General features: G+C 53.5%; 55 protein-coding genes, 5 tRNA genes and 1 other annotated feature (1 of these 61 running past the window's edge). Of the genes, 49 read left to right on the top strand and 11 right to left on the bottom strand.

The window, feature by feature from the left end:
* The 4 genes from mazG to queE all read left to right on the top strand — a co-directional run.
* Positions 1-301: the end of a nucleoside triphosphate pyrophosphohydrolase gene (gene mazG / locus HX773_RS23565; RefSeq protein WP_176973546.1), read on the top strand. It extends 491 nt beyond the left edge of the window; only the last 301 of its 792 coding nucleotides appear in the window; the start codon falls outside the window, past its left edge; its stop codon occupies positions 299-301.
* Positions 302-542: 241 nt separating this feature from the next.
* Entirely contained in the window at positions 543-2,180 is a 1,638-nt protein-coding gene (gene pyrG / locus HX773_RS23560; protein WP_007891723.1) for a glutamine hydrolyzing CTP synthase, read from the top strand.
* 75 nt (positions 2,181-2,255) lie between these two features.
* A complete protein-coding gene (gene eno, locus HX773_RS23555; RefSeq protein ID WP_008104571.1) occupies positions 2,256-3,554 on the top strand; it encodes a phosphopyruvate hydratase in 1,299 nt (432 codons plus the stop codon).
* A gap of 148 nt (positions 3,555-3,702) precedes the next feature.
* Entirely contained in the window at positions 3,703-4,374 is a 672-nt protein-coding gene (gene queE, locus HX773_RS23550; RefSeq protein WP_176973545.1) for a 7-carboxy-7-deazaguanine synthase QueE, read from the top strand.
* 103 nt (positions 4,375-4,477) lie between these two features.
* Here queE and queD read toward each other — a convergent pair whose 3' ends face one another.
* A complete protein-coding gene (queD, locus tag HX773_RS23545) occupies positions 4,478-4,837 on the bottom strand; it encodes a 6-carboxytetrahydropterin synthase QueD (protein ID WP_167391191.1) in 360 nt (119 codons plus the stop codon).
* Between the two features lie 297 nt (positions 4,838-5,134).
* Here queD and cysJ point away from each other — a divergent pair, with 297 nt between their 5' ends.
* Genes cysJ through HX773_RS23530 form a run of 3 tightly spaced genes read left to right on the top strand, consistent with a single transcriptional unit; the run spans position 5,135 to position 9,392 of the window.
* On the top strand, positions 5,135-6,937 hold the full coding sequence (gene cysJ / locus HX773_RS23540) for an NADPH-dependent assimilatory sulfite reductase flavoprotein subunit (RefSeq protein WP_176973544.1): 1,803 nt from the start codon (positions 5,135-5,137) through the stop codon (positions 6,935-6,937).
* A complete protein-coding gene (gene cysI, locus HX773_RS23535) occupies positions 6,937-8,661 on the top strand; it encodes an assimilatory sulfite reductase (NADPH) hemoprotein subunit (protein ID WP_176973543.1) in 1,725 nt (574 codons plus the stop codon). The genes cysJ and cysI overlap by 1 nt, the downstream gene beginning before the upstream one ends.
* Positions 8,658-9,392: a phosphoadenylyl-sulfate reductase gene (locus tag HX773_RS23530; RefSeq protein ID WP_176973542.1), complete on the top strand. Its 735-nt coding sequence runs from the start codon at positions 8,658-8,660 to the stop codon at positions 9,390-9,392. Before cysI ends, HX773_RS23530 begins: the two co-directional genes overlap by 4 nt.
* A 194-nt stretch (positions 9,393-9,586) precedes the next feature.
* Here the strand turns inward: HX773_RS23530 and HX773_RS23525 are convergent, their stop codons facing one another.
* Together HX773_RS23525 and HX773_RS23520 are read right to left on the bottom strand one after the other, a co-directional pair.
* Positions 9,587-9,871, bottom strand: coding sequence for a YciI family protein (locus HX773_RS23525; RefSeq protein WP_176973541.1), 285 nt, complete (start codon positions 9,869-9,871; stop codon positions 9,587-9,589).
* Between the two features lie 9 nt (positions 9,872-9,880).
* A complete protein-coding gene (locus HX773_RS23520; RefSeq protein ID WP_176973540.1) occupies positions 9,881-10,903 on the bottom strand; it encodes an aminopeptidase in 1,023 nt (340 codons plus the stop codon).
* A gap of 248 nt (positions 10,904-11,151) precedes the next feature.
* On the opposite strand from HX773_RS23520, the gene cysG reads away from it, so the two are divergent.
* The 15 genes from cysG (at position 11,152) to HX773_RS23445 (ending at position 24,785) form a co-directional block, all read left to right on the top strand.
* On the top strand, positions 11,152-12,567 hold the full coding sequence (gene cysG, locus HX773_RS23515; RefSeq protein WP_176973539.1) for a siroheme synthase CysG: 1,416 nt from the start codon (positions 11,152-11,154) through the stop codon (positions 12,565-12,567).
* Between the two features lie 9 nt (positions 12,568-12,576).
* A complete protein-coding gene (gene cysD / locus HX773_RS23510; protein ID WP_007893231.1) occupies positions 12,577-13,485 on the top strand; it encodes a sulfate adenylyltransferase subunit CysD in 909 nt (302 codons plus the stop codon).
* Between the two features lie 10 nt (positions 13,486-13,495).
* Complete coding sequence (gene cysN, locus HX773_RS23505; protein WP_176973538.1) at positions 13,496-14,923, top strand: sulfate adenylyltransferase subunit CysN; 1,428 nt, start codon at positions 13,496-13,498, stop codon at positions 14,921-14,923.
* Entirely contained in the window at positions 14,923-15,528 is a 606-nt protein-coding gene (cysC, locus tag HX773_RS23500; RefSeq protein WP_176973537.1) for an adenylyl-sulfate kinase, read from the top strand. The genes cysN and cysC overlap by 1 nt, the downstream gene beginning before the upstream one ends.
* 55 nt (positions 15,529-15,583) lie before the next feature.
* Positions 15,584-15,904, top strand: a complete 321-nt coding sequence (locus HX773_RS23495; RefSeq protein WP_176973536.1) for a DUF3561 family protein — start codon at positions 15,584-15,586, stop codon at positions 15,902-15,904.
* A gap of 171 nt (positions 15,905-16,075) precedes the next feature.
* On the top strand, positions 16,076-16,393 hold the full coding sequence (ftsB, locus tag HX773_RS23490; RefSeq protein ID WP_007893240.1) for a cell division protein FtsB: 318 nt from the start codon (positions 16,076-16,078) through the stop codon (positions 16,391-16,393).
* A gap of 3 nt (positions 16,394-16,396) precedes the next feature.
* Entirely contained in the window at positions 16,397-17,113 is a 717-nt protein-coding gene (gene ispD / locus HX773_RS23485; RefSeq protein WP_176973535.1) for a 2-C-methyl-D-erythritol 4-phosphate cytidylyltransferase, read from the top strand.
* Positions 17,113-17,595, top strand: a complete 483-nt coding sequence (ispF, locus tag HX773_RS23480; RefSeq protein ID WP_061719965.1) for a 2-C-methyl-D-erythritol 2,4-cyclodiphosphate synthase — start codon at positions 17,113-17,115, stop codon at positions 17,593-17,595. The genes ispD and ispF overlap by 1 nt, the downstream gene beginning before the upstream one ends.
* Positions 17,592-18,635: a tRNA pseudouridine(13) synthase TruD gene (truD, locus tag HX773_RS23475; protein ID WP_176973533.1), complete on the top strand. Its 1,044-nt coding sequence runs from the start codon at positions 17,592-17,594 to the stop codon at positions 18,633-18,635. Before ispF ends, truD begins: the two co-directional genes overlap by 4 nt.
* Positions 18,616-19,377: a 5'/3'-nucleotidase SurE gene (gene surE, locus HX773_RS23470; protein ID WP_154155446.1), complete on the top strand. Its 762-nt coding sequence runs from the start codon at positions 18,616-18,618 to the stop codon at positions 19,375-19,377. Before truD ends, surE begins: the two co-directional genes overlap by 20 nt.
* Positions 19,371-19,997: a protein-L-isoaspartate(D-aspartate) O-methyltransferase gene (locus tag HX773_RS23465; protein ID WP_008104533.1), complete on the top strand. Its 627-nt coding sequence runs from the start codon at positions 19,371-19,373 to the stop codon at positions 19,995-19,997. The genes surE and HX773_RS23465 overlap by 7 nt, the downstream gene beginning before the upstream one ends.
* 172 nt (positions 19,998-20,169) lie before the next feature.
* Positions 20,170-21,285: a murein hydrolase activator NlpD gene (nlpD, locus tag HX773_RS23460; protein WP_176973532.1), complete on the top strand. Its 1,116-nt coding sequence runs from the start codon at positions 20,170-20,172 to the stop codon at positions 21,283-21,285.
* 48 nt (positions 21,286-21,333) lie between these two features.
* The gene (gene rpoS, locus HX773_RS23455; protein ID WP_007893257.1) at positions 21,334-22,332 is read left to right on the top strand and encodes an RNA polymerase sigma factor RpoS; all 999 of its coding nucleotides are present in this window, start codon (positions 21,334-21,336) and stop codon (positions 22,330-22,332) included.
* 372 nt (positions 22,333-22,704) lie between these two features.
* The gene (locus tag HX773_RS23450; RefSeq protein ID WP_176973531.1) at positions 22,705-24,012 is read left to right on the top strand and encodes an MFS transporter; all 1,308 of its coding nucleotides are present in this window, start codon (positions 22,705-22,707) and stop codon (positions 24,010-24,012) included.
* Between the two features lie 26 nt (positions 24,013-24,038).
* The gene (locus HX773_RS23445) at positions 24,039-24,785 is read left to right on the top strand and encodes a GolD/DthD family dehydrogenase (protein ID WP_176973530.1); all 747 of its coding nucleotides are present in this window, start codon (positions 24,039-24,041) and stop codon (positions 24,783-24,785) included.
* Between the two features lie 108 nt (positions 24,786-24,893).
* On the opposite strand, the gene mutS is transcribed toward HX773_RS23445, so the two are convergent.
* A complete protein-coding gene (gene mutS / locus HX773_RS23440) occupies positions 24,894-27,437 on the bottom strand; it encodes a DNA mismatch repair protein MutS (protein ID WP_137386334.1) in 2,544 nt (847 codons plus the stop codon).
* 366 nt (positions 27,438-27,803) lie between these two features.
* Between mutS and mltB the strand changes: the two genes are divergently transcribed.
* Positions 27,804-28,886: a lytic murein transglycosylase B gene (gene mltB / locus HX773_RS23435; protein WP_176973529.1), complete on the top strand. Its 1,083-nt coding sequence runs from the start codon at positions 27,804-27,806 to the stop codon at positions 28,884-28,886.
* A gap of 85 nt (positions 28,887-28,971) precedes the next feature.
* Positions 28,972-29,307, top strand: a complete 336-nt coding sequence (locus tag HX773_RS23430; protein WP_176973528.1) for a zinc ribbon domain-containing protein YjdM — start codon at positions 28,972-28,974, stop codon at positions 29,305-29,307.
* A 32-nt stretch (positions 29,308-29,339) separates the two neighbouring features.
* On the opposite strand, the gene HX773_RS23425 is transcribed toward HX773_RS23430, so the two are convergent.
* Positions 29,340-30,227 carry a dihydrodipicolinate synthase family protein gene (locus HX773_RS23425; protein WP_176973527.1) on the bottom strand — a complete coding sequence of 296 codons (888 nt, stop codon included), beginning with the start codon at positions 30,225-30,227 and terminating at the stop codon, positions 29,340-29,342.
* Between the two features lie 166 nt (positions 30,228-30,393).
* Here HX773_RS23425 and tam point away from each other — a divergent pair, with 166 nt between their 5' ends.
* From tam to luxS, 15 genes are all read left to right on the top strand, one after another.
* Complete coding sequence (tam, locus tag HX773_RS23420; protein ID WP_176973526.1) at positions 30,394-31,170, top strand: trans-aconitate 2-methyltransferase; 777 nt, start codon at positions 30,394-30,396, stop codon at positions 31,168-31,170.
* 102 nt (positions 31,171-31,272) lie between these two features.
* Entirely contained in the window at positions 31,273-31,767 is a 495-nt protein-coding gene (gene pncC, locus HX773_RS23415) for a nicotinamide-nucleotide amidase (RefSeq protein WP_176973525.1), read from the top strand.
* Positions 31,768-31,859: 92 nt separating this feature from the next.
* The gene (gene recA, locus HX773_RS23410; protein WP_176973524.1) at positions 31,860-32,930 is read left to right on the top strand and encodes a recombinase RecA; all 1,071 of its coding nucleotides are present in this window, start codon (positions 31,860-31,862) and stop codon (positions 32,928-32,930) included.
* A 115-nt stretch (positions 32,931-33,045) separates the two neighbouring features.
* Positions 33,046-33,561, top strand: a complete 516-nt coding sequence (locus HX773_RS23405) for a regulatory protein RecX (protein ID WP_176973523.1) — start codon at positions 33,046-33,048, stop codon at positions 33,559-33,561.
* A 135-nt stretch (positions 33,562-33,696) separates the two neighbouring features.
* Positions 33,697-36,324, top strand: a complete 2,628-nt coding sequence (gene alaS, locus HX773_RS23400; protein ID WP_176973522.1) for an alanine--tRNA ligase — start codon at positions 33,697-33,699, stop codon at positions 36,322-36,324.
* A 249-nt stretch (positions 36,325-36,573) separates the two neighbouring features.
* On the top strand, positions 36,574-36,759 hold the full coding sequence (gene csrA / locus HX773_RS23395) for a carbon storage regulator CsrA (RefSeq protein ID WP_008104508.1): 186 nt from the start codon (positions 36,574-36,576) through the stop codon (positions 36,757-36,759).
* 305 nt (positions 36,760-37,064) lie between these two features.
* A tRNA-Ser gene (locus tag HX773_RS23390) sits at positions 37,065-37,157 on the top strand.
* An 8-nt stretch (positions 37,158-37,165) separates the two neighbouring features.
* Positions 37,166-37,242: transfer RNA gene (locus HX773_RS23385), tRNA-Arg, on the top strand.
* A gap of 85 nt (positions 37,243-37,327) precedes the next feature.
* A tRNA-Arg gene (locus tag HX773_RS23380) sits at positions 37,328-37,404 on the top strand.
* A gap of 55 nt (positions 37,405-37,459) precedes the next feature.
* Positions 37,460-37,536 (top strand) — tRNA-Arg (locus tag HX773_RS23375).
* Between the two features lie 44 nt (positions 37,537-37,580).
* A tRNA-Arg gene (locus HX773_RS23370) sits at positions 37,581-37,657 on the top strand.
* A 241-nt stretch (positions 37,658-37,898) separates the two neighbouring features.
* A complete protein-coding gene (gene yqaB / locus HX773_RS23365) occupies positions 37,899-38,465 on the top strand; it encodes a fructose-1-phosphate/6-phosphogluconate phosphatase (RefSeq protein ID WP_176973521.1) in 567 nt (188 codons plus the stop codon).
* The gene (locus tag HX773_RS23360) at positions 38,462-38,890 is read left to right on the top strand and encodes a YqaA family protein (RefSeq protein WP_176973520.1); all 429 of its coding nucleotides are present in this window, start codon (positions 38,462-38,464) and stop codon (positions 38,888-38,890) included. The genes yqaB and HX773_RS23360 overlap by 4 nt, the downstream gene beginning before the upstream one ends.
* Before the next feature lie 31 nt (positions 38,891-38,921).
* Entirely contained in the window at positions 38,922-40,526 is a 1,605-nt protein-coding gene (gshA, locus tag HX773_RS23355; protein WP_176973519.1) for a glutamate--cysteine ligase, read from the top strand.
* Positions 40,527-40,676: 150 nt separating this feature from the next.
* Positions 40,677-41,192 carry an S-ribosylhomocysteine lyase gene (luxS, locus tag HX773_RS23350; protein WP_007893307.1) on the top strand — a complete coding sequence of 172 codons (516 nt, stop codon included), beginning with the start codon at positions 40,677-40,679 and terminating at the stop codon, positions 41,190-41,192.
* A 52-nt stretch (positions 41,193-41,244) separates the two neighbouring features.
* Here the strand turns inward: luxS and HX773_RS23345 are convergent, their stop codons facing one another.
* Both HX773_RS23345 and HX773_RS23340 read right to left on the bottom strand, forming a co-directional pair.
* Positions 41,245-42,531, bottom strand: a complete 1,287-nt coding sequence (locus HX773_RS23345) for an HlyC/CorC family transporter (protein WP_176973518.1) — start codon at positions 42,529-42,531, stop codon at positions 41,245-41,247.
* A gap of 10 nt (positions 42,532-42,541) precedes the next feature.
* Complete coding sequence (locus tag HX773_RS23340) at positions 42,542-43,336, bottom strand: inner membrane protein YpjD (RefSeq protein WP_008108993.1); 795 nt, start codon at positions 43,334-43,336, stop codon at positions 42,542-42,544.
* Positions 43,337-43,503: 167 nt separating this feature from the next.
* On the opposite strand from HX773_RS23340, the gene ffh reads away from it, so the two are divergent.
* The 7 genes from ffh (at position 43,504) to tyrA (ending at position 49,612) form a co-directional block, all read left to right on the top strand.
* Positions 43,504-44,865 (top strand): signal recognition particle protein, encoded by a 1,362-nt coding sequence (gene ffh, locus HX773_RS23335; RefSeq protein WP_008108995.1) that lies wholly within the window; start codon positions 43,504-43,506, stop codon positions 44,863-44,865.
* Positions 44,866-45,008: 143 nt separating this feature from the next.
* The gene (gene rpsP, locus HX773_RS23330; RefSeq protein WP_007893313.1) at positions 45,009-45,257 is read left to right on the top strand and encodes a 30S ribosomal protein S16; all 249 of its coding nucleotides are present in this window, start codon (positions 45,009-45,011) and stop codon (positions 45,255-45,257) included.
* An 18-nt stretch (positions 45,258-45,275) separates the two neighbouring features.
* Positions 45,276-45,824, top strand: coding sequence for a ribosome maturation factor RimM (rimM, locus tag HX773_RS23325; RefSeq protein WP_008108998.1), 549 nt, complete (start codon positions 45,276-45,278; stop codon positions 45,822-45,824).
* A gap of 35 nt (positions 45,825-45,859) precedes the next feature.
* Positions 45,860-46,624, top strand: coding sequence for a tRNA (guanosine(37)-N1)-methyltransferase TrmD (gene trmD / locus HX773_RS23320; protein ID WP_176973621.1), 765 nt, complete (start codon positions 45,860-45,862; stop codon positions 46,622-46,624).
* Between the two features lie 42 nt (positions 46,625-46,666).
* A complete protein-coding gene (gene rplS / locus HX773_RS23315) occupies positions 46,667-47,017 on the top strand; it encodes a 50S ribosomal protein L19 (protein WP_007893316.1) in 351 nt (116 codons plus the stop codon).
* A 387-nt stretch (positions 47,018-47,404) separates the two neighbouring features.
* On the top strand, positions 47,405-48,484 hold the full coding sequence (locus HX773_RS23310) for a 3-deoxy-7-phosphoheptulonate synthase (RefSeq protein ID WP_101762625.1): 1,080 nt from the start codon (positions 47,405-47,407) through the stop codon (positions 48,482-48,484).
* A 6-nt stretch (positions 48,485-48,490) separates the two neighbouring features.
* Positions 48,491-49,612, top strand: coding sequence for a bifunctional chorismate mutase/prephenate dehydrogenase (gene tyrA, locus HX773_RS23305; protein ID WP_176973517.1), 1,122 nt, complete (start codon positions 48,491-48,493; stop codon positions 49,610-49,612).
* 33 nt (positions 49,613-49,645) lie between these two features.
* On the opposite strand, the gene pheA is transcribed toward tyrA, so the two are convergent.
* The 4 genes from pheA to bamD all read right to left on the bottom strand — a co-directional run bounded on the left by pheA (position 49,646) and on the right by bamD (position 52,396).
* The gene (pheA, locus tag HX773_RS23300) at positions 49,646-50,809 is read right to left on the bottom strand and encodes a bifunctional chorismate mutase/prephenate dehydratase (protein WP_176973516.1); all 1,164 of its coding nucleotides are present in this window, start codon (positions 50,807-50,809) and stop codon (positions 49,646-49,648) included.
* Positions 50,810-50,831: 22 nt separating this feature from the next.
* Positions 50,832-50,956 (bottom strand) — a sequence feature (Phe leader region).
* Positions 50,908-50,955 carry a pheA operon leader peptide PheL gene (gene pheL / locus HX773_RS23295; RefSeq protein WP_176973620.1) on the bottom strand — a complete coding sequence of 16 codons (48 nt, stop codon included), beginning with the start codon at positions 50,953-50,955 and terminating at the stop codon, positions 50,908-50,910. (Overlaps the previous feature by 48 nt.)
* Before the next feature lie 96 nt (positions 50,957-51,052).
* Positions 51,053-51,379: a ribosome-associated translation inhibitor RaiA gene (gene raiA / locus HX773_RS23290; protein ID WP_008109009.1), complete on the bottom strand. Its 327-nt coding sequence runs from the start codon at positions 51,377-51,379 to the stop codon at positions 51,053-51,055.
* Between the two features lie 276 nt (positions 51,380-51,655).
* Positions 51,656-52,396 (bottom strand): outer membrane protein assembly factor BamD, encoded by a 741-nt coding sequence (gene bamD / locus HX773_RS23285; RefSeq protein WP_008109011.1) that lies wholly within the window; start codon positions 52,394-52,396, stop codon positions 51,656-51,658.
* 130 nt (positions 52,397-52,526) lie between these two features.
* Between bamD and rluD the strand changes: the two genes are divergently transcribed.
* The 3 genes from rluD to clpB all read left to right on the top strand — a co-directional run bounded on the left by rluD (position 52,527) and on the right by clpB (position 56,932).
* Positions 52,527-53,507, top strand: coding sequence for a 23S rRNA pseudouridine(1911/1915/1917) synthase RluD (gene rluD, locus HX773_RS23280; RefSeq protein WP_176973515.1), 981 nt, complete (start codon positions 52,527-52,529; stop codon positions 53,505-53,507).
* The gene (gene yfiH, locus HX773_RS23275) at positions 53,504-54,232 is read left to right on the top strand and encodes a purine nucleoside phosphorylase YfiH (protein WP_176973514.1); all 729 of its coding nucleotides are present in this window, start codon (positions 53,504-53,506) and stop codon (positions 54,230-54,232) included. The genes rluD and yfiH overlap by 4 nt, the downstream gene beginning before the upstream one ends.
* A 126-nt stretch (positions 54,233-54,358) precedes the next feature.
* Entirely contained in the window at positions 54,359-56,932 is a 2,574-nt protein-coding gene (clpB, locus tag HX773_RS23270; RefSeq protein ID WP_176973513.1) for an ATP-dependent chaperone ClpB, read from the top strand.
* Positions 56,933-57,089: the final 157 nt, after the last annotated feature.

Below are 57,089 nucleotides of genomic sequence, written 5' to 3'. Positions count from 1 at the left end.
GGTGCTGGATAAAGTGCATGAAGAGATCGATGAAGTGATGCACGAAGCGCAGCAAGCGGTGGTGGATAATGACAAGCTGGAAGAGGAAATCGGTGATTTGCTGTTCGCGACTGTCAATTTGTCGCGCCATTTAGGCAGCAAAGCGGAAGTCGCGTTGCAGAAAGCCAACGATAAATTTGAGCGCCGCTTCCGCGAAGTTGAAGCCATCATCGCCTCGCAAGGGTTAGCCATGAGCGATGCTACCTTGGATCAAATGGAAGCCGCCTGGCAGCAGGTGAAAGTGAACGAGAACAAACAGTAAGCGAATCTGGCGATTATTCCAGCGCTGCGCATAAATTCGCCGCTTGAGCTTACTCGATTCAGCCTTGCGGCGACTTTGTGACGTACATCAACATTTCGCACCATGCTATCCGCTATGTTACCGGCTTACCTGTGGAGGACGATGGTGTGATTCATCAATTGTGGCTTAAGACGACTTCAAGTATACTATTTTCCCGTCTTGGTTATTCCACCGTCTTTAAACCTAAACTCTCAGGTTCAGCATGACAACGAATTATATTTTTGTGACCGGCGGGGTCGTTTCCTCTCTGGGCAAAGGCATTGCCGCAGCCTCCCTCGCAGCCATCCTTGAAGCACGTGGTCTGAATGTGACCATCATGAAACTCGATCCGTACATCAACGTCGATCCGGGTACCATGAGCCCAACGCAGCACGGTGAAGTGTTTGTTACCGATGATGGGGCCGAAACCGATCTGGATTTAGGTCACTACGAGCGTTTCATCCGCACCAAAATGTCGCGCCGTAACAACTTTACTACCGGTCGTATCTACTCAGAAGTGCTGCGCAAAGAGCGTCGCGGTGACTATCTGGGCGCCACGATTCAGGTCATCCCACACATCACCAACGCCATCAAAGAACGCATCATTGAAGGCGGCGAAGGTCATGACGTGGTTCTGGTCGAGATCGGCGGTACCGTGGGTGATATCGAATCTCTGCCGTTCCTCGAAGCGATTCGCCAGATGGCGGTCGATGTCGGTCGTGAACACACCATGTATATGCACCTGACGCTGGTGCCGTATATGGCGGCCGCAGGCGAAGTGAAAACCAAGCCAACCCAGCATTCAGTGAAAGAGCTGCTGTCGATCGGGATCCAGCCTGATGTGCTGATCTGCCGTTCTGACCGCGCTGTGCCGGCGAACGAACGCGCTAAAATCGCGCTGTTCTGTAACGTGCCAGAAAAAGCGGTTATTTCCCTGAAAGATGTGGATTCCATCTACAAGATTCCAGGCATGCTGAAATCGCAAGGTCTGGATGATTACATCTGCAAGCGTTTCAATCTGAACGCGCCGGAAGCGAACCTGGCCGAATGGGAACAGGTGATTTACGAAGAAGCCAATCCGGGCGGCGAAGTGACCATCGGTATGGTCGGCAAATATGTCGAACTGCCGGATGCGTACAAGTCAGTGATTGAAGCCTTGAAACACGGCGGCCTGAAAAATCGCGTTACCGTGAATATCAAATTGATCGACTCGCAGGATGTTGAAACGCGCGGTGTCGAATTACTGAAAGATCTGGATGCTATTCTGATCCCTGGCGGCTTCGGCTACCGCGGTGTGGAAGGCAAAATGATGACGGCGCAATACGCCCGTGAGAACAACGTGCCTTACCTGGGGATTTGCCTGGGCATGCAGGTTGCGCTGATGGAATTTGCCCGCAACGTTGCCGGTATGGAAGGCGCGAACTCTACGGAATTTGTGCCAGACTGTAAGTATCCGGTGGTTGCGCTTATCACCGAATGGCGTGACGAAGAGGGCAACGTTGAGCAGCGTACTGAGCAGAGCGATCTGGGCGGCACCATGCGTCTGGGCAGCCAGCAGTGCCAGTTGACGCCGGAAAGTAAAGTGCGTCAGTTGTACGGTTCTGAAATCATTACCGAGCGCCACCGTCATCGTTACGAAGTAAACAATATGTTGCTGAAGCCGATTGAAGCGGCGGGTCTGCATATTGCCGGTCGTTCTGGCGACGATCAGCTGGTTGAGATCATTGAGATCCCGAACCACCCGTGGTTTGTTGCCTGTCAGTTCCACCCGGAATTCACGTCGACCCCACGCGATGGTCATCCGCTGTTCGCTGGCTTTGTGAAAGCCGCGCAGGAACACCAGAAGCGTTTAGCGAAGTAAGTTTCACGAACAGCGCGCGAACTTTTCGCGCGTTGTTTGTCTTAGGATTGACTAACTTGTACTGAGGAAAATCGAATGTCCAAAATCGTAAAAGTCATCGGTCGCGAAATCATCGACTCCCGTGGCAACCCAACTGTAGAAGCAGAAGTGCATCTGGAAGGCGGTTTCGTTGGTCTGGCTGCTGCGCCATCAGGTGCATCAACCGGTTCTCGCGAAGCTCTGGAGCTGCGTGACGGTGACAAATCTCGTTTCCTGGGCAAAGGCGTAACCAAAGCGGTTGCGGCTGTTAACGGTCCAATCGCTAACGCGGTAACCGGTAAAGATGCCAAAGACCAGGCGAACATCGATAAGATCATGATCGAGCTGGACGGTACTGAGAACAAATCTAACTTCGGTGCTAACGCCATTCTGGCGGTTTCACTGGCTGCTGCTAAAGCTGCTGCTGCCTCTAAAGGCCTGCCGCTGTACGCACACATCGCTGAACTGAACGGCACCCCAGGCAAATACTCTATGCCGCTGCCAATGATGAACATCATCAACGGTGGTGAGCACGCCGACAACAACGTCGACATCCAGGAATTCATGATTCAGCCAGTTGGCGCGCCAACCCTGAAAGAAGCAATTCGCATGGGTTCTGAAGTCTTCCATCACCTGGCGAAAGTGCTGAAGTCGAAAGGCATGAGCACTGCAGTTGGTGACGAAGGTGGCTACGCGCCAAACCTGGGTTCTAACGCCGAAGCGCTGGCTGTTATCGCTGAAGCGGTAAAAGCAGCAGGTTACGAGCTGGGCAAAGACATCACCCTGGCGATGGACTGCGCAGCATCTGAATTCTACAAAGACGGCAAATATGTGCTGGCTGGCGAAGGCAACAAAGCCTTCACTTCAGAAGAGTTCACCCACTTCCTGGAAGATTTGGCTAATCAGTATCCAATCGTTTCTATCGAAGATGGTCTGGACGAATCTGACTGGGCTGGTTTCGCATACCAGACCAAAGTGCTGGGTGACAAACTCCAGCTGGTAGGTGACGACCTGTTCGTAACCAACACCAAGATCCTGAAAGAAGGTATCGATAAAGGCATCGCTAACTCCATCCTGATCAAATTCAACCAGATCGGTTCACTGACCGAAACTCTGGCTGCAATCAAGATGGCGAAAGATGCGGGTTACACTGCGGTGATTTCACACCGTTCAGGTGAAACCGAAGATGCAACCATCGCTGACCTGGCGGTAGGTACTGCAGCTGGCCAGATCAAAACTGGTTCTATGAGCCGTTCTGACCGTGTTGCTAAGTACAACCAGCTGATTCGTATCGAAGAAGCGCTGGGCAGCAAAGCACCGTTCAACGGTTTGAAAGAAGTTAAAGGCCAGGCGTAATCGCCTGAGTATGCTGCCAACAGGCAGCATCGTCTGAAGAAGCCCCGCCTTGTGCGGGGCTTTTGCTTTTATTTGGCACGAAGCAGCTGTGACCTGGCGCATAAGATCTGCCATAATCTGCGCCTCAAATTTTAGACGTGAGTAAATAATGTTCTACCCGATTAACGAAATGTTCCAGACGCTGCAGGGCGAAGGTTTCTACACCGGTGTTCCGGCGCTGTTCATCCGCTTACAAGGATGTCCGGTGGGCTGTAGCTGGTGTGATACCAAACATACCTGGGAAAAGCGGGCGGATCGGGAGACTTCGCTGGGCGATATTCTGGTCAAAACCGTGGAAAGCGATGCGTGGGGCAGCGCCGATGCGGCCATGCTGATCGACACTATCCAACGTCAGGGCTGGACCGCACGTCATGTGGTGATCACCGGCGGCGAACCGGCGATTTTTGATCTGCGTCCGTTAACGGAATCGTTAGAAGCGGCAGGTTTTGCCTGCCAGATTGAAACCAGCGGTACGCACGACGTGCAGTGTTCCGACGCGACCTGGGTGACGGTTTCACCGAAGGTCAATATGCGTGGCGGTTACGATGTATTGCCACAGGCGTTGCAGCGTGCGGATGAAATCAAACATCCGGTGGCGCGTGAGCGTGATGTGGAAGCGTTAGATGCGCTGCTGGCGGGTTTGCACGACGATAAAAAGCGCATTGTGGCGCTGCAACCGATCAGTCGTGGTGATGCGGCAACCAAACTGTGTATTGAAACCTGTATCGCCCGCAACTGGCGCCTTTCGATGCAGACGCACAAGTATCTGAATATTGCCTAATTCGGCTCGGTGCGCATAAATGCGCACCCTACGAAAACCGCGCCATATAATCGTAGGGTCGCCATTCATGGCGACCTCACTCACGGTTACTGCTTCACTGACCTCAACCGCGATAAACGCAGCCGGCGGTGCAGGTCTCTTTAATCATCACCGCGCTCAATTCCGGCAGAATCGGCTTCATCTGATCCCAAATCCATTTCGCCAGCACTTCACTGGTAGGATTCTCCAGACCCGGAATGTCATTCAGATAGTGATGATCGAGACGTTCATACAGCGGCTTAAACTTCGCCTTCAGTTCGGCAAAATCCATCACCCAACCGGTATGCGCATCCACTTCGCCGGTAATTTCTAATCGCACCAGGAATGAATGGCCGTGCAAACGCCCACATTTGTGGCCTTCCGGCACGTGAGGTAAGCGGTGGGCAGATTCAAACTGGAACTCTTTAAATAACGTGGTAGACATAATGGCTCTCAGACTTAAAAACCGCTGAAGTCTACCTGAATTGCAGATTTTTCGCACCCGCTGGCAACGAAAAGGGCATTTTGCGCCTTATCGATGACAAAACGCCTAATTAACTCATTGAATCATATCGCCTTCATTTACCACTTTTGCTGGTTAACTTTACCCGAAAAACCACTTAGTCATTTTGGTTATTTAATATGTCGAAGGCGTATTTAATCGTTAATATACAGCCCGGTAACCTACGCATTCTTTCGCAACATATTGATCCGGACTTCTGACACTGGAATTTTTAACGCAATGACGACTCAGGCACCAGGTTCACTGCTTCCGTTATCACCGGAGCAACTCGCGCGCTTACAGGCGGCGACCACGGATTTCAACACCACTCAGATGGCCTGGCTCTCCGGCTACTTCTGGGGCATGGTCAATCAGATGCCGGGTGCGGCTGCCGCGCCAGCGCCTGTGCAGGCAGAAACCCCGACCATCACGCTGATCTCCGCCTCGCAGACCGGTAACGCGCGTCGCCTGGCTGAGCAACTGCGTGATGACCTGCTGGCCGCCAAATTAGGCGTTAATCTGGTCAACGCCGGCGATTATAAGTTCAAGCAGATCGGTCAGGAAAAGCTGCTGGTAGTGGTGACCTCCACCCAAGGTGAAGGCGAGCCGCCAGAAGAAGCCGTAGCGTTGCATAAATTCCTGCTGTCGAAGAAAGCGCCAAAGTTTGAAGGCACGGCGTTTGCGGTGTTCGGTCTGGGCGATACCTCTTATGAGTTTTTCAGCAAAACCGGTAAAGATTTCGATGAGCGTCTGGCAGAGCTGGGTGCAGAACGTCTGTTGGATCGCGTGGATGCCGATGTTGAATACAAAGATCAGGCGGCAGCGTGGCGTCAACAGCTCACCGAGATTCTAAAAGCGCGTGTACCCACTGAATCGCCCGCGCAGGCAGCGGTTACCGCCGCAGGCAGCGTTAATCTGGTCGACAGCAGCCCGTACACTAAAGAAGAGCCGCTGGTGGCCAGCTTCGCGGCCAACCAGAAGATCACCGGACGCGATTCGGATAAAGATGTGCGTCACATTGAGATCGACCTTGGCGATTCTGGCCTGCGCTACCAGCCGGGCGACGCGCTCGGCGTATGGTTTGAAAACGATGACGAACTGGTGCAGGAGCTGCTGCAGCTGGTGTGGCTGAAAGGTGACGAGCAGGTAGAGGTGCAGGGCAAAACCCTGCCGCTGGCCGAAGCGCTGAAAACCCATTTCGAACTGACGGTCAACACGCCACAAATCGTCGAGCAGTATGCGGCGCTGTCTCGCAATGACGCGCTGCTGGCGCTGGCCGGTGACAAGCCGAAGCTGCAGAGTTATGCGCAGAGCTTCCCGATTGTCGATATGGTGCGTCAGGCACCGACCGAACTGAATGCCGAACAATTAACCGGCCTGTTGCGTCCGCTGACGCCGCGCCTCTACTCCATCGCCTCATCGCAGGCGGAGAACGAAACCGAAGTGCACATCACCGTGGGTGCGGTGCGCTTTGAAATCGACGGTCGCCAGCGCGGCGGCGGTGCTTCAACCTGGTTGGCGGATCGTATCGAAGAGGATGGCGAAATTCGCGTCTTCATCGAGCACAACGATAACTTCCGCTTACCGGCTAACCCGGACACGCCAGTGATCATGATTGGTCCGGGCACCGGCATCGCGCCGTTCCGCGCCTTTATGCAGCAGCGCGATAACGATGGCGCCGGCGGTAAAAACTGGCTGTTCTTCGGCAATCCGCACTTCACCGATGATTTCCTCTATCAGGTGGAGTGGCAGAAGTATGTCAAAGATGGCCTGCTGACCCATATTGATCTGGCATGGTCGCGCGATCAGGCTGAGAAGGTTTACGTACAAGATAAAATCCGCGCCAAAGGTGCGGAGGTGTGGAGCTGGTTACAGGAAGGCGCGCACCTTTACGTCTGCGGCGACGCCAATCGTATGGCGAAAGACGTTGAGCAGGCATTACTGGATGTGGTGGTCGAACACGGCGGCATGGATCGTGAAACGGCTGACGAATTTTTAAGTGAGCTGCGCATTGAGCGCCGTTATCAGCGAGACGTTTACTAATGAGCGAAAAACATCCTGGACCGCTGGTCGTTGAAGGCAAGCTGGTCGACGCTGAGCGTCTGAAAAAACAGAGCAACTACCTGCGTGGCACCATCCTCGACGATCTCGACGATGGCCTGACCGGCGGCTTCACCGGCGATAACTTCCTGCTGATCCGTTTCCACGGCATGTACCAGCAGGATGACCGCGATATTCGTGCCGAGCGTGCAGCGCAGAAACTCGAACCGCGTCACGCCATGATGCTGCGCTGCCGTCTGCCGGGCGGCATCATCACGCCAACGCAGTGGCTGGCGATTGATAAATTCGCCACCGATAAAACCATTTACGGCAGCATCCGTTTGACCAACCGTCAGACTTTCCAGTTTCACGGCATTCTGAAGAAGAACGTCAAGCCGACGCACCAGATGCTGCACGAAGTCGGGCTGGATGCGCTGGCGACCGCCAACGACGTTAACCGTAACGTGCTGTGCACCTCGAACCCAGTGGAATCAGAGCTGCATCAGGAAGCGTACGAGTGGGCGAAAAAGCTGTCGGAGCATCTGCTGCCGCAAACCCGCGCTTACGCGGAAATCTGGTGGGACAAAGAGAAGGTCGCGACCACCGATAAAGAGCCGATTCTTGGCGAAACCTATCTGCCGCGTAAATTCAAAACCACGGTTGTGGTACCGCCGCATAACGATGTCGATCTGCACGCCAATGACCTGAACTTCATCGCCATCGCCGAGAAGGGCAAGCTGATTGGCTTTAACCTGCTGGTGGGCGGAGGTTTGTCGATCGATCACGGTAACAAAGCGACTTATGCGCGCACCGCGAGCGAATTCGGTTTTCTGCCGGTCGAGAAGATTCTCGACGTAGCGGCTGCGGTGGTCACCACGCAGCGCGATTGGGGTAATCGTACCGATCGTAAAAATGCCAAGACCAAGTACACGCTGGAACGCGTCGGCGTTGAGACCTTCAAAGCGGAAGTGGAAAAGCGTGCCGGTCTGACCTTCGAACCGATTCGTCCGTATGCGTTCACCTCGCGCGGCGATCGCGTTGGCTGGGTGAAAGGCATTGATAAGAAATGGCATCTGACGCTGTTCATCGAGAACGGCCGTCTGCTGGATTATCCTGGCCGTCCGCTGAAGCGCGGCATTGCCGAAATTGCCAAAATTCACCAGGGCGATTTCCGTCTGACCGCCAACCAGAACCTGATTGTGGCTGGCGTGCCGGAGAAGCAAAAAGCGCAGATCGAAGCCATCGCCCGTGAACACGGTTTGATGGAAGCGGTCACGCCGCAGCGTGAGAACTCGATGGCGTGTGTGGCGTTCCCGACCTGTCCGCTGGCGATGGCCGAAGCCGAGCGCTTCCTGCCGTCGTTCGTGACCAAAGTGGAAGAGATCATGCACAAGCATGGCGTCGGCGAAGAGCACATAGTGTTACGCGTTACCGGTTGCCCAAATGGTTGTGGCCGTGCTTTGCTGGCGGAGTTGGGTCTGGTAGGCAAAGCGCCGGGCCGTTACAACTTACACATTGGCGGCAACCGCGAAGGTACGCGCATTCCACGCATGTATCGCGAGAACATCAACGAAGGCGAAATCCTCGCCAGCATCGATGAGCTGGTGGCGCGCTGGGCAACCGAGCGTCAGGCCAACGAAGGCTTCGGCGACTTCGTGATTCGCACCGGCATTATTAAAGCCGTGGTTGATCCCGCTCGTGATTTCTGGGACTCGGAGGCAGTATGACGGTACTAGATCTCGCAGCACTGAATGGTTCATCAAAAGTTGACCGCATCATGGCGCTGGCGGAAAGCAACGTGCAGCTGGAGAAACTCTCCGCTGAACAACGTGTGGGCTGGGCATTAGAACAGCTGCCAGGCGCATTTGTGCTGTCATCCAGCTTTGGTATTCAGGCGGCGGTTTTGCTGCATATGGTGACGCAGCAGAAGCCGGACATTCCGGTGATCCTGACCGATACCGGTTATCTGTTCCCGGAAACCTATCGCTTCATTGATGAGCTGACCGACAAGCTCAATCTCAACCTGCAGATCTTCCGTGCTGAGACGTCAGCGGCATGGCAGGAAGCGCGTTACGGCAAACTGTGGGAACAGGGCGTCGAAGGGATTGAGCAGTACAACCAGATCAACAAAGTGGAACCGATGAACCGCGCGCTGGAAATGCTGGGCGCGCAAACCTGGTTTGCTGGCCTGCGCCGCGATCAGTCTGGCAGTCGCGCCAGTTTGCCGGTGCTGGCGGTGCAGCGCGGCGTGTTCAAGATTCTGCCGATCATTGATTGGGATAATCGGCAGGTGCATCAATATCTGACCAAACACGGATTGAAATATCATCCGCTGTGGGATGAAGGTTATCTGTCAGTGGGCGATACGCATACCACCAAAAAGTGGGAGCCGGGCATGGCAGAGGAAGAGACACGCTTCTTCGGCCTGAAGCGCGAGTGCGGGTTGCATGAAGGTTGATTGGTAGGTGCTTGCTGTCCCCCATCCTTGGTTTGTGCTTGCTGTCCCCCTCCTCGGTCCTCCCCCATGAATGGGGGAGGAAGATGCTGCCAAATGTTAGTTCTGAAGCTGCATGTGGCAGCATCTCCTTCCCCCGCAAGCGGGGGAAGGCCGGGATGGGGGACAGCCAGCACAATCTGAGACAGCCAGCACAATCAGATCCCCTGCAACCCCGCAAACTCTTCCGCCGCACGCGTCACATTCACTTTCGTTACTTCATAATGCGCCACCGCCACAAACGGATCCTCCGCCAGAATGGTATCCAGCCGCGCCCGATCAATATCCTTCACCAGCAGCACGCCGCCGGTGCGCGGATCTTTGCGTCCAGCTGCGATAAACACGCCGTTATCGAAATAGCGATCCAGCCAGCTAATGTGCGGTTCCAGTAGCGCTTCCACTTCTTCTACCGGACGAAAATAATTCAGATATACCACGTACATAGTGAATCCTCAGGTTGTCGGATTAGCGAGCTCGGTCAGCAGCGGCAGCAGAATCTTCACGCTGTCGCGCGTGCGCTGGGTGATGCGTCCAGGCAGCCAGTGATCGAGATAGTTGAGGTTATCGCGCTCGGTTTGATGGCGCACATTCCCATCCGGAAAATGGCTGGAGCGCGCGCGTTGCTGCTGCCCATCTTTATTACCCAGCGTCCAATTGGCGGCGGTAACGTCCATCAGCGGCATGCCGGCTTTATCAAACGGATTGACGCCGGGATAATCGCGGGCGGTCATCGCGTGGCTAACCGCTGAAATACCGTAACGGTGCGCCAGTTGTACGGCGCGCGCGCTGGTTTGTTTGCGCACCGCCGATGGTGTATTGATGCCGCTATTGAAGTAAAGATGATCGCCCACGATCAAACTGTTGAGATCGATCACCAGCAGCGTGTTCTTCTTCTCCTGCGCGCTCATGCGCGCCAGGTAATCGTCCATGCCGTGCAAGCCGGCTTCTCCCGCGCTCAGCGCCACAAAGCGCACGCCGTAATGCAGCGGCGTTTTGCTCAGCGCTTGCGCCAGCTCCAGCATCACGCCTAAACCTGAAGCATTGTCGTCCACACCTTGCAAACGCAGGCCTCCAAGGTTGTTATCGGCTTCATGGCGGCTGAGCGGCGTCCAGGTATCCAGATGCGTAACGATCAGGATCTCCTGTGGCACTTCACCGGCACGCGCGGCAATCACCGACGTGGCCGTGACTTTGTGAGGGCGGCTTTCGCCCTTTTTCTCCAGCCAGCTATAGCTGGTTTTAAACTGGCGAGTATTACTCTGATATCCCAGTTGGCTGAACTGCTGCTGCAGATAATCGGCTGTCAGCAACTCGGCGGGACTGCCGCTCATGCGGCCGGGGAAATAGGTGGCGATATGGCGAAGCTGCTGTTCGGCAAAATGTCCTGGCGTGCTGTTGCTCGCAGCCTGAACAAAGAAAGGCAAACCGCCCGCGAGCAGTGCAGCCAGCACAGTGCGGCGGAGAGTGGCAAACATAGTTAGCGTCCTTTTCTGACATCCGGTCATGCTAAAAAAATTCCGACTTAGTATGAAACTGTGACGACGCTTGCACAATTTGATTTGCTCCGAAACACCAGCAATATCATTTGTTAAGCACAAAATGTTATCAGCAATCCTGGGTCGTTATTCCATTCGGTAACTACTCATTCCAATTCGTAATTTCATCTGTCCAAAGGGCGGGACGTATAGTCGCGTTAACTTATTGTAAAACTAGCAAGGTTAACGTGGATTATCTGCCTCTCTTTGCCGATCTCAAAAGCCGTCCGGTGCTGGTTGTCGGCGGTGGCGAAATCGCTGCGCGCAAAATAGAACTGCTGCGGCGTGCCGGCGCGCGCGTGCTGGTCGCCGCGCGCGAACTCGGTCATGAGCTGCAGGCGCTGCTGGAAATTGAGGCGATTGAATGGATCGCCCAGCGCTTCGATCCGGCGCAGCTGGATGGCGTGTTCCTTGTGATTGCCGCTACCGATGACAACGCGCTTAACGCGCAGGTGTTCGATACCGCCAACGCGCGCCACAAGCTGGTGAACGTGGTGGACGATCAGCCGAAGTGCAGCTTTATCTTCCCGTCGATTGTCGATCGCTCACCGCTGGTGGTAGCGATATCCTCCAGCGGCACCGCGCCGGTGTTAGCGCGTCTGCTGCGTGAAAAAATTGAAGCTTTACTGCCAGCTAATCTCGGACAGATGGCTGAAGTGGCCGGGCAGTGGCGCGACAAGGTGAAGCAGCGCTATCACCGCATGTCTGAACGCCGTCGTTTCTGGGAGCGCGCCTTTAACGGTCTGTTCGCCAGCCAGATGGCGGCGGGTAACGTCAATGAAGCGCGGCGCACGCTGGATCACGAACTGGAAAACGATAGCGACAATCAGGGCGAAATCACGCTGGTGGGCGCCGGTCCGGGCGACAGCGGTTTGCTGACGCTGCGTGGCTTGCAGGTGATGCAGCTGGCGGATGTGGTGCTGTATGACCATCTGGTCAGCGACGAAGTGCTTGAGCTGGTGCGCCGCGATGCCGACCGCATCTGCGTCGGTAAACGTGCCGGTGTGCATTCGGTGCCGCAGGAAGAGACTAACCAAATGCTGGTGACGCTGGCGCAGCAAGGCAAGCGCGTGGTGCGTCTGAAAGGCGGCGATCCGTTTATTTTTGGCCGTGGTGGCGAAGAGTTGCAGGCCGCGCAGGCCGCGGGCATTCCGTTCCAGGTGGTGCCGGGCATCACCGCTGCGGCAGGCGCAACCGCATATGCAGGCATTCCGCTGACGCACCGTGATTACGCGCAGAGCGTGCTGTTTATTACCGGTCACTGTCGCGCCGAAGGTGACGGCATTGATTGGCCGTCGCTGGCGCGCGCACGTCAAACCTTAGCGATTTATATGGGCACGGTGAAAGCGGCGGAAATCGCGGCCGGGCTTATCGAACACGGACGCGCACCGTCCACGCCGGTAGCGGTGATTGGTCGCGGTACGCGTCAGGATCAGCAGGTGCTGACCGGCACATTAGATCAACTGGAGGCGCTGGCTGCGGCCGCGCCCACGCCAGCACTGTTAGTGATTGGCGAAGTCGTAAATTTGCACGGGCAATTGGCCTGGTTCCAACATTCGGCACAGCAGGGGGCTCGCGAGTCCGCCGTTGTCAATTTGGCTTGAGGAAAAATTATGGACCAAAATCGACTTACTCATCTGCGCCAGCTGGAGGCAGAGAGTATCCATATCATCCGCGAGGTGGCGGCCGAGTTCAGCAATCCGGTGATGATGTACTCCATCGGTAAAGACTCCTCGGTAATGCTGCATCTGGCGCGTAAAGCCTTCTATCCGGGCACGCTGCCGTTTCCGCTGCTGCATGTTGATACCGGCTGGAAATTCCGTGAAATGTACGAGTTCCGCGATCGCACCGTGAAAGCGATGGGCGCGGAGCTGCTGGTGCATCGCAACCCGGAAGGCGTGGCGATGGGCATCAACCCGTTTGTGCACGGCAGCGCCAAGCACACCGACATCATGAAAACCGAAGGCCTGAAGCAGGCGCTGAACAAATACGGCTTTGATGCGGCATTTGGCGGCGCACGTCGTGATGAAGAGAAGTCGCGCGCCAAAGAGCGTATCTACTCCTTCCGCGATCGCTTCCACCGCTGGGACCCGAAAAACCAGCGCCCTGAGCTGTGGCACAACTACAACGGCCAGATCAACAAAGGCGAAAGCATCCGCGTGTTCCCGCTCTCCAACTGGACCGAGCTGGATATCTGGCAGTACATCTTCCTCGAGAATATCGAGATCGTGCCGCTCTACCTCGCCGCGCCGCGTCCGGTGCTGGAGCGTGATGGCATGCTGATGATGATCGATGACGACCGTATCGATCTGCAGCCAGGCGAAGTGATCAAGCAGCGCATGGTGCGTTTCCGTACGCTCGGCTGCTGGCCGCTGACCGGCGCGGTGGAATCAGAAGCGCAGACGCTGCCGGAAATTATTGAAGAGATGCTGGTCTCCACCACCAGTGAACGCCAGGGACGCGTGATTGACCGCGACCAGGCCGGTTCGATGGAAATGAAGAAACGTCAGGGTTATTTCTAAGGAGACGCAGATGAATACCGTTATTGCACAACAGATTGCCGATCAGGGCGGCGTAGAAGCCTGGCTGACCGCGCAACAACATAAAAGCCTGCTGCGTTTCCTGACCTGCGGTAGCGTCGACGACGGCAAAAGTACGCTGATTGGTCGCCTGCTGCACGACACGCGTCAAATTTATGAAGATCAGCTCTCCTCGCTGCACAACGACAGCAAACGTCATGGGACGCAAGGTGAGAAGCTGGATCTCGCGTTACTGGTCGATGGCTTGCAGGCCGAGCGCGAGCAGGGCATCACCATTGATGTGGCGTACCGCTATTTCTCCACCGAGAAGCGCAAATTTATTATTGCCGACACGCCGGGACACGAGCAGTACACCCGCAATATGGCGACCGGCGCATCGACCTGCGATTTGGCGATCCTGCTGATCGATGCGCGTAAAGGCGTGCTGGATCAGACGCGTCGTCACAGCTTTATTTCCACGCTGCTGGGCATCAAGCATCTGGTGGTCGCCATCAACAAGATGGATCTGGTGGAGTACAAGCAAGAGACCTTCGAGCAGATCAAACAGGATTACCTCGATTTCGCCGCGCAGCTGCCGGAAGACCTCGATATTCGCTTTGTGCCGATGTCGGCGCTGGAAGGCGATAACGTGGCAACGCCCAGCGTCACCATGCCGTGGTACAGCGGCCCAACGCTGCTCGACGTATTAGAAACCGTTGAACTGAATCGCGTGGTGGATCATCAGCCGATGCGTTTCCCGGTGCAGTATGTGAACCGTCCTAACCTCGATTTCCGCGGTTATGCCGGTACGCTGGCTTCGGGCGTGGTGAAAGTCGGCCAGCGCGTGAAAGTGCTGCCATCGGGCGTGGAATCGACCATCTCGCGCATCGTCACCTTCGATGGCGACCTGCCTGAAGCGGGCGCTGGTGAAGCGATTACGCTGGTGCTGAAAGATGAGATCGACATCAGCCGTGGCGATCTGCTGGTGGATGCTGAGGCCGATCTGCAGGCGGTGCAATCTGCCACCGTTGACGTGGTGTGGATGGCGGAACAGCCGCTGCAGCCGGGGCAAAGTTACGAAGTGAAGATCGCCGGTAAGAAAACCCGCGCGCGCGTCGAGAAAGTGATCCATCAGGTGGAGATCAACTCGCTGGAGAAGCGCACGGTGGACAGCCTGCCGCTTAACGGTATCGGCCTGGTCGAACTGACCTTTGACGAACCGATGGTGCTGGACGCATATCGCCAGAATCCGGTGACTGGCGGCATGATCTTTATCGATCGCCTGAGCAACGTGACGGTTGGCGCGGGCATGATCAATCAGCCGCTGACCGATGTGCGTGCGCAAGCGGGCCAGTTCAGCGATTTCGAGCTGGAGCTGAACGCGCTGGTGCGTCGTCACTTCCCACACTGGAACGCGCGCGATCTGCTGGGTGGCAAGTAATGGCGCAACACGATGAAAACGTGGTGTGGCACGATCATCCGGTAACGCGCGAGGAGCGCGAACAGCAGCACGGCCATCAAGGCGTGGTGCTGTGGTTTACCGGGCTTTCCGGCTCGGGGAAATCCACCGTAGCCGGCGTGCTGGAGCAGGCGCTGCATCGGGCGGGGGTGAATACCTATCTGCTGGATGGCGACAATGTGCGTCACGGTTTGTGCCGTGACCTCGGCTTCAGCGATGACGATCGTAAAGAGAACATTCGTCGCGTTGGCGAAGTGGCGAAACTGATGGTCGATGCCGGTTTAGTGGTGCTGACCGCCTTTATCTCGCCGCATCGCGCGGAACGCAACATGGTGCGCGATCTGCTCGCTGAAGGGCAGTTTATCGAAGTGTTTGTCGATACGCCGTTGGCAGTGTGCGAAGCGCGCGATCCCAAAGGTTTGTACAAAAAAGCCCGTGCCGGTGAGCTGCGTAATTTCACCGGCATCGATAGCGTTTACGAGGCGCCAGACGCCCCGGAAATCCACCTTGATGGCGAACAATTGGTTACAAAACTCGCCGGCCAATTGTTAGACCTGCTGCGTCACCGCGATATCATCAGATCCTGAACCGACAGCGGCAAATCCCTTTGGGTTTGCCGCGCTTAGCGTCAACAGGATCTCTATGCAGAACGTAACGCCCATGCTAGCCCGCAAAGATGAACGCACCCCGGATGAGCCTCGCTCATCACTGCCGGGCGGCGTGTTTGGCTTTCTCTCGTACTGGTGCGCGCTGGCGATTCCGTTCATGCTCTACGGCTCCAACACGCTGTTCTTCTTCCTCTACACCTGGCCATTCTTCCTCGCGCTGCTGCCGGTTTCGGTATTGATTGGCATCGTGCTCAGCCTGATGATCCGCACTCACTTATTCTGGAGCGGGATCGCCACGGCAATTGTGGTGGTGTGCTTGTTCTGGCTGCTGTTCTCATTTCTCTCCGGTTGGTAACGCCCAGCTGATGTGCAAACGCATCGGCAGGTTACAAAACTTTACCTGCCGTCTCGCCTCCCACTCTGGCATTATTTGTACGGCTAAACGCCCGTGTGCGGCATTTTCGCCGTCGCAGTGGAGTCCAGCGTCAAGTTATGGGATGATTGGGCCGTTTTTCAGGGGGCGGGGATGGGAAAACTGACGTTACTGCTACTCGTGCTGCTGGGATGGCTTCAATATTCCCTGTGGCTGGGTAAGAACGGTATTCATGACTATACGCGCGTCAACGAAGACGTCGCGTCACAACAGGCGAATAACGCCAAGCTTAAAGCGCGTAACGATCAGCTATTCGCCGAAATTGACGATCTCAATGGCGGCTCTGAAGCGATCGAAGAACGCGCACGTAATGAACTGGGCATGATTAAGCCCGGTGAGACTTTCTATCGTCTGGTGCCAGACCAGAACAAACGTAACGCGCAACAAGCTGCGCAAAATCAACAACGATAAGCCATGAACAAGCGCCCGATCCTTGCGGATGTGATTGCCGTGGTGCCCGCCGCAGGTGTGGGCAGCCGAATGCAGGCTGCCTGCCCAAAACAGTATCTGACCATTGGTCAATTCACCCTTCTTGAACACAGCGTCGCGCGTCTGCTGGCACATCCTGCGGTAAAACAGGTGATTGTGCCGGTCAGCAATGACGATGGCTGGTTCGATTCACTGCCGCTGACGCAGGATTCCCGTATTCTCAGAGTGACCGGTGGCGACACGCGCGCCGAATCGGTGCTGGCGGGCTTAAATGCCATTCATCACAGCGAATGGGTGCTGGTGCATGACGCTGCGCGTCCTTGCCTGCATCCGGACGATTTAGCGCGCCTGTTAGCGGTACGCGAATACAGCAAGGTTGGCGGCATTCTGGCGGCGCCGGTGCGCGACACCATGAAGCGCGCCGAACCGGGCAAAACTGCCATCGCCCACACCGTTGAACGCGAGGATTTATGGCACGCGTTAACGCCGCAATTTTTCCCGCATCAACTGCTCACGGCTTGCCTGACGCGCGCACTCCATGAAGGCGCTACCATTACCGATGAAGCGTCGGCGCTGGAGTATTGCGGTTATCATCCGCTGTTGGTGAGCGGACGCAGCGACAATATTAAGGTGACGCGGCCAGAAGATCTGGCGCTGGCGGCCTTCTATCTTACCCAGATTCAGTTACAGGAGAGCGCATGATGCGTATCGGTCACGGTTTTGACGTTCACGCTTTTGGCGGCGAAGGTCCGTTAGTGATTGGCGGGGTGCGTATTCCCTTCGAACACGGTTTTATTGCCCATTCCGATGGTGATGTGGCGCTGCATGCGTTGACGGATGCCTTGCTCGGCGCGGTGGCGATGGGCGATATCGGCAAGTTATTCCCGGATACCGATCCGGCGTTTAAAGGCGCTGACAGCCGCGGTTTGCTGCGCGAAGCCTGGCGCCGGATTCAGCTGAAAGGCTATCGCATCGGTAACGTCGATGTGACCATCATTGCGCAGGCACCGAAAATGTTGCCGCATGTGCCGCAGATGCGCGTCAATATCGCCGAAGATCTCGGTTGCCATATGGATGACGTCAACGTCAAAGCCACCACCACCGAAAAGCTGGGCTTTACCGGGCGTGGCGAAGGCATTGCCTGTGAAGCGGTCGCGCTGCTGATAAAGGCCGATCAGGCATGAGTGAATTGCATTACCTGCACGGCGTGCCGACTGCCACCGGCGTCATCAAAGCCAATCCCGAAGATTTCGTGGTGATTGAAGATCTTGGCTATCCCTATGATGGCGAAGGCGAGCAGCTGTTGGTGCGCATCCGCAAAATTGGCTGCAATACGCGCTTTGTCGCCGAAGCCATCGCCAAATTTCTCGGCGTGCCGGTGCGCGATCTCAGCTATGCCGGCATGAAAGATCGTCATGCGGTCACCGAGCAAACGCTGTGTTTCCGCGTGCCCGGCAATGGCATGCCGAATCTGGCCGGATTCCAGCTGGAAGGCGTTGAAATCCTGCAGGTGATTCGCCACAAACGCAAACTGCGTACCGGCGCGCTGGCGGGCAATGCGTTCCGCTTAATCGTGCGGCAGATTTCTGACCGTAGCGAAGTTGAAACGCGTTTGCAGCAGATTCAGCAGCGCGGCGTGCCGAACTACTTCGGTGAGCAGCGCTTTGGGCGCAACGGCAATAACCTGACGCAGGCGAAACAGTGGGCGAAGGAAACATTCCGCCCGCGCGATCGCAATATGAAAGGTTTGCTATTGTCAGCGACCCGCAGCCATCTGTTTAATCAGGTGACCAGCGCGCGTTTGCAGCGTGATGGCGCTCTGGATGTGGTTCAGGTAGGCGATGCGGTGCAGCTGGCCGGTCGCGGCAGCTGGTTTGTGGCGCAGGCGGAAGAGTTGCCTGACGTACAGCAGCGCGTCGATAATCATCAACTGCGTATCACTGCGCCGCTGCCGGGGCGCGGCGATCCGGGTCCGCTTGGCGACGCGCTGCTTTTTGAGCAGCAGAGCCTGGCAGGCGCAGAAGAATTGATTACACTGCTTGAGCGCGAGCGCGTTGATGCCGCGCGTCGTGCAATGCTGGTGGTGCCAAAGGATCTGCGCTGGGAATGGTGGGACGATGTGACGCTGGAGATGCAGTTCTGGCTGCCCGCCGGCAGTTTTGCCACCAGCGTGGTGCGTGAGCTTCTCCAACAAGAAGGTAACGATGCGGATATTGCTGAGTAACGATGATGGAATTCATGCGCCGGGAATTCAGACGCTGGCGCGTGCTTTACGTGAGTTTGCCGAGGTGCAGGTTGTCGCGCCCGATCGCAATCGTAGCGGCGCATCAAACTCGCTAACGCTGGAGACGCCGCTGCGTACCTTTACGCACGAAAACGGCGATATCGCGGTGCAGATGGGCACGCCGACCGACTGCGTGTTCCTCGGCGTGAACAAGCTGATGCAGCCGCGGCCCGACATCGTGGTGTCCGGCATCAACGCCGGTCCAAATCTTGGCGACGATGTGATCTACTCCGGTACCGTCGCTGCGGCGATGGAAGGGCGCCATCTTGGCTTGCCTGCGCTCGCCGTTTCGCTCAACGGACATCAGCATTACGATACCGCCGCATCCATCACCTGTACGCTGTTACGCGCGCTGTCGCGGGCTCCGCTGCGCACCGGCCGCATTCTCAATATCAACGTGCCTGATTTGCCGTTAGCGGAGATTAAAGGTTTCCGCGTGACCCGCTGCGGCAGCCGCCATCCCGCCGATCAGGTTATCTGCACCGAAGACCCGCGCGGCCAGCCGCTTTACTGGATTGGCCCGCCGGGGCAAAAGCTGGATGCAGGTCCGGATACCGATTTCGCGGCGGTGGATGCGGGCTACGTTTCGTTGACCGCGCTGCATGTCGATTTGACCGCGCATGCTGCACAAGAAGTATTAAGTGACTGGCTGATCCAGGCAGAGGTAAAACTCGCATGGTGAATCGCCGCATCGAAACGCTTTTGGAGCAACTGCGCGCGCAGGGCATTCATGATGAGCACCTGCTGAAAGCCATTGCCGATGTGCCTCGTGAGCGTTTTATCGATGAGGCGTTTGAACATAAAGCGTGGGAAAACGTTGCGCTGCCGATTGGCAACGGCCAAACCATCTCTCAGCCTTACATGGTGGCGCGCATGACCGCCTTGTTAGAGCTCACGCCGGAATCGCGCGTGCTGGAAATCGGCACCGGTTCTGGCTATCAGACCGCTATTCTGGCGCATCTGGTTAATCATGTTTATTCCGTCGAACGCATCAAGGGCTTGCAGTGGCAGGCTAAGCGTCGCCTCAAGCAACTCGATCTGCACAATATCTCAACCCGACATGGCGATGGCTGGCAGGGCTGGGCGACGCGTGGCCCGTTTGATGCCATTATCGTGACCGCCGCACCACCTGAAATTCCGACTTTGCTGATAGCGCAATTAGGTGACGGCGGCAAAATGGTGCTGCCGGTTGGCGAGGATCAGCAGGTGTTGAAGCGTTTGCGTCGTCAGGGCGATGAATTGATTGAAGAAATCATCGAACCCGTGCGCTTTGTGCCGTTGGTTCAGGGCGATCTGGCCTAGGACATCATTACGCAATTCTTCACAACTGTTACATGGCACGGCACAGTTGATATTGTTACTATCCTTGTTTATCAATGCTAAAAACCGTTTTTAACGTTACGCGCAGTGGATAATGCGGTTAACGCCGTTACACATTTATATTCAGGGTTGCCATCACGGGGGATCAGTGAGCATGGGAAGCACAGCATTTCAATTACGCCGTTTGGCGGCACTTTCTTTGGTAGGTTTTTGGCTGGCGGGCTGTAGTTCTGGCGATAATACACAGGCACCCATTAGCCAGATTGGTGGTAATAGCGGCGATAGCGGTATGGCTTCAGCCCCAGGCGGCGGCATGATCTCTTCGCAAAACAGCGCTGTGCCTGCGATGCCGCGTGGCGGAATGTTAAGCGGTGGCACACCATCGGCGCAACCGTCAGGTGGAATGGTAAGTGACAATAATAATGTGGCCACGGAAAATGGTCGCATTGTGTACAATCGCAATTATGGGAATATTCCTAAAGGTAGCTACGGTGGTGAAACCTATACCGTAAAACGTGGCGATACCTTGTTCTACATTGCCTGGATTACCGGCAACGATTTCCGCGATTTGGCACAGCGAAACAACATCGCAGCCCCGTATGGCTTGAACGCCGGGCAAACGCTGCAGGTTGGCAACGGTAATGGTCAGACCATTACTGGTGGAAACGCGATTACTGTAGCCGATGCAACGCAGGGCGGCGTGCCAGTTACCCCGAGCCAGACGCAAATTAAATCCACCCCTGTTGCACAGCAACCTGTTATTACGTATTCTGATGATTCGGGTAATTCGTCGGGTAGCAAATTGCTGCCGTCGAAAGGAGCAAATAATGTGGCAACGACCACAGCTCCGGTTGTCGCACCACCTACAGTCAGCAGCACGACTAATAGCACAACTCCAGTGGGAAGCTGGCGTTGGCCGACTGATGGGAAGATCATCGATAACTTCTCCGCTGCGGAAGGCGGAAATAAAGGGGTCGATATCGCCGGTTCGCGTGGACAACCTGTTGTCGCCACAGCTTCGGGAAGAGTGGTGTACGCAGGCAACGCGCTCCGTGGGTACGGTAATTTAATCATCATCAAACACAATGATGACTACCTGAGCGCCTACGCCCACAACGACTCTATGCTGGTCCGGGAACAACAGGAAGTTAAGGCGGGGCAAAAAATCGCTACTATGGGTAGCACCGGTACCAGTTCAGTACGATTGCACTTTGAAATTCGTTACAAGGGGAAATCCGTAAACCCGTTGCGTTATTTGCCGCAGCGATAATCCGGCAGAACCTTGGTTCTGCCCTTGGATCACGGGTAGGAGCCGCTAATGAACCAGAATACGCTGAAAGTTAACGATTTACATGAAGATGCGGAATTCGAGGAAAACAACGGAGCTGAGGTTTTTGATGAGAAGGCTCTCGTTGAGAACGAACCTGGTGATAACAACGACGTAGCGGAAGAAGAGCTGTTGTCACAGGGTGCGACGCAACGCGTTTTGGATGCGACGCAGCTTTACCTCGGAGAGATTGGTTATTCACCGCTGCTGACGGCAGAAGAAGAAGTCTTCTTTGCGCGCCGTGCACTGCGGGGTGATATTCCATCTCGCCGCCGCATGATTGAAAGTAACTTACGCTTGGTAGTAAAGATTGCCCGTCGTTATAGCAATCGTGGTCTGGCGCTGCTGGATCTGATTGAAGAGGGTAATCTCGGCTTGATTCGCGCCGTAGAGAAGTTTGACCCAGAACGTGGGTTCCGTTTCTCAACTTACGCCACGTGGTGGATTCGTCAGACAATTGAACGGGCGATCATGAATCAAACCCGTACCATCCGTCTGCCAATTCACATCGTTAAAGAGTTAAATGTTTACCTGCGTACCGCGCGTGAACTTTCGCATAAGCTTGATCATGAGCCAAGTGCTGAAGAGATTGCCGAGCAGCTAGACAAGCCTGTTGATGACGTGAGCCGTATGCTGCGTCTCAATGAGCGCATTACCTCGGTCGATACACCTTTGGGTGGCGATTCCGAAAAAGCGCTGCTGGATATCCTGGCCGATGAGAAAGATAACGGTCCGGAAGACACCACGCAAGACGATGATATGAAACAGAGCATCGTTAAGTGGTTGTTCGAACTGAATGCCAAGCAGCGTGAAGTGCTGGCGCGTCGTTTCGGCCTGTTAGGCTATGAAGCGGCAACGCTGGAAGATGTAGGCCGTGAAATCGGGTTGACCCGTGAACGCGTACGTCAGATCCAGGTGGAAGGGCTGCGTCGTCTGCGTGAAATTCTGCAGACGCAAGGTTTGAACATCGAAGCACTGTTTCGTGAATAACTGAATACGTGGGTAACACAAGAAGCGGTGGTGAAAACCACCGCTTTTTTTATTGGTTAAAATATACTGACAATGCTTCTTTAACTCACCGAAATAAAACCTTGTAACGCTACCACTTAACTTCTCGCCTAAATATATAAACGTAAATTAAACCCAGTAGATGTTAATTAAACATCTAATAAATGCTCTATTTATCTTCTTCTCATTTAATAAATTGTAATGCTGCGCACGACTTTCTTTGCAATTTTGCCTTAATTCCTTTCTCCATGTCACTCTGATAAAAGTTTTTAACACGGTGCTATGCCATTTTCTTGCTCGCTGTATCACCAGGATATTCAAGCAATGAATAACTAAAAGGGAGTGAGAAAAACAATGCGTGTGCAAAGCAGCAGTACAAAGTCACAATACTCCAGAGTGGTTTTCGGAATGCCAATATCTCTGCTATGGGGATATATTGCGATGGCCATCTTCATGACCGGCGATGGCATCGAACTGGCTCATCTCTCCCGTTATCTCTACGATCTCGGCTATGGAGAAAAACAAGTTTCATTAGTTTTCACCGTTTATGCGTTAACCGCAGCAGTTTCAAGTTGGCTTTCCGGTGCCGTCAGTGAAATTTATGGCCCGAAGAAAATCATGCTCACCGGTGCTATTTGGTGGATGGTGTTACATGCCGTATTCGTTTATTTTGGCGTAAGTGAAAATAATTTCACCTGGATGTTGGTTAGTTATACCTTGCGCGGCTTCGCTTATCCGCTGTTCTTTTATGGATTCTATGTATTAGTAGTGCAGCGCACGCCTGAGCATCGACTTGCCTCCGCAACCGGCTGGATATGGTCGATGTTTACCATTGGTTATGGCATCACGGCTTCCTTCCTTTCCGGCCTTCTGGTGCCTGAAATTGGATTCATCAATACGCTTTGGCTTTCACTGCTGTTTGCTGGGGTGGGCGGTGTAATTATATTGCTCACGGTTAAAAATCAGAGTGAATACAATCTAAATAGTAACGGCGTCAGTCGCAAAGAAAAATTACGGGAAATATCGCGCGGAATAACCTTGATCTTCGAAGACCGCAGTATGTTCTTTGCGCTGATAACACGCATCTTATGTAATGTGGCGTTATTTGGCCTGCCGGTATTTATGCCGATCTATTTCACCCGTGAATTAGGGTTTTCTACTAAAGAGTGGGCGACTATCTGGGGCGTATTTTTCCTTGTTCAACCAATAACTAATGTGCTTTGGGGCATTATTGGCGATCGTATTGGCTGGATTTTTCAAATGCGCTGGTTTGGTTTCTTCGGATGCACGATTACCACTACCGCTTTCTATTATTTACCCTCATTTTTCCCAGGTAATCTGGCGTTAGCTATTGTCTGCGCGCTGTTATTAGCCCTAACGCTCACCTCCTTTGTGCCAATGGGGGCGATTTTCCCGATGCTGGCGCCGCAGCATAAAGGCGCTGCGGTTTCAGTGCAAAATTTGGGCGGTGGTTTCGGCAATCTAATTGGTCCGGCGGTTGCCGCACTAATGTTCGGCCTGTCATTTGAAATCAAGCACGTGATTATTACTTTCTCTGTTCTCTATTTTGCTGGCGGCGTAATGACATTCTTTATTCGTGATCCCCAACCAAAAATAGAGCGTAACGCTCCATTCAAGACAACAGCCAGCGAATCCGAATAAATACCCTCAATGAAAAGGACCACAACATGACAACACTATTTTCACTGCAAAATAAGGTCGCCATCGTCACCGGCGCCGCATCGGGAATTGGTTACGCCATTGCCCGCTGTTTAAGTGCTGCGGGCGCGCAAGTAGCGATGATTGATCGCGCCGAAGAAGTAAAAGCGGTTGCCAGCAAGATGGACAACCCTGTGCGAGGTTACGTTTTCGATCTGGCTAACGTCGAGGCGCTTGGTGAACTGGTTGAGCAAATTCACCATGATTTTGGCCGCATCGACGTTCTGGTCAATAACGCCGGTATTGGCATGCTGGAACCCGTGGGCGAAGTGCAACTCGCCAGTTGGAATACCACGATGTTGATTAACATGACCGCGCCATTCTTCCTCGCTCAGCATTGTGCCCGCTATATGAAAGAACAAGGTTTTGGCCGCCTGATTAACATCGCCTCACAGGCCAGCGTCATCGCGCTTAATGAGCACGCGGCATACTGCACCAGCAAATCGGGCATGGTTTCTTTCACTCGTGTGTTGGCAGCAGAATTGGGGCCGTTTGGCATTACCGCCAATGCTATTTCACCAACGGTGGTTGAGACTGAATTAGGTAAGCGTTACTGGCATGGGGAGCGAGCGGAGCAGATGAAATCAAAAATCCCATCACGACGTTTTGCTACGCCTGACGAAGTCGCGAATACGGTGCTGTATCTCAGCAGCAATGAAGCGGCAATGGTCAATGGCGAGAATTTAGTGATCGATGGGGGATATAGCGTGATTTAACTCCGGGCGAGTTGATTGGAATGAGCCCGCTAAAATTGCTTAACACCAGGAAATTGTAATTCAGAAAAAATGGCCCGCACAGAACGTTGCTTCTGGGCGGGCGAATAACTACACCAGCGTTTTCAAGCGATAGATCCATTCCAGCGCTTGCTTCGGCGTTAAGCTGTCTGGGTCCAGTGCCTCAAGAGCATCAACTGCCGGTGAGGTTTCTGCCACCAGCAGCTGCATTTGCGAACCTTCCACCGTGGATGCGGCAGAGCTGCCGGACAATGCTTCCAGCTCCTTCAGCTTGTTACGCGCGCGCTTAATCACTTCCTTCGGCACGCCCGCCAGCGCCGCCACTGCGAGACCATAACTTTTGCTCGCAGCGCCATCCTGCACGCTGTGCATAAAGGCGATGGTGTCTCCGTGTTCGACCGCATCCAGATGCACATTTACTACGCCTTCCATTTTTTCCGGCAGCGTGGTCAGCTCGAAATAGTGGGTGGCAAACAGCGTCATGGCCTTAATTCGATTCGCCAGACTTTCAGCGCAGGCCCATGCCAGCGACAAACCATCATAAGTTGAGGTGCCGCGCCCGATTTCATCCATCAGTACCAGACTGTTTTCGGTGGCGTTATGCAGAATGTTGGCGGTTTCTGTCATTTCCACCATAAAGGTTGAGCGACCGGAAGCCAGGTCATCAGCAGCACCAACGCGCGTGAAGATGCGATCGATTGGGCCGATGACCGTCTCTTCCGCTGGCACATAGCTGCCAATCCACGCCATCAGCGCGATCAACGCTGTCTGACGCATGTAGGTACTTTTACCGCCCATATTTGGGCCGGTGATGATCAGCATGCGACGCTGCGGTGAGAGTGACAGCGGATTCGCGATAAACGGCTCTTTTAATACCTGTTCGACCACCGGATGGCGGCCCGCAGTAATACGGATGCCGGCTTTTTCTTGCAGCACTGGGCGGCAATAGTTCAGTGTCCAGGCGCGTTCGGCCAGGTTCGCTAACACGTCCAGTTCAGAGAGTGCAGCCGCACTGATTTGCAGCGCTTCAAGATGTGGTAGCAGGCGGTCAAACAGCTCATCGTAGAGACCTTTCTCCAGCGCCAGCGCTTTGCCCTTCGACGTCAGGACCTTGTCTTCATACTCTTTTAGTTCAGGAATGATATAGCGTTCGGCATTCTTCAGCGTCTGGCGGCGAACGTAGTGAATTGGCACCAGATGGCTTTGACCACGGCTAACCTGAATGTAATAGCCGTGAATCGCGTTAAAACCGACTTTCAGCGTATCCAGCCCGAGTTTTTCGCGCTCACGAATCTCCAGACGATCAAGATAATCGGTAGCGCCATCGGCCAGCGCACGCCACTCGTCGAGTTCAGCGTTGTATCCCGGAGCGATCACGCCACCGTCGCGCACCAGCACTGGCGGCGATTCAATGATCGCCTGTTCCAGCAACTCACGCAGTTCGGTAAATTCGCCCATCTGAGAACGCAGATTAATTAACTGCGTGGCCTCAACGCCTTCAAGTTGTTGGTTTAACTCTGGCAATTGCTGGAAGGCATGGCGCATACGTGCCAAATCGCGTGGGCGCGCGGTGCGCAGCGCCAGTCGCGCCAGAATACGCTCCAGATCGCCCACCTGACGCAGCACAGGCTGCAGCTCCTGACTAAGCGATTGCAGTTCGGCGATAGACTCCTGACGCCGAGCGATGGTCGTGACATCGCGCAGCGGCATATGCAGCCAGCGTTTCAGCATACGGCTGCCCATAGGCGTGACGGTTTTATCCAGTATCGCCGCCAGCGTGTTCTCGATGCCGCCGGCCAGGTTTTGTGTAATTTCCAGGTTGCGGCGCGTAGCAGCATCCATGATCACGCTATCCTGCTGACGCTCCATGCTCAGCGAGCGAATATGCGGCAACGACGTGCGTTGCGTGTCTTTGACATATTGCAGCAGGCATCCTGCAGCGCGTAGCGCCAGATGCGCCTGCTCAACGCCAAAACCACTTAAGTCGCGGGTGCCAAATTGCAGATTGAGTTGCTGGCGCGCCGTATCGATTTCATATTCCCACAGCGGGCGGCGTCGCAGGCCACGGCGTTGATCGATCAACGTCATTGCCTGGAAATCTTCGGGATAGAGCAGTTCAGCCGGATTGGTGCGCTGCAGTTCTGCTGCCATCGTCTCCAGATCGCCGGGTTCACTCAGGCGGAAGCGGCCAGAACTGATGTCCAGCGTTGCATAACCAAAACCGCGCTGGCTCTGGAAGATGGCGGCGAGCAGGTTATCCTGGCGCTCTTGCAGCAACGCTTCATCGCTGATGGTGCCGGGTGTAACGATACGCACCACTTTTCGCTCAACCGGGCCTTTGCTCAAGGCTGGGTCGCCAATCTGCTCACAGATCGCCACTGATTCGCCGAGCTGGACCAGTTTCGCCAGATAGCCTTCAACCGCATGATAAGGCACGCCCGCCATCGGAATCGGTTCCCCGGCAGAGGCGCCGCGTTTGGTCAGGGAGATCTCCAGCAGCTGCGAGGCGCGTTTCGCGTCATCGTAAAACAGCTCGTAAAAATCGCCCATGCGATAAAACAGCAGGATGTCAGGATGATCGGCCTTCAGGCGCAGGTATTGCTGCATCATCGGCGTATGGCCACTAAAGTCCATTTGCTCTGCTCCTTTCATCTCATTCTCACTCAACATTCATTCTTTTAATTACCTGAGGCTGGGTCAATGCAGCCCGGAAGTGTCGTTATCGTGTGGACGGATAACGAAAGCGGGATATTACCATTTTTGCCGCGTAACCTTCATCCGCCAGCAGGGCTTTATGGCTGCCGACCATAACAAATTGCCGCAAACGGTAAAAAGCAAAATTTAATGAAAAAGGTAAAGTGTGGAGCGGTTTCGCAAATTCGCGTTGTAACCGGCTGAAACGGGCGGGAAACGGCGAAATTTTAAGATATTGCTCTGTATGTCACCCCGATGAACGATTACCATGAGCGCTTCCGGTTTCACCTGGCTTATGGATATCCAATGCGTTTTAAGGTTGCTCTTCTTCCGCTTATTACTCTGCTTGCTGCCTGCAGCAGTAAGCCTGCATCCCATCAGCAGCCCGCCGTTGTGCCTGCACCTAAAGGCGGTTTTTTGCTGGAACCTTCGCACGCGGTTCAACCGATGTTTGGCGATTTTGCGGGTAACCCCGCCGCTGAACAGTTCATTGATCAAATGGTGGCAAAACACGGTTTTAACCGTGAGCAGTTGCATGCGGTTATCGGCCAGGCGAAGCGTCTGGATTACGTGCTGCGCCTGATGGACCAGCAAGCTCCGAGCTATACGCCGCCAACCGGTCCAAACGGCGCGTGGATTCGCTATCGCAACAAGTTTATTACGCCGGATAACGTGCAGAACGGCGTGGCATTCTGGAATCAGTATCAGGATGCGCTAAAGCGTGCGCAGCAGGTTTACGGCGTGCCGCCGGAAATCATTGTCGGCATTATCGGTGTTGAAACGCGCTGGGGCAGGGTAATGGGCAAAACGCGCTTGCTGGATGCACTAGCAACCTTGTCATTTAGCTATCCGCGTCGTGCAGCTTACTTCAGCGGTGAGCTGGAGACCTTCCTGCTGATGGCGCGCACAGAGCAAGACGATCCGCTGGATCTGCGCGGCTCCTTTGCCGGTGCGATGGGTTATGGACAGTTCATGCCATCTTCTTATAAGCAATACGCGGTCGATTTTAATGGCGATGGTCATATCAACCTTTGGGATCCGGTTGATGCGATTGGCAGCGTAGCCAACTACTTCAAAGAACACGGCTGGCGTGCGGGCGAGAACGTTGCGGTACCAGCCAGCGGTCAGGCTCCGGCATTGGAGAATGGCTTTAAAACTAAGTATCCGATCAGCACCTTAGCCGCGAGTGGGTTAACGCCACAGGGATCGCTGGACGGCAATACTCAGGTCAGTCTGCTGCGTTTGGATCTCGGCACCAGTTATCAATATTGGTATGGCCTGCCCAACTTCTACGCCATTACGCGCTACAACCACAGCACCCACTATGCAATGGCGGTGTGGCAGTTAGGTGAAGCCGTCGCTAAAGCACGTCAGGGCAGCCTGTTTTAATGCTGTCCATATAAAGTGTGAGGGTATAAGATGGCGCCCCTTTTGCGGTGCCATCTTCACCGCATCCGACTTCTGAGGAGCGCTTATGAGTACCTTACCTGCCTGTCCTGTCTGCCAGGCCGATTACACCTGGCAAGATGGCGAGAACCTGAATTGTCCATCTTGCGGCCATATCTGGACGGCAAGCGCCGATGATGTAGCTGACGGTTTGGTGGTACGCGATGCCAACGGCAACCTGTTAGCGGATGGCGACAGCGTGACTGTCGTTAAAGATCTTAAGGTTAAAGGCAGCTCTTCGACGCTGAAAATTGGTACCAAAGTCAAAAGCATTCGTCTGGTCGAAGGCGATCACAACATTGATTGCAAAATTGATGGTTTTGGTCAGATGAAACTCAAATCTGAGTTCGTCAAAAAGAACTAATCACGGGACGGCTCGACGCCGTCCTGTTTGTTTCAACTCAGCAAACGATCTACTTCCTCGCACTGTTCCGCTGTTAGCTCGCCACCATAATTGCGCGAGTCGCTGCGCATTGAATTAAATCGACGTGCAACGGCCGTTTTTATGGTGGTAACAAAATCATCGCCAATGGTGTAAATCGCCATCAGTTTGCCAATACGTTGCTGAATCTCACTGAGCTGCGCTACATCGCCCGCCCGCCAGGCCTGCATCGCACGGGCAAACAGCTCCGGCACAATATTGTTCAAGCCGGAAATCACACCTGAACCGCCAGCCAGTAAATTGGGCAGCAGATATTCGTCATAGCCTGAAAGCACGGTGAAATCGCTGCGCACTTTCTTCGTTTCTTCAATCATCGCGCGGTTGTGCGACAAACAATCCATGGTGTCTTTGATGCCAATAAAGTTGGGCAGCTCTGCCGCCAGTTCTGCGACCAGCGCCGGCGTTAAATCGCAGCCGGTCCGTGCAGGGAAATTGTAGGCGAACCACTTGCCGCCCAGCTGTGTATCCAGCGCTTTGAAATAGCTCAGCAGCTGTTTCTGTGTCTGCCCGTAATAGTAAGGAGGCAGCACCATCACAGCATCAAATCCGTTTTGCCAGGCCGCATCCGCCAGTTGCAGCATGTCCGCAATACAGGTGCTGGAGACGTTTGCCACCATGGTCAGTGGCGAGAGTTGGCGCGCCTCGCGAATCAGTAACAGGCGCTCCTGCTGCGAAAGCGAGGCAAATTCGCCAATGCTGCCCATCAGCAGCAAGGTATCAATGCCTGATTGGCTCAGGCGCGAAAAATGGCGTCCTAGCGCATCAATATCCAGATTATTATTGCTATCAAAGGGAGTTACTGACGGACACCATACGCCGGGCAATGCGGGTTGTGCAGACATATCAAGCTCCTTAATTGGAAAATGAAACATCGTTTTAACTTAATGGCATCTGCGCTGGCTAACCAGCTAGCGAGGGCAAAAAGGTGAGATATCGCACTTTTCTCTTTCTATAAAGGCGGGAAAAGCAGGTAGTGTTTAGCCCCTCAGCCAAGACAGGAGCATTGCCATGCAAGACTGGAATCCACAGCTGTATCGCCAATTCGAATCAGAGCGAACCCGCCCGGCGCGCGAGCTATTGGAGCGCATTCCGCTCGATGATGTGCGCTTTGCCACTGATCTTGGTTGCGGACCCGGCAACAGCACTGAGTTACTGGCACAAGCCTGGCCGGAGGCGAAGATAACCGGCATTGACAGCTCTGCTGCAATGCTAGAGCAGGCGCGCGAACGTCTCCCCAATTGCCATTTCCTGCAGGCCGATATTCGTCGCTGGCAGGCCGAACAGCCACAGCAGGTCATCTATGCTAATGCCTCGCTGCAGTGGTTGACCGAGCATCACACCTTGCTGCCGCATCTGGTTGATCAATTGGCCATCGGTGGCGCGTTAGCGATTCAGATGCCCGATAATCTTGAAGAACCGTCGCACCGTTTGATGCGTGAAGTGGCGGCGAATGAAAAATGGCAGGCGCTGATTTCGCCACAAGCGGCGGATCGCAAACGTCTGCTAACCACCGATCGCTATTACGATCTGCTAACTGATGCGGGTTGCCAGGTTGATATCTGGCGCACTACTTATTATCACCCGATGGCAGATGCGCAGGGCATCATTACCTGGTTGCGTGCCACCGGGCTGCGTCCTTTCCTCGCGGGGCTGGATGAAACGCAGCAGGCAGCATTTCTCCATGATTATCATCAGGCACTCATTCCGGCTTACCCCGCACGCAGTAACGGCCAGGTTTTGTTAGCGTTCCCGCGTCTGTTTATGGTTGCAGTGAAAACAGGTTGAGGTATCTGGAAGCCACTACGCAGAAATGATGCCTGAAGGTTGAAAAGGGCTTTTCGGCGCACCATTTACTGCTAACGTGAAGCGCCACAACGGGAGAAGGCGATGAACGATGAACAGTTACAGCAGCTAAGTCACCGCATTGGCGAACAGCTGAAGAGACGTCAGGCAACGGTGACCGCTGCAGAATCCTGCACCGGCGGCTGGATTGCGAAAGTATTTACTGATATCAGCGGCAGTTCTGCCTGGTTTGAGCGCGGTTTCGTCACTTACAGCAATGAAGCTAAGCAGCAGATGGTGGGCGTGCAGGACACTACGCTGCAGCAGCATGGCGCCGTAAGTGAACAGACGGTGCGTGAGATGGCTACCGGTGCGGCTAGAGCGGCGGCGGCAGAATACGCCATCGCCGTAAGCGGTATTGCCGGTCCGGAGGGTGGCACGCCCGATAAACCGGTGGGCACCGTGTGGTTTGCGATTGTGGGTCCAAAGGGGCGCGTATTAGCGCAGCGCCAGATCTTTGCTGGCGACCGTGATGCGGTGCGCCGTCAGTCAGTGGCCTGGGCGCTGCAAACGCTGCTTGATGAATTTCTGATAAATTAAACTTGATACTGTATGACCATACAGTATAATTAGCGGCAACAGAACGAGCGACATACTTGATGTCGACTCACCCAGCATGATTAGGAGTGGAAATGGCGATCGACGAGAACAAACAGAAGGCTTTAGCTGCCGCACTGGGCCAGATTGAGAAGCAATTTGGTAAAGGCTCCATCATGCGCTTGGGTGAAGACCGCTCAATGGATGTCGAAACCATCTCTACCGGCTCACTGTCACTGGATATCGCGCTGGGCGCGGGTGGCTTGCCGATGGGCCGTATCGTTGAGATTTACGGACCGGAATCTTCGGGTAAAACCACGCTGACGCTGCAGGTTATTGCTTCTGCACAGCGCAAAGGTAAAACCTGTGCCTTTATCGATGCTGAGCACGCACTGGATCCGGTGTACGCGAAAAAACTGGGCGTTGATATCGATAACCTGCTGTGTTCACAGCCGGATACCGGTGAGCAAGCGCTGGAGATCTGTGATGCGCTGGCGCGTTCAGGCGCAGTTGACGTCATCATCGTCGACTCCGTGGCGGCGCTGACGCCGAAAGCGGAAATCGAAGGTGAGATCGGCGATTCGCACATGGGGCTGGCCGCTCGTATGATGAGCCAGGCAATGCGTAAGCTGGCGGGTAACCTGAAGCAGTCCAACACGCTGCTGATCTTCATCAACCAGATTCGTATGAAGATTGGTGTGATGTTCGGTAACCCGGAAACCACAACCGGCGGTAACGCGCTGAAATTCTATGCTTCTGTTCGTCTGGATATCCGCCGTATCGGTGCGATTAAAGAGGGCGACGAAGTGGTAGGTAGCGAAACCCGCGTGAAAGTTGTGAAGAACAAAATTGCGGCACCGTTTAAACAAGCTGAATTCCAAATCATGTACGGCGAAGGTATCAACACCTTTGGCGAGCTGGTGGATCTTGGCGTGAAGCACAAACTGGTTGAGAAAGCCGGTGCGTGGTACAGCTACAACGGTGAGAAGATTGGTCAGGGTAAAGCTAACTCCACCAACTTCCTTAAAGAGAACCCGGCGATTGCGAATGAAATCGACAAGAAGCTGCGTGACTTACTGTTAAGTGGTGATGTTGCCGCCGCAGACACCGCGAAAATCCCCGCTGATGATCGCGAAGAAGCCAGCGAAACCAACGAAGATTTCTAAAATATTAACGGGAGCAGAGATGCTCCCGTTTTGCTTTTCCCCGCCAGCGCTTTTCCTCTCTGCCTTCTTGCTTTACCCTGCGACCCTGCACGACTGTTAGAACAAGGTTGATCCTATGTCATCGTCACCATCTGCGGCACCAGTGCCAACATATTCCCGTTTGCTCGACCGTGCGATGCGTATTCTTTCGCAGCGCGATCACAGCCGCGAAGAGCTGAAGCGTAAGTTGCAGCTCTCTTCCCAACGTGCGGCCTATCTGCAGCAGCAGGAAAACACGCCAATTCCCGACGAGTTACTGGAAAAAGTGCTCGACTGGTGTCAGGAGAGCGGTTGGCTCAACGATGAGCGCTTTACCGAACGCTTTATTCAGAGCCGTGCGCGTAAGGGATATGGGCCACAGCGCGTGCGGATGGAGTTGCAGCAAAAAGGCATTGGGCGCGATGAGATCAATCAAGCGCTGTTCGATACCGAAGTGGACTGGAGCCAGTGCGCAGCCGATCTTGCCAAACGCAAATTTGGCGAACCCCTGCCGCAAACCTGGGCCGAGAAAAGCAAGGTACAGCGTTTTTTGATGTCGAAAGGCTTTATGATGGAAGATATTCAGGCTGTTTTCAGAAATAGTGACGACTGAAAGGCGATGTGATTTTACTTCCCACTGAAGAAAATTTATCTTATTCCCACTTTTTGTTCCTCAGTCAGCGGCAGGCCGGATGGATAGGGTTTGCCAGCGAAAGGGAACGTTCGTTAGCGTGATTCCAGGAATTTTATGAGCAAGAGCACTGCTGAGATCCGTCAAGCGTTTCTCGACTTTTTTCATAGCAAGGGACATCAGGTTGTAGCCAGCAGCTCCCTCGTACCGAACAACGACCCGACTTTGCTGTTTACCAATGCGGGGATGGTCCAGTTTAAAGACGTTTTCCTCGGTCAGGATAAGCGCGACTACGCGCGTGCAACGACGTCACAGCGTTGTGTGCGTGCCGGCGGCAAGCATAACGACCTCGAAAACGTGGGCTACACGGCACGTCACCACACCTTCTTTGAAATGTTGGGCAACTTCAGCTTTGGTGATTACTTCAAGAAAGAAGCGATCGCTTATGCATGGGAACTGCTGACGGGTGAGCAGTGGTTTAAGCTGCCTAAAGAGCGCCTGTGGGTGACCGTCTATGAAACAGACGATGAAGCCTTCGAAATCTGGGCTAACGAAATTGGTGTGCCGCGTGAGCGCATTATCCGTATCGGTGACAACAAAGGCAGCGCCTACGCATCAGATAACTTCTGGCAGATGGGCGACACCGGTCCTTGCGGTCCATGCACCGAAATTTTCTTCGATCACGGTGATCATATCTGGGGTGGCCCGCCGGGCAGCCCGGAAGAAGATGGCGATCGTTACATCGAGATCTGGAACATCGTCTTCATGCAGTTCAACCGTCAGGCCGACGGCACCATGGAGCCGCTGCCGAAACCGTCAGTGGATACCGGCATGGGTCTGGAGCGTATTGCTGCGGTGTTGCAGCACGTTAACTCCAACTATGAAATTGATCTGTTTGCCAAATTGATCAAGTCGGTTGCGCAGGTAACGGGCGCAACCGATCTGGATAACAAGTCGCTGCGCGTTATCGCTGACCATATTCGCTCTTGTGCCTTCCTGATCGCCGATGGCGTAATCCCATCGAACGAAAACCGCGGCTATGTATTGCGTCGCATCATTCGTCGCGCGGTGCGTCACGGCAATATGCTGGGTGCGAAAGAAGCCTTCTTCTACAAGCTGGTTGCGCCACTGATTGAGGTGATGGGTGCTGCAGGCGAAGATCTGAAGCGTCAGCAGAAGCATGTTGAAAACGCGCTGAAGAACGAAGAAGAGCAGTTTGCTAAAACGCTGGAGCGTGGACTTGCTTTGCTGGATGAAGAACTGGCCAAGCTGCAGGGCGATACGCTTGATGGCGAAACGGTGTTCCGTCTGTACGATACCTTCGGTTTCCCGGCGGATTTGACCGCTGACGTGTGCCGTGAGCGCAATCTGAAGATCGATGAAGCGGGTTTTGAAGCCGCGATGGAGCAGCAGCGTCAGCGTGCGCGTGAAGCCAGTGGTTTTGGTGCCGACTATAACAATGTCATTCGCATCGATGCCGCAACCGACTTTAAAGGCTATGACCATCTGGAACTGAATGCGACAGTCGAAGCACTGTTCGTCGACGGTCAGCAAGTTGAGCAGATTAGCGCAGGTCAGGACGCAGTGGTTGTGCTGGACGAAACGCCGTTCTACGGCGAGTCAGGTGGACAGGTTGGCGATACCGGCGTGCTGGCTGGGCAGAATGCTGAATTTAGCGTTCAGGATACTCAGAAGTATGGTAAAGCGATTGGTCATATCGGTAAGCTGAGCAGCGGTCAGTTACGCGTTGGTGACCGTTTGCATGCGCAGGTTGATGAAACGCGTCGCGCACGCATCCGTTTGAATCACTCCGCCACGCACTTGCTGCATGCAGCACTGCGTCAGGTGTTGGGGGATCACGTAGGACAGAAAGGCTCGCTGGTTAACGATAAATACCTGCGTTTCGACTTCTCTCATTTTGAAGCCATGAAACCGCAGGAAATCCGTCAGGTTGAGGATATTGTTAACGCGCAGATTCGGCGCAACCTTGCCGTTGAGACCGAAATCATGGATCTCGATGACGCAAAACAGAAGGGCGCAATGGCGCTGTTTGGTGAGAAATACGATCAGCGCGTACGTGTGCTGACCATGGGCGATTTCTCTACCGAACTCTGTGGTGGTATCCACGCGCTGCGTACCGGTGATATTGGCTTGTTCCGCATTCAGTCTGAATCAGGCACTGCTGCAGGTGTACGCCGCATTGAAGCCGTAACCGGCGAAGGTGCGTTGGCACAAGTCAATGCGCAGAGCCAACAGCTGCTGGATGTGGCGCAATTGGTGAAAGCCAATAGCAGTAACCTGAATGAGAAGGTGCGCGGCCTGGTTGATCACGTCCGTGCGCTGGAAAAAGAGTTGCAGCAACTGCGCGATCAGCAAGCTGCGCAGGAAAGCGCTTCACTGAGCAGTAAGGCGGTTGACGTTAAAGGCACGAAGTTGCTGGTCAGTGAACTGAGCAACGTTGAGCCGAAAATGTTGCGTACCATGGTTGACGACCTGAAGAACCAGTTAACGTCTGCCATTATCGTGCTGGCAACGGTTGATGATGGCAAAGTTTCACTGATTGCGGGTGTGACCAAAGATCTCACTGACCGTGTAAAAGCCGGCGAGCTGATTGGCGAACTTGCTTCTCAGGTTGGTGGTAAAGGCGGTGGTCGCCCAGATATGGCTCAGGCCGGCGGTACAAATCCGCAGGCGCTGGCTGGCGCGCTGGCAGGCGTGCAGGAATGGGTCAGTAACCGACTGTAACGTATAAAACTTCGCATTGTGATAAGCGCCAGAAGCCCGTTTTCTGGCGCTTTTTTAACGCGGTGCACACCAGGTAATGACAAAGTCCGGTTGATGTAGTGTATTTCGGCTAAACTAACTATCAGCAGAATGTATTGGCATGGCGAAGCACAATGGTGTATTTGTCATAGGCATTGTTCAGCGTTATATGATGGATACGGCCGGGAGACCGAACAAGCCCGACTCTTTTAATCTTTCAAGGAGCAAAGAATGCTTATTCTAACTCGTCGAGTTGGTGAAACCCTCATGATTGGCGATGAGGTGACTGTAACGGTGCTGGGTGTTAAAGGTAACCAGGTCCGCATTGGTGTTAACGCGCCTAAAGAAGTTTCGGTACATCGCGAAGAGATCTATCAGCGTATTCAAGCCGAAAAAACTCAAGCCTCGAGTTACTAACGGATTCAGCGCCTCGCTCCTGAGCGAGGCGCTACCGGTTTTTCCCCTCCAGTCCTGCACATCTCCCGCTTTTCTTTCTCAATCCCTCAATTCTTTTAACGCCCATTTGTGTTCTCAAGCAGGCTTTCTTTGTTGATAAATCACTCTTTTTGTCGCTAAAGCATCCGAATTGAGTGTCATTTGTGCAATCAAACAAAAGGCTGGAAATAAATGTTTGACTTATAAGTCCGGGAAAGTAATATGTGCGCCACGCAGTGCCGATGAGCAGAAACAAGTTCAGAAGCACGGTTCGGAAGAACGCGTAAGGTGAGGTGGCCGAGAGGCTGAAGGCGCTCCCCTGCTAAGGGAGTATGCGGTCAAAAGCTGCATCCGGGGTTCGAATCCCCGCCTCACCGCCATTTCCGATGCATCCATAGCTCAGCTGGATAGAGTACTCGGCTACGAACCGAGCGGTCGGAGGTTCGAATCCTCCTGGATGCACCATTCGGAATGGTGAAGTAAGAGTGAACGAGCAGTTCCTTTCATGGTGAGTTGTTAGCACCCTGCGTTGTACAAGAATTAACTCGATGCATCCATAGCTCAGCTGGATAGAGTACTCGGCTACGAACCGAGCGGTCGGAGGTTCGAATCCTCCTGGATGCACCATTCTTCGTATCATCCTCAGGTTGTTTCAGTTAGTCCATCGTAAGAAAACCTCAATGCATCCATAGCTCAGCTGGATAGAGTACTCGGCTACGAACCGAGCGGTCGGAGGTTCGAATCCTCCTGGATGCACCATTCCTCTTCAAACTTCTCAAAATTTTCTTCAGCAGTAACTCGATGCATCCATAGCTCAGCTGGATAGAGTACTCGGCTACGAACCGAGCGGTCGGAGGTTCGAATCCTCCTGGATGCACCATCTCTTCTTCGATACCTACCTGTTTTTGACTCTCAGTTTCTGAATCCTGCGGCAATCAAATCAACTTGTAAAAAAATCGCTGAATTTACCGGCGTTTATCCACGGCATTGCACTCTGACCTTTTTCTGAAAACGAAAAAAACTAATGCTTTCAAAGCATTTGCGGTTAAGCGCGCCTGGCGACAACCTGAGCGCATTACGCTAAAGTAATGGCTCATTTTGTGGTGCTCGATGGAGTGACAATGTACGACCAATATGACGCCCTGATTTTCGATATGGACGGCACAATTTTGGATACTGAGCCGACACATCGAAAAGCCTGGCAGCAGGTGCTTGGCCGCTATGGTTTCATCATGGATGAAGAGAAAATGGTGGGCTTCAATGGCGCTCCAACCTGGCAACTGGCGCAGTTCATTCTTGAGCAGAACAATGCAACGCACGATCCGCATCTGCTGGCGGCGGAAAAAACCGCTGCACTGAAAGCGATGTTGCTGGATGACGTGCGTCCGCTGCCGTTGATGGACGTGGTAAAGGCTTATCATGGTCGCCGTCCGATGGCGGTGGGTACCGGCAGTGAACACAGCCTGGCAAAAGCCTTGCTCGAAGAGTTAGGTGTTTACCACCTGTTTGATGCGGTTGTCGGAGCGGATGACGTACAGCGTCACAAGCCGCAGCCGGATACCTTTTTACGCTGCGCTGAATTAATGGGGATCGCGCCCGAGCGCTGTGTAGTGTTTGAGGATGCTGACTTCGGCGTACAAGCCGCCAAAGCAGCAGGCATGGACGTGGTTGATGTCCGTTTACTGTGAATGAATTTCTGACCTATGGATCGTTATTCGGCAGCAGCTTCCTGAGTGCGACTCTGTTACCGGGAAGCTCGGAAGCGGTGCTGGTTGCACTGCTGATCGCCAAAAAAGGTTCGGTTTATGGATTGTTATTGGCTGCATCAGTGGGAAACACGCTGGGTGGCCTGACCAACATTCTTCTTGGTCGCCTGATGCCGCCAAAAGGGCAAGGGCGATGGCACGACACAGCAATGACGTGGTTACACCGATTAGGACCTGCAGCACTGATTTTTAGCTGGCTGCCGGTAGTGGGCGACTTACTCTGCGTGCTCGCAGGTTGGTTGCGCTTTGCCTGGCTGCCTTCGGTGCTGTTCCTCGCCATTGGTAAAACGCTGCGTTATATCGTTATCGCGACCGCCACATTACAAACAATGCAATGGTGGCATTGATTCGCACAGATTCGAGGCTACGGCTAACATTATGCTGAACAAAAATAAATTATTAACACAGCGGGAGGTTAACGTGATCCCGGACGTATCTAAGGCACTTTCCTGGCTGGAGGCGCATCCTGACGCGTTAAAGGGTATCGGCCGTGGTATTGAGCGCGAATCATTACGCGTAAAACCCGATGGTCACCTGGCAACCACAGGACATCCTGAGTCACTCGGTTCAGCACTCAAGCATGATTGGATCACCACCGATTTTGCCGAAACGCTGATGGAGTTCATCACGCCGGTTGATCAGAGCATCGATCGTTCACTGGCGTTTCTGCGCGATATTCACCGCCATGTGGCGCGTGAGTTAGGCGAGGAGCGCTTGTGGCCTTTCAGCATGCCGGGCTTCATTGATGACGTTGATAGCATTGAGCTGGCGCAGTATGGCAGCTCCAACATCGGCAAAATGAAAACGCTGTATCGTCAGGGGCTGAAGAATCGCTATAGCGCGCTGATGCAGATTATCTCTGGCGTGCACTACAACTTCTCGCTGCCGCTGTCGTTCTGGCAGGAGTGGGCGGATGTGAAAGATGCCGAAAGCGGTAAAGAGACCATCTCTGCCGGCTATCTGCGTTTGATTCGCAACTACTATCGTTTCGGCTGGGTCATTCCGTATCTGTTCGGTGCATCGCCAGCGATCTGCTCCTCGTTCCTGCAAGGGCGTGAGAGCAATCTGCCGTTTGAAAGTGATGGCAAAGGCACGCTGTGGCTGCCTCACGCCACCTCACTGCGCCTGAGCGACCTCGGTTATACCAACAAATCGCAGAGCGGTTTGGGTATCACTTTTAACTCGCTGGAAGGTTATGTTGCAGCGCTGAAAGCGGCGATTAAAACGCCGTCGGAAGAGTATGCCGCTATGGGCACCAAAGATGCCGATGGCAACTGGCTGCAGCTGAACACCAACGTGCTGCAGATTGAAAACGAGCTGTACGCGCCGATTCGTCCAAAACGCGTTACGCGTTCAGGCGAAGCACCCTCTGATGCGCTGCTGCGTGGCGGTATCGAATACATCGAAGTGCGTTCGCTGGACATCAACCCCTTCTCCGCGATTGGTGTGGATGCCGATCAGGCGCGCTTCCTCGATCTGTTCCTGATTTGGTGTACGCTGGCGGATGCGCCAGAAATGAGCGCGGATGAGCTGCTGTGTACGCGCAAAAACTGGAACCGCGTGGTGATGGAAGGGCGTAAGCCTGGCCAGGTCATTGCTGTAGGTTGCAGCGAAAAAGAACATACGCTGGTTGAAGTGGGTAAAGCGCTGTTTGCCGATCTGCGTCGCGTGGCGGAAGTGCTCGACAGCAATCACGGCAACACGCAATATCAACAGGTTTGCGATCAACTGGTGGCATCTTTCGACGATCCTGAGCTAACCTATTCGGCGCGCATCCTGCATGCGATTAAAGAAAACGGTTTGACCGGCGCGGGCGTGGCATTGGCAGAGCAATATCGTCATCTGCTGTGTGAAGAGTCGTTAGAGATTCTGACTGAAGAAGATTTTAGCCGTCAGGCGCTGGAGTCGGTGCAGGCACAAGAGAAGCTGGAACAGAGCGATACGCTGGATTTCGAAAGCTACCTTGCGGGTCGCGAAGGCTAGAAAAGAAAATGGCCACATCAATGTGGCCAAAATAAACATCTCTGTTGTCAGGGATGATGATAACAAATGCGCGTCTTTCATATATTCAGACGCTGGACGAACAGAAAAGTTTCATCGTTTTAAAAAAAATCTCAAAACAGGAGGTGACGTATGCCACTACTGGATAGTTTTACTGTTGATCACACCATCATGGGCGCACCTGCAGTACGCGTAGCAAAAACCATGAAAACTCCGCATGGCGATACCATCACCGTTTTCGACCTGCGTTTTTGCCGTCCGAATATTGAAATTCTGACTGAGCGTGGCATTCATACGCTGGAGCACCTGTTTGCTGGCTTCATGCGTAATCACCTGAATGGTGATGGCGTTGAAATCGTCGACATCTCTCCAATGGGTTGCCGCACCGGCTTCTACATGAGTTTGATTGGTACGCCTGACGAGCAGCGTGTAGCGAAAGCCTGGAAAGGCGCGATGGAAGATGTTCTGAAGGTCAAAGAGCAGGGCCAGATTCCTGAGCTGAACGAATATCAGTGCGGCAGCTACAAACTGCACTCACTGGATGAAGCGCAGCAGATCGCGCGTAATGTGCTGGCTCACGACATCGGCGTGAACCGCAACGAAGATTTGAAGCTGCCAGCTGAAAAGCTGAAAGAGCTGCACATCTAGTTGAGACACCATGAAAAACGCCGCGATAATCGCGGCGTTTTTGTTTGCAGGCTTAGGAGCCGATGGAGGATTTCAGTGCGTGGTGCGGCGTGATGCGCACCTGCTTCACCATGTTGTCCTGCACATCAAGGATATCGATATCGTAGGCGCCAATCGTAACGCGGGTATCGACCAGCGGAATCTCTTCCAGTGCTTCCAGCAGCATGCCGTTAATGGTACGCGCATCCTCTTCCGGCAGCGTCCAGTTAAAGGCTTTGTTGATTTCACGTACATTGGCGCTGCCTTCAATCAATACCGAACCATCATTCTGCGGCATCACTTCTTCGGCCAGCGACGGTGACATTGAGGTGGTGAAGTCGCCGACGATCTCTTCCAGGATATCTTCGATCGTCACTAAGCCTTTAACATCGCCATATTCATCAACCACCATGCCGACTTTCTTTTTGTTACGCTGAAATTTAACCAGCTGCACGTTAAGCGGCGTGCCTTCCGGTACATAGTAAATCTCATCAGCAGCACGCAGCAGGCGATCTTTGTTGAACTCTTTCTTCTCGGTCATCATGCGCCAGGCTTCACGCACGCGCAGCATGCCAACACAGTCATCCAGTGAATCGCGGAACAGGACGATACGTCCATGCGGCGAATGACTTAGCTGGCGCTCAATCGATTTCCAGTCATCATTGACGTTGATGCCGACGATCTCATTGCGCGGCACCATGATGTCATCCACGCTGACTTTCTCCAGATCAAGCACCGATAGCAGCATGTCCTGATTACGCCGCGACATCAGCGAGCGCGACTCATGCACAATGGTACGCAACTCTTCTTTGCTTAACGCCGAACTGATGGAACCGTCAGTTTTAATGCCCACCATGCGCATCAAAATGCGGGTAATGGTATTCAGCAGCCACACCAGCGGCAGCATTACATATTGCAGCGGAGCCAGTAACACGCTACTGGGATAGGCCACTTTTTCCGGATAGAGCGCCGCGACCGTTTTCGGCAGCACTTCAGCAAATACCAGCACCACAAAAGTCAGAATACCGGTGGCAATCGCAACGCCGGCATCGCCATACAGGCGCATACCGACAATAGTGCCGAGTGCGGAGGCGAGAATATTCACGAGGTTGTTGCCGATTAAAACCAGGCTGATCAGGCGGTCGGGACGACGCAGAAGTTTTTCCACCCGACGCGCGCCGCGATTGCCGCTTTTGGCTTTATGGCGCAGTTTGTAACGATTGAGTGTCATCATGCCGGTCTCTGAACCGGAGAAATAGGCAGAGACCAGCACCATGATGACCAGCGTAATGATCAGCGTGGTGGTTGAAACGTGTTCCAACACAAAATCCTTAGTGAGAGGTGAGCAGGTGCTGAAGCACGCGACTGCCGAAGTAGGCCATGGTTAGCAGCAATGCGCCGCCACAGTTAAACCACACGACGCGGCGTCCGCGCCAGCCTTCACGATAGTGTCCCCAAAGCAGAACGATGTAGACAAACCAGGCAATGATGGAGAGAACCGCTTTATCCACATTCTCAGCGCTAAACAGGTTATGCATGAAGAGCAAACCGGTGCACAGCACCAGCGTCAACAGCACAACACCAATCTGCGTGATGTGGAACATTTTGCGCTCAATGCTGAGCAGCGGCGGCATATCCTGAGTGAAAGCCAGTTTCTTATTTTTCAACTGGTAATCGATCCACGCCAGCTGCAGCGCATACAGTGCCGCGATGATCAGCGTGGCATAGGCAAACAGCGACAGGCCGATGTGAACCATCATGCCCGGCGTGGTTTCCAGATGCGTAATAAAGGCATTCGGCACAAATGTGGCAAAGGCCAGGTTAATCAACGCAAAGCTGTAAACAATCGGCAGCAGCAACCAGCCACGATTGCGCGAGGCGACAATCGTCATGATGGCGCAAATCAGCAGGCTAACCAGCGAGCCGATATTGAGCAGGCTGAGGTTTTGCCCGTTATCAACAGCAAAAATGCGCTGCTGCAGGGCAACGGCGTGCGCAATCAGCGCCACGCAGGCAGAAAGCACAGCAAAACGACGCCAGCCACCGTTGCGTTTAAGCAGGCTGGGAATGATCAATGCAAGGCTGAGGGAGTAGGCGAACAGCGCCACGATCGCGAAAACGAACATAGATCCTTTCAGGTATCGGTCAGATAAGGAAAAAAGCAGTATAGCGCCAGCAGCAGCAGGCTCCAAACGATCTGACGGTCAATTGCAGAGATCGCTTCGTCTTCGTGTTATAATCCGCCGCATTGTGTCGCCTATGGCGGCCTCGCTACGGTTCTAAGTGAGAGAGCATGTTTGATAATTTAACCGATCGTTTGTCGCAAACCCTGCGCAATATCAGCGGCCGCGGAAGGCTGACCGAAGACAACATCAAAGATACGCTGCGTGAAGTACGCATGGCGCTGCTGGAAGCCGACGTTGCGCTGCCGGTAGTGCGTGAATTTATTAATCGCGTGAAAGAGGCCGCCGTTGGCCACGATGTGAACAAAAGCCTGACGCCAGGCCAGGAGTTCATCAAAATCGTGCGCAACGAACTGGTTGCGGCGATGGGCGCTGAAAATAATGCGCTCAATCTGAATGCTCAGCCGCCAGCCGTGGTGCTGATGGCAGGTTTGCAAGGTGCCGGTAAAACCACCAGCGTGGCGAAACTGGGTAAATTCTTGCGTGAGAAGCATAAGAAGAAAGTGCTGGTGGTTTCTGCTGACGTTTATCGCCCTGCGGCGATTAAACAGCTGGAAACCCTGGCTGAGCAGGTCGGCGTGGATTTCTGTCCGTCTGATCTGAGCCAAAAGCCGGTCGATATTGTTCAGAACGCGCTGAAACAAGCCAAAGTGCAATTCTACGATGTGCTGCTGGTGGATACCGCCGGTCGTTTGCACGTCGATGAAGCGATGATGGACGAAATAAAACAGGTACACGCCGCGATCAATCCGGTGGAAACCCTGTTTGTGGTCGATGCCATGACCGGTCAGGATGCCGCCAACACGGCGAAAGCCTTCAACGAAGCGCTGCCGCTGACCGGTGTGATCCTGACTAAAGTTGATGGTGATGCGCGCGGTGGTGCGGCGCTGTCGATTCGTCACATTACCGGCAAGCCAATCAAATTTATGGGGATGGGTGAGAAGACCGAAGCGCTGGAAGCTTTCTATCCAGAGCGTATCGCGTCGCGCATTCTCGGCATGGGCGATGTTCTGTCGCTGATCGAAGATATTGAGAGCAAAGTTGACCGCGATCAGGCGGAGAAACTGGCGAAGAAACTGAAAACCGGCGACGGTTTTGATCTCAACGACTTCCTTGAGCAGTTGAAGCAGATGCGCAACATGGGCGGCATGGCGAGCCTGATGGGCAAGCTGCCGGGCATGGGGCAACTGCCTGACAACGTGAAATCGCAGATGGATGACAAAGTGCTGGTTCGCATGGAAGCCATCATCAATTCGATGACGCGTAAAGAGCGTGAGAAGCCAGAAATTATCAAGGGTTCGCGCAAACGTCGTATTGCGCTGGGCTCAGGCATGCAGGTGCAAGACGTCAACCGACTGCTGAAACAGTTTGATGATATGCAGCGCATGATGAAGAAAATGAAGAAAGGCGGCATGGCCAAAATGATGCGTGGCATGAAAGGTATGATGCCGCCTGGATTCCCTGGTCGCTAAGGCGGCCGCAGAGAAAGCCGGTTATTTGACACACTCAGGTTGCTTTTTGCGCCAAAATGAGTAAAATTTTCGGGCTTTTTATATCGCGCTCGGGCCCCGTTCCTCGATGGGGCCCGAGCGCTTTATTAACTAATGAGGATGTTATGGTAACAATTCGTTTGGCACGTCACGGCGCTAAAAAGCGTCCGTTCTATCAGGTCGTCGTCACTGACAGCCGCAATGCTCGTAACGGTCGTTTCATCGAGCGCGTAGGTTTCTTCAACCCGATCGCTTCTGGTCAGGCTGAAGGTCTGCGTCTGGATCTGGACCGTATTGAGCACTGGGTTGGCCAGGGCGCAACGCTTTCTGATCGCGTTAACGCGCTGATCAAAGAAGCAAAGAAAGCAGCTTAATCTGTCACGGTGGTGAGCATGAGCATTAAACCTGCCGGGCAGCCTCCCGTTAACCCGATTGTATTGGGAAAAATGGGCGCGGCTTACGGAATTCGGGGTTGGCTCAAAGTGTTTTCCTCCACTGAAGACGCTGAAAGCATCTTCGACTACCAACCTTGGTTCATCCAGCGCGCCGGTAAATGGCAGCAGGTCGAACTCGAGGGCTGGAAGCACCACAATCAGGACCTGATCATCAAAGTCAAAGGCATTGACGATCGGGATGCTGCGGCACAGTTGACCAATTGCGAAATTACGGTCGACTCCACGCAGCTGCCGGCGCTGGAAGCAGGCGATTACTACTGGAAAGACCTTATGGGTATGAAAGTAGTGAACCTCGAAGGCTACGAGATGGGCAAAGTCATTGATTTGATGGAAACCGGATCGAACGACGTTCTCGTCGTTAAGGCAAACCTGAAGGATGCATTCGGTGCGCAAGAGCGGTTAATTCCGTTTCTTGATGAACAGGTTATCAAGAAAGTCGATCTCTCTACTGGCCTTATTGAAGTAGATTGGGATCCTGGTTTTTGATCTCCGGACAATCCGGTAACGTAACGGCGAACGCGATGTGGATTGGTGTTATTAGCCTGTTTCCAGAGATGTTTCGCGCTATTACCGAGTACGGGGTAACTGGCCGGGCAGTAAAAAATGGCCTGCTCGACATTCAAAGCTGGAGTCCTCGTGACTTCACGCATGACCGGCACCGTACCGTGGACGATCGTCCTTACGGCGGCGGACCGGGAATGTTGATGATGGTGCAACCCTTACGGGACGCCATCTCCGCAGCGAAAGCGGCGGCGGGAGAAGGCGTTAAGGTGATTTATCTTTCACCTCAGGGACGCAAACTGGACCAACAGGGCGTTTGCGAACTGGCGACCCATCAGAAGTTGATTCTGGTGTGTGGTCGCTACGAAGGGATAGATGAGCGCGTGATTCACACTGAGATTGATGAAGAATGGTCAATCGGTGATTACGTTCTCAGTGGCGGTGAGCTGCCAGCCATGACGTTGATTGACTCGGTCGCCCGGTTTATTCCCGGCGTATTGGGAAAGCAGGCGTCAGCCGATGAGGATTCGTTCTCGGATGGTTTGCTGGATTGCCCGCACTACACCCGACCTGAAGTGTTAGAAGGGATGGAAGTTCCGCCAGTTTTACTGTCGGGCAACCATGCCGATATTCGCCGCTGGCGCCTGAAACAGTCGTTAGGCCGTACCTGGCTAAGAAGACCTGAACTTCTGGAAAACCTGGCTCTGACTGAAGAGCAAGCACGGTTGCTAAATGAGTTCCAGCGTGAACATCAGCAGCAACAAAACGATGAGGCGGGAGAGTAATCTTCCCTCACTATCAGTTTACCCAGGATAAGAGATTTAATTATGAGCAACATTATCAAGCAACTTGAACAAGAGCAGATGAAGCAGGACGTACCTTCATTCCGTCCGGGTGATTCCGTGGAAGTGAAAGTATGGGTCGTAGAAGGTTCTAAGAAGCGTCTGCAGGCATTCGAGGGCGTGGTTATCGCTATTCGTAACCGCGGTCTGCATTCTGCATTCACTGTTCGTAAGATTTCTAACGGCGAAGGTGTTGAGCGTGTCTTCCAGACTCACTCTCCAGTAATTGACAGCATTGCTGTTAAACGTCGTGGTGCTGTGCGTAAAGCCAAACTGTATTACCTGCGTGAGCGTACCGGTAAGTCAGCTCGTATCAAAGAGCGTCTTGGCGCGTAAGCGACTTCTCAAAGTTAATAGCAAACAAGGGGTTGGCCATTTGGCCAGCCCCTTTTTTTATGGGCGTAAAAGGGCGCAGGATAATATCCAGTGTGGGCAGTGTATGTTTCCTGAAAATAATGAAAATCAAAATGTTAGACCATACTTTTAGCGCAAGACTTCATCAGATTACAATGTTGTGTAATCTTTAGTTTACACGTGCATGTTACTGCTATGTTTTATATATTTATGATTTATATAATTATTTTATCGTTTCATGGGTTTTTTATTTAATGTGGTAATAAATGTGTACATCAGTGGATTGCAAGATGTACATGGTGTGATAAAGTAAGCGCCATCCTCAGTGAGGATCCCAAACCGCATAAACGAGTAAAAAGGATCGCAATCATGCAAAAAGACGCGCTGAACAATGTGCATATCGCCGACGAACAAATTTTGATTACCCCGCAAGAGCTGAAAGCCAAATTCCCGCTCACTGCGGCGCAGGAAGCGCAAATTGCGTCTTCTCGCCAAACCATTGCCGACATTATTGCGGGCCGCGATCCGCGCCTATTGGTGGTTTGTGGTCCTTGTTCAATTCACGATACCGAAGCCGCACTTGCCTATGCCCGTCAGTTGCAATCTCTCTCTGCACAATTGAAGGATCAGCTGTACATCGTTATGCGCGTTTATTTTGAAAAACCTCGAACCACCGTCGGCTGGAAGGGGTTAATCAACGATCCTTACATGAACAACTCGTTTGATATGGAAGCAGGCCTGCATATTGCTCGTCAGCTGCTGGTTAATCTCGTGGAGATGGGTTTACCGCTGGCGACCGAAGCGCTGGATCCGAATAGCCCACAATACCTTGGCGATCTGTTTAGCTGGTCAGCGATCGGTGCGCGTACCACCGAATCACAAACCCACCGTGAAATGGCTTCAGGCCTTTCCATGCCGGTTGGTTTTAAAAATGGTACGGATGGCAGCCTTGGCACCGCGATTAACGCCATGCGCGCCGCCGCAATGCCGCACCGTTTTGTTGGCATCAATCAGGCTGGCCAGGTTTGCTTGCTGCAAACGCAGGGCAACCCAGATGGACACGTAATTTTGCGCGGCGGTAAAGCACCAAACTACGGTCCAGAAGATGTCGCTCAGTGTGAAAAAGAGATGCTGAAAGCGGGACTGCGTCCGGCCTTAATGATAGATTGCAGCCATGGTAATTCTAACAAAGACTATCGTCGCCAGCCTGGCGTAGCCGAATCGGCTATCGCGCAGATTAAAGATGGAAACCGTTCCATCATTGGCCTGATGTTGGAAAGCAACATTCATGAAGGCAACCAGTCTTCTGAACAGCCACGTAGCGAAATGAAATACGGTGTGTCCGTCACTGATGCCTGCATCAACTGGGAAACCACTGAAACGTTGCTGCGTGAAATCCATCAGGATCTGCAGGGAGTGCTGTCGGCGCGTCTGTCACACGAGGTGTAATGAGTCATGGTGGCTGAACTGACCGCGCTACGCGATCAAATCGATGAAGTAGATAAAGCACTGCTTGGGTTACTGGCAAAACGACTGGAGCTGGTAGCCGAAGTAGGGGAAGTTAAAAGCCGCTACGGTTTGCCGATCTATGTTCCTGAGCGTGAGGCCAGCATGCTGGCTTCCCGCCGCCAGGAAGCTGAAGCGCTCGGCGTGTCGCCGGACTTAATTGAAGATGTATTGCGTCGTTTGATGCGTGAATCCTATGCGCATGAAAATGACAAAGGCTTCAAAACGCTGTGTCCGACGCTGCGTCCGGTGGTCATTGTAGGTGGCCGCGGCCAGATGGGGCGTCTGTTTGAAAAGATGCTGACGCTTTCTGGCTATCAGGTCCGCATTCTGGATAAAGGCGATTGGGAACGCTCAGACGAGCTGCTGAAAGATGCGGGCATGGTGATCATCAGCGTGCCAATCCATCTGACCGAGCAAATCATCGGTGGGCTGCCGAAATTGCCAGAAGACTGCATTCTGGTCGATCTGGCCTCGGTGAAGAATCGCCCGCTGCAGGCGATGCTAGCCGCGCACACCGGACCGGTTCTGGGCTTGCATCCGATGTTTGGCCCGGACAGTGGCAGCCTGGCAAAGCAGGTTGTGGTTTGGTGTGATGGCCGTCAGCCGGAAGCTTATCAGTGGTTCCTCGAGCAGATTCAGGTTTGGGGCGCGCGGCTGCATCGTATCAGTGCCGTTGAGCACGACCAGAATATGGCGTTTATTCAGGCACTGCGTCACTTTGCGACTTTTGCTTATGGCCTGCATCTGGCGGAAGAGAACGTTAATCTGGATCAGCTGCTGGCGCTATCTTCACCGATATACCGCCTTGAACTGGCAATGGTTGGACGCCTGTTTGCGCAGGATCCACAGCTTTACGCGGACATCATCATGTCCTCGGAGAGTAATCTGGCGCTGATTAAACGTTACTACCAACGATTTGGCGATGCGATCAAATTGCTCGAGCAGGGCGATAAGCAGGCCTTTATCGATAGCTTCGAGCGCGTCGAACACTGGTTTGGTGATTACGCGAAACGCTTCCTGGTAGAAAGCAGAAGCATGCTGCGATCGGCGAACGATAGCCGACAGTAAAAACAAAAGGCATCCGTGAGGATGCCTTTTTGCTTAGAGGCGCGGCTCAACTGGCACCACATTCTCGCCTGGATAGCAGCCGAGAACCTTTAATGAACGGGTTAAGCCGCTCAACTCGGTTAACGCCAGCTGCATACTCTCTGATTGCAGATTGCCCTGCACATCAATATAAAACATCTCTTCCCATGGATTGCCGTTGATTGGACGGTTTTCCAGTTTGCTCATGATGAGGTCGTGGTTACGTAATACCATCAGCGCTTCAACCAATGCGCCCGCTTGTTGGCCCGTCGCCATGATCAGCGTTGTTTTCGCCGGAACCTGACCTGAAACCTCAATCGCTTTACGTGCCAGCACGATGAAGCGTGTATGGTTCTGCTGTTGATTGGCCAGGTTGCGCTCCAGTACCTGCAATCCATACAGCTCACCGCCCGCTTCGCTACCTAATGCGGCAACCTTTGGTGAATTCATCGCTGCCACTTTCTCCATCGCTGCAGCGGTGCTTTCGGTGTATTCGATTTTCCACTGCGGGAAGCGATTAATGAACTGGCTGCACTGTTGGAACGGCTGTGGATGGCTGTACACCGTTTCGATCTGCTGTAGATCGGTGCTGCCGTTGACAAGCACACAGTGCTCAATCGGAATGGTCAGTTCCCCCACAATCGATAGCGTGGTTTGCTGAAGCAGATCGTAAACGTCATTTATCGAACCCGAGCTGGTATTTTCAATCGGCATTACCGCGTAGTCCGCTTGTCCACTTTCCACCTGCTGGATGATGTCATGGAATTTCAGACAGCCGATCTCAACCATTGAATCAAAATGTCGGGTAGCGTATTTACGCGCCGCAAGATGTGAGTAAGAGCCTTTCGGACCGAGGAAGGCAATACGCGGAGCGTGCGCATGTGGATGGTTGAGATTCTTTTGCAGCAAAGCTTGCTGGGTAAGAACTGAATCTTCAATCACCAACTGAAACAGGCGGGTAATGTAATGCGCATCAAGCTGATGCTTTTTACCCAGTGAAATCAGGTTTTCCAGCAGAGCGCGCTCACGCTCAACGTCGCGGATTGGGCGATGCGTTGCCAGTTTGGCCTGTGCAACTTCAACAGCCAGTGTGCGACGCTCCGACAAAAGCGCTAAGAGTTTTTCATCAACGGCGCTGATTTTATCGCGTAATGCCAGCAGCGGATTTTCGGGATTCATAGGGCTCACCTGTAAAATGTCCAATAAAAAAGCCTCCCATTTGGGAGGCTTTGTTGTTCGTCTTCGCATTCATTTTCACATGACGAATCGCCTCCCAATCAGGGGAAGGTAAAAAAGAATGCGAAGAAGAACGGCAGATATTTCATGGTTGTTTCCATAAATGAAGTGGCTTGAGAGTAACCGCAGTGATTTAAAGCTGTCAATAAAAAACGCGCCCGGAGGCGCGTTACTAAAGATGTCTGTTTATTCCGTAGGAAGAAAATCTTTCACACTGCTGTTGGCGCGACGGGCTTCGGGTTTATGTTGCGCTTTATTGAGTTGTCGCTCCAGCTTGGCAATCAAGTCATTGATGGCCGTATACATATCATCATGTTTCGCGCTGGCAACCAGCGTTCCGTTAGGCGTATTAATGGTGGCATCAGCCACAAACTCCTTCGGCTCTTTCGATAACACAATGTGAGGGTTTATCAGATGTGTTTGCCATTTTTCCAGCTTGGCGAGACGCTCTTCAACGTGGTTACGGATGGCCTCGGTGATTTCCATTTGTTTGCTGGTAATGTTCAGAATCATAGTTAAACCTCTCTGTCATTTCCGTGTGGGTAGATCCAGCATACCGCGGATATTAAGAAAATGTGTGATCTAAATCACATTGAAATGTCACTTTTTGTCAATGCCGCTTAATTGTGAGAAAGGCCGGGAAAGTGGCGGGAAATGCTTGAAGACGGCGGGGGAAGGGCGCATGATTGGCTGGATAACCGCAGCGATAAATCTCTAAAACTACTGAGTTATCCCCAAAGTGACATAAAAAAAGCAGCCTTGTGGGCTGCTTTTTTGTGGGTGTAATAATCAGGACTGATTATTCGCCGCAATGATTTTTGCCACTTTGTCGGCTTCAGCCGTCAATTGCAGCTGGCGGTATGCATTTTCCATCAACGGCAACGCTTCATGAGTCGCCTCAGTATCCGGATAATCCTTCATCATTGTTTCCACGCGGTTAACAACAGCGACATAGGCACCGCGCTTGGTATAGAATTGCGCCACCGAGAGTTCATACTTCGCCAGGCGCTCTTTCAGGAATGCCAAACGTTTCTGCGCATCCGCAGCATATTGGCTGTTTGGATAACCGCGCAGTAATTGCGAGAAGTCACGGAAAGCATCACGAGCGTGCGTCGGATCACGATCGGAACGATCGATACCGAAGAAGCCCTGCAGTGCAGAATCATCCAGCGCCATATCCGTCAGACCTTTCATATAGATGACATAGTCGATATTCGGATGAGTTGGATTCAGACGCATAAAGCGAGATATAGCGGCTTGCGCCAGTGGCAGATCGGCATTTTTGTAATACGCGTAGATCAAATCCAGCTGTACTTGCTGCGAGTAAGGACCAAACGGATAGCGGTTATCCAGTGCTTCCAGTTGCTTAATCGCCGCTTTAAAGTTACCGTCCTGCAGCTTTTGCTGGGCCGTGGCGTAAATTTCAGACGGCGGGCTGTCCGGGACTGGATCTGATGAGCCAGAACAACCCACAAGCGCCAGGCTCAGGCTCAGTGTGGCAGCAGCCACCAGATGTTTCATACGCGTCATGACGAAATGATTATCCTCAAAGTGTTGTAGCAGAAGCTGTCCGTATAGCTCCCAGTTATGACCAGGTACGATAGCACATTATATTAAACGGCATCGCCGTGAAAACCCAACGTTAACGAAGAAGCTGTATATGGCACAACAAGTTCAACTCACCGCAACGGTGTCCGAAGCACAGCTTGGACAACGCTTAGATCAGACTTTGGCAGAATTGTTCCCTGATTATTCACGTTCTCGCATAAAAGAATGGATTCTTGAGCACCGAGTCAGCGTCAACGGCACTATCATCGATAAACCAAAAGAAAAAGTTTTTGGCGGTGAGCATGTCTCGATTGATGCTGAGATCGAAGAAGAGCAACGCTGGGAAGCGCAAAACATCCCACTGAATATCGTCTATGAAGATGACGATATTCTGGTCATCAACAAACCTCGCGGTTTGGTGGTACATCCTGGCGCCGGTAATCCTGATGGCACGGTGCTTAACGCACTGCTTTATCACTATCCACCGATCGCTGACGTGCCTCGTGCGGGCATTGTTCATCGTTTGGATAAAGATACCACCGGTTTGATGGTGGTCGCGAAAACCGTTCCTGCGCAAACGCACCTGGTCGAAACGCTGCAGCTGCGCGAAATCACGCGTGAATATGAAGCGGTGGCTATTGGCACCATGACTGCGGGCGGTACTGTGGATCAGCCCATGGCGCGCCACTCAACCAAACGTACGCACATGGCGGTGCACCCGATGGGCAAACCGGCAACCACGCACTATCGCATCATGGAGCACTTCCGTGCCCATACGCGTTTGCGTTTACGTCTCGAAACCGGTCGTACGCATCAGATTCGTGTGCATATGGCGCATATCAACCATCCGCTGGTGGGCGATCCGCTGTACGGTGGCCGTCCACGTCCGCCAAAAGGGGCATCTGAAGCTTTCATCACTACGCTACGTGGTTTTGATCGCCAGGCGCTGCATGCCACGATGTTACGTCTCTATCACCCAATCACCGGTATTGAGATGGAATGGCACGCGCCGTTGCCGCAGGATATGGTCGATTTAATTGATGCGCTGAAAGCCGATACCCTTGAATTCCGCGATCAGATGGATTGGCTATGAGTGAATGGATCATCCCGGATTGGCCTGCGCCGCAGCACGTTCGGGCATGTTCCACCACGCGTAACGGCGGCGTCAGCGCTGCTCCATGGGATTCGTTGAATCTTGGTGGGCATGTTGGCGACGCTGAGGCGCATGTTGCTCAGAATCGTCAACGCTTAGTTGAACAACAGGCGCTACCTGCAATGCCGCAATGGCTGGATCAGATCCATGGCCAAGTGGTTGCGCGTTTACCCGCCAGCGATCCGCTGCCACGCGCTGATGCCGCAATCACGCGTGAAAGCGGGGTGGTTTGCGCAGTGATGACGGCGGATTGTTTGCCGGTGCTGTTCTGCAGCAAGGATGGCAGCGAAGTAGCGGCAGCACATGCCGGTTGGCGTGGACTCTGTAATGGCGTGCTGGAACAGACGTTGTCGCAGTTTCACTGCGCGCCCAATGATATTCATGCATGGCTTGGTCCGGCAATTGGGCCGCAGGCATTTGAAGTTGGGCCGGAAGTCAGAACGGCATTCATGGCGCATGATTTACAAGCGGAAGAGGCTTTCCGTCCGGCGGGTAACAAATACTTCGCCGATATTTGGCTACTGGCGCGTCAGCGTCTGCAGTCCGCCGGCGTGCAATCCATCAGTGGTTCAACGCGTTGTACCTTCCATGAGCGCGATGATTTTTTCTCCTACCGACGCGACGGAATCACCGGGCGTATGGCAACTTTGATTTGGCTGAGATAACCTTACGCCACAAGACGGTCCAGTTAGCGTGTTTTTTGCTCACAACTCAGGTCATTAACCTTGAAAAATTTGAGGGATGACCTCATTTAATCTCCAGTAGCATTTTGACCTGTAATGGGAGGAATTATGCGTCTGGATCGTCTTACTAATAAATTTCAACTGGCACTTGCCGATGCACAGTCCCTTGCTCTGGGACATGACAATCAATTCATTGAACCCCTTCATTTGATGAGCGCATTGCTCAATCAGGAAGGCGGATCGGTGCGTCCGTTGCTCAGCGCGGCGGGTGCCGACGTAGCTGGCCTGCGTACCAGCATTGAACAAGCGATTAATCGACTACCGCAGGTTGAAGGTACCGATGGCGATGTACAGCCATCCGCCGATCTGATTCGGGTACTCAACCTGTGCGACAAGCTGGCGCAAAAGCGCGGCGACAACTTTATATCATCTGAATTATTTGTATTGGCGGCCCTCGATTCACGTGGTTCGCTGGCTGATCTTTTGAAATCAGCTGGCGCGACGTCGGAAAAACTCTCTAAGGCCATCGAGCAAATACGGGGAGGAGACAGCGTGAACGATCAAGGGGCTGAAGATCAGCGTCAGGCATTAAAAAAATACACCATCGACCTTACAGAGCGTGCCGAACTCGGCAAGCTGGATCCGGTTATTGGTCGTGATGAAGAGATCCGCCGCACCATTCAGGTGTTGCAGCGTCGTACAAAAAATAACCCGGTACTGATTGGTGAACCCGGCGTCGGTAAAACGGCTATCGCCGAAGGTTTAGCGCAGCGCATCATCAATGGCGAAGTGCCGGAAGGTTTGAAAGGCCGTCGCGTGCTGGCTCTGGATATGGGGTCGCTGGTGGCGGGCGCTAAATATCGCGGTGAATTCGAAGAGCGTCTCAAAGGCGTGCTTAGCGATCTGGCGAAGCAGGAAGGCAACGTCATTCTGTTTATCGACGAACTGCATACCATGGTGGGCGCCGGTAAAGCCGATGGCGCAATGGATGCAGGCAACATGCTGAAACCCGCATTGGCGCGCGGTGAGTTGCACTGTGTCGGCGCAACTACGCTGAATGAGTATCGCCAGTTCATTGAGAAAGATGCGGCGCTGGAACGTCGTTTCCAGAAAGTCTTTGTTGCTGAGCCGAGTGTCGAAGATACCATTGCCATTCTGCGCGGACTGAAAGAACGCTATGAGCTGCATCACCATGTGCAGATAACCGATCCGGCAATTGTGGCTGCGGCGACGTTGTCGCATCGTTATATCTCCGATCGCCAGCTTCCGGATAAGGCCATCGATCTGATAGACGAAGCGGCTTCAAGTATTCGTTTACAGATGGATTCGAAACCAGAATCACTCGATCGCCTTGAGCGTCGCATCATCCAGTTAAAACTGGAGCAGCAGGCGCTGAAGAAAGAGTCTGATGACGCCAGCCTGAAGCGGTTGGAAATGCTGGAAAGTGAACTTGACCAGAAAGAGCGTGAATATGCTGAGCTGGAAGAGGAGTGGAAAGCGGAAAAAGCCTCATTAACCGGCACGCAGAACATTAAAGCAGAGCTGGAACAAGCGCGCCTGACGATGGAGCAAGCGCGACGCGTTGGCGACCTGGGTCAGATGTCTGAACTGCAGTACGGAAAAATTCCGGAACTGGAGAAACAGTTAGCCATCGCTACGCAGTCTGAAGGTAAAACCATGAAGCTGTTGCGTAATCGCGTAACGGATGTGGAGATTGCCGATGTACTGGCGCGTTGGACCGGAATCCCTGTCGCACGCATGATGGAAGGTGAGCGCGACAAGTTGCTGCGTATGGAGCAAGAGCTGCACTCACGCGTTATCGGTCAGAACGAAGCGGTAGAAGCGGTTTCGAATGCGATTCGTCGTAGCCGCGCCGGATTGTCGGATCCGAATCGTCCAATTGGTTCCTTCCTGTTCCTCGGACCAACTGGCGTCGGTAAAACCGAATTGTGTAAAGCGCTGGCTAACTTCCTGTTCGATAGCGATGACGCGATGGTGCGTATTGATATGTCCGAGTTTATGGAAAAACACTCGGTGTCGCGGCTGGTGGGTGCACCTCCGGGATATGTCGGCTATGAAGAGGGCGGTTATCTGACCGAAGCGGTACGTCGTCGACCTTACTCGGTGATTCTGCTGGATGAAGTCGAGAAGGCGCATCCTGATGTGTTCAACATTCTGTTGCAGGTTCTGGACGATGGGCGCTTAACCGATGGACAGGGCCGTACGGTCGATTTCCGCAACACCGTGGTGATAATGACCTCGAACCTTGGCTCCGATCTTATTCAGGAACGTTTCGGTTCTCTGGATTATCAGGAGATGAAAGAGGTGGTGATGACGGTTGTGGGGCAGCATTTCCGCCCAGAATTTATCAACCGTATAGATGACATGGTGGTGTTCCACCCGTTGGGCGAAAAACACATTGCTTCAATTGCGCAGATCCAGCTGCAACGTTTGTATAAACGTCTTGAGGAGCGTGGCTATCAGCTGCGTATCTCCGATGAGGCGCTCAAACTGCTCGGCGAGAATGGCTATGACCCGGTTTATGGTGCGCGTCCATTGAAACGCGCTATTCAGCAGCAGATTGAAAACCCGCTGGCGCAGCAGATTCTTTCTGGTGCCTTGGTTCCGGGAAAAACCATCGAGATGGATGTAAAAGACGATGTGATTGTTGCTCATCAGTAATCACTTCTGATTAAAACGGGCCTGCGGGCCCGTTTTTTTTGGCCTTATCGCAAGAATTAGCTGCTTTTTGCAACGTATAGCCTGGAAAGTGAGCGGTCGCGCGAAAACTTCAAATTAGCACTTGTCAGCTGAAATGAACTCCCTATAATGCGCCACC

The organism is Pantoea sp. B9002 (assembly GCF_013385945.1).
Taxonomy (GTDB): Bacteria; Pseudomonadota; Gammaproteobacteria; order Enterobacterales; family Enterobacteriaceae; genus Pantoea.
The sequence above is the reverse complement of the archived record's forward strand: the minus strand, read 5'-3'. Positions and strand labels throughout refer to the sequence as shown.

Excerpts from the sequence above, each read along its gene's own strand:
- rimM (WP_008108998.1), top strand. The coding sequence starts at position 45,276 with ATGAGCATTAAACCTGCCGGGCAGCCTCCCGTTAACCCGATTGTATTG.
- HX773_RS23405 (WP_176973523.1), top strand. The coding sequence starts at position 33,046 with ATGTCATCGTCACCATCTGCGGCACCAGTGCCAACATATTCCCGTTTG.
- trmD (WP_176973621.1), top strand. The coding sequence starts at position 45,860 with ATGTGGATTGGTGTTATTAGCCTGTTTCCAGAGATGTTTCGCGCTATT.
- surE (WP_154155446.1), top strand. The coding sequence starts at position 18,616 with ATGCGGATATTGCTGAGTAACGATGATGGAATTCATGCGCCGGGAATT.
- ftsB (WP_007893240.1), top strand. The coding sequence starts at position 16,076 with ATGGGAAAACTGACGTTACTGCTACTCGTGCTGCTGGGATGGCTTCAA.
- HX773_RS23495 (WP_176973536.1), top strand. The coding sequence starts at position 15,584 with ATGCAGAACGTAACGCCCATGCTAGCCCGCAAAGATGAACGCACCCCG.
- pncC (WP_176973525.1), top strand. The coding sequence starts at position 31,273 with ATGAACGATGAACAGTTACAGCAGCTAAGTCACCGCATTGGCGAACAG.
- bamD (WP_008109011.1), bottom strand. The coding sequence starts at position 52,396 with ATGACGCGTATGAAACATCTGGTGGCTGCTGCCACACTGAGCCTGAGC.
- ffh (WP_008108995.1), top strand. The coding sequence starts at position 43,504 with ATGTTTGATAATTTAACCGATCGTTTGTCGCAAACCCTGCGCAATATC.
- queD (WP_167391191.1), bottom strand. The coding sequence starts at position 4,837 with ATGTCTACCACGTTATTTAAAGAGTTCCAGTTTGAATCTGCCCACCGC.
- HX773_RS23340 (WP_008108993.1), bottom strand. The coding sequence starts at position 43,336 with ATGTTCGTTTTCGCGATCGTGGCGCTGTTCGCCTACTCCCTCAGCCTT.
- truD (WP_176973533.1), top strand. The coding sequence starts at position 17,592 with ATGAGTGAATTGCATTACCTGCACGGCGTGCCGACTGCCACCGGCGTC.
- rpsP (WP_007893313.1), top strand. The coding sequence starts at position 45,009 with ATGGTAACAATTCGTTTGGCACGTCACGGCGCTAAAAAGCGTCCGTTC.
- clpB (WP_176973513.1), top strand. The coding sequence starts at position 54,359 with ATGCGTCTGGATCGTCTTACTAATAAATTTCAACTGGCACTTGCCGAT.
- HX773_RS23465 (WP_008104533.1), top strand. The coding sequence starts at position 19,371 with ATGGTGAATCGCCGCATCGAAACGCTTTTGGAGCAACTGCGCGCGCAG.
- cysI (WP_176973543.1), top strand. The coding sequence starts at position 6,937 with ATGAGCGAAAAACATCCTGGACCGCTGGTCGTTGAAGGCAAGCTGGTC.
- cysJ (WP_176973544.1), top strand. The coding sequence starts at position 5,135 with ATGACGACTCAGGCACCAGGTTCACTGCTTCCGTTATCACCGGAGCAA.
- HX773_RS23430 (WP_176973528.1), top strand. The coding sequence starts at position 28,972 with ATGAGTACCTTACCTGCCTGTCCTGTCTGCCAGGCCGATTACACCTGG.
- pheA (WP_176973516.1), bottom strand. The coding sequence starts at position 50,809 with ATGAATCCCGAAAATCCGCTGCTGGCATTACGCGATAAAATCAGCGCC.
- cysC (WP_176973537.1), top strand. The coding sequence starts at position 14,923 with ATGGCGCAACACGATGAAAACGTGGTGTGGCACGATCATCCGGTAACG.
- HX773_RS23425 (WP_176973527.1), bottom strand. The coding sequence starts at position 30,227 with ATGTCTGCACAACCCGCATTGCCCGGCGTATGGTGTCCGTCAGTAACT.
- nlpD (WP_176973532.1), top strand. The coding sequence starts at position 20,170 with ATGGGAAGCACAGCATTTCAATTACGCCGTTTGGCGGCACTTTCTTTG.
- luxS (WP_007893307.1), top strand. The coding sequence starts at position 40,677 with ATGCCACTACTGGATAGTTTTACTGTTGATCACACCATCATGGGCGCA.
- alaS (WP_176973522.1), top strand. The coding sequence starts at position 33,697 with ATGAGCAAGAGCACTGCTGAGATCCGTCAAGCGTTTCTCGACTTTTTT.
- HX773_RS23525 (WP_176973541.1), bottom strand. The coding sequence starts at position 9,871 with ATGTACGTGGTATATCTGAATTATTTTCGTCCGGTAGAAGAAGTGGAA.
- HX773_RS23450 (WP_176973531.1), top strand. The coding sequence starts at position 22,705 with ATGCGTGTGCAAAGCAGCAGTACAAAGTCACAATACTCCAGAGTGGTT.
- raiA (WP_008109009.1), bottom strand. The coding sequence starts at position 51,379 with ATGATTCTGAACATTACCAGCAAACAAATGGAAATCACCGAGGCCATC.
- queE (WP_176973545.1), top strand. The coding sequence starts at position 3,703 with ATGTTCTACCCGATTAACGAAATGTTCCAGACGCTGCAGGGCGAAGGT.
- cysD (WP_007893231.1), top strand. The coding sequence starts at position 12,577 with ATGGACCAAAATCGACTTACTCATCTGCGCCAGCTGGAGGCAGAGAGT.
- HX773_RS23520 (WP_176973540.1), bottom strand. The coding sequence starts at position 10,903 with ATGTTTGCCACTCTCCGCCGCACTGTGCTGGCTGCACTGCTCGCGGGC.
- HX773_RS23445 (WP_176973530.1), top strand. The coding sequence starts at position 24,039 with ATGACAACACTATTTTCACTGCAAAATAAGGTCGCCATCGTCACCGGC.
- yfiH (WP_176973514.1), top strand. The coding sequence starts at position 53,504 with ATGAGTGAATGGATCATCCCGGATTGGCCTGCGCCGCAGCACGTTCGG.
- mutS (WP_137386334.1), bottom strand. The coding sequence starts at position 27,437 with ATGGACTTTAGTGGCCATACGCCGATGATGCAGCAATACCTGCGCCTG.
- csrA (WP_008104508.1), top strand. The coding sequence starts at position 36,574 with ATGCTTATTCTAACTCGTCGAGTTGGTGAAACCCTCATGATTGGCGAT.
- HX773_RS23310 (WP_101762625.1), top strand. The coding sequence starts at position 47,405 with ATGCAAAAAGACGCGCTGAACAATGTGCATATCGCCGACGAACAAATT.
- pyrG (WP_007891723.1), top strand. The coding sequence starts at position 543 with ATGACAACGAATTATATTTTTGTGACCGGCGGGGTCGTTTCCTCTCTG.
- tyrA (WP_176973517.1), top strand. The coding sequence starts at position 48,491 with ATGGTGGCTGAACTGACCGCGCTACGCGATCAAATCGATGAAGTAGAT.
- rpoS (WP_007893257.1), top strand. The coding sequence starts at position 21,334 with ATGAACCAGAATACGCTGAAAGTTAACGATTTACATGAAGATGCGGAA.
- gshA (WP_176973519.1), top strand. The coding sequence starts at position 38,922 with ATGCTGAACAAAAATAAATTATTAACACAGCGGGAGGTTAACGTGATC.
- yqaB (WP_176973521.1), top strand. The coding sequence starts at position 37,899 with ATGTACGACCAATATGACGCCCTGATTTTCGATATGGACGGCACAATT.
- ispF (WP_061719965.1), top strand. The coding sequence starts at position 17,113 with ATGCGTATCGGTCACGGTTTTGACGTTCACGCTTTTGGCGGCGAAGGT.
- tam (WP_176973526.1), top strand. The coding sequence starts at position 30,394 with ATGCAAGACTGGAATCCACAGCTGTATCGCCAATTCGAATCAGAGCGA.
- rplS (WP_007893316.1), top strand. The coding sequence starts at position 46,667 with ATGAGCAACATTATCAAGCAACTTGAACAAGAGCAGATGAAGCAGGAC.
- recA (WP_176973524.1), top strand. The coding sequence starts at position 31,860 with ATGGCGATCGACGAGAACAAACAGAAGGCTTTAGCTGCCGCACTGGGC.
- ispD (WP_176973535.1), top strand. The coding sequence starts at position 16,397 with ATGAACAAGCGCCCGATCCTTGCGGATGTGATTGCCGTGGTGCCCGCC.
- HX773_RS23530 (WP_176973542.1), top strand. The coding sequence starts at position 8,658 with ATGACGGTACTAGATCTCGCAGCACTGAATGGTTCATCAAAAGTTGAC.
- cysN (WP_176973538.1), top strand. The coding sequence starts at position 13,496 with ATGAATACCGTTATTGCACAACAGATTGCCGATCAGGGCGGCGTAGAA.
- rluD (WP_176973515.1), top strand. The coding sequence starts at position 52,527 with ATGGCACAACAAGTTCAACTCACCGCAACGGTGTCCGAAGCACAGCTT.
- eno (WP_008104571.1), top strand. The coding sequence starts at position 2,256 with ATGTCCAAAATCGTAAAAGTCATCGGTCGCGAAATCATCGACTCCCGT.
- mltB (WP_176973529.1), top strand. The coding sequence starts at position 27,804 with ATGCGTTTTAAGGTTGCTCTTCTTCCGCTTATTACTCTGCTTGCTGCC.